The organism is Pseudomonas idahonensis, from assembly GCF_037903935.1.
GTDB lineage: Bacteria > Pseudomonadota > Gammaproteobacteria > Pseudomonadales > Pseudomonadaceae > Aquipseudomonas > Aquipseudomonas danubii.
This window is the reverse complement of the sequence record NZ_CP149586.1, coordinates 3,093,470-3,151,140: the sequence shown is the minus strand read 5'-3', so window position 1 is coordinate 3,151,140 and position 57,671 is coordinate 3,093,470. Positions and strand designations below refer to the sequence as shown.

General features: G+C 63.7%; 48 protein-coding genes (2 of these 48 running past the window's edge). 27 read left to right on the top strand and 21 right to left on the bottom strand.

Going from position 1 to position 57,671, the window contains the following annotated elements; translation table 11 throughout:
* Window positions 1-411 carry the 5' portion of a DNA polymerase III subunit epsilon gene (dnaQ, locus tag WIN67_RS14395; protein WP_102865226.1) on the bottom strand. Its footprint begins 339 nt before the window's first position, so the window shows 411 of its 750 coding nt (coding positions 1-411); its start codon is at window positions 409-411; its stop codon lies off the left edge, out of view.
* 180 nt (window positions 412-591) lie between these two features.
* Here dnaQ and WIN67_RS14390 point away from each other — a divergent pair, with 180 nt between their 5' ends.
* Window positions 592-915: a DUF2388 domain-containing protein gene (locus WIN67_RS14390; RefSeq protein WP_253084873.1), complete on the top strand. Its 324-nt coding sequence runs from the start codon at window positions 592-594 to the stop codon at window positions 913-915.
* Between the two features lie 5 nt (window positions 916-920).
* Here the strand turns inward: WIN67_RS14390 and rnhA are convergent, their stop codons facing one another.
* Window positions 921-1,370, bottom strand: a complete 450-nt coding sequence (gene rnhA / locus WIN67_RS14385; protein ID WP_102865228.1) for a ribonuclease HI — start codon at window positions 1,368-1,370, stop codon at window positions 921-923.
* A 108-nt stretch (window positions 1,371-1,478) separates the two neighbouring features.
* Window positions 1,479-2,237: a methyltransferase domain-containing protein gene (locus WIN67_RS14380; RefSeq protein WP_102865229.1), complete on the bottom strand. Its 759-nt coding sequence runs from the start codon at window positions 2,235-2,237 to the stop codon at window positions 1,479-1,481.
* A gap of 65 nt (window positions 2,238-2,302) precedes the next feature.
* Between WIN67_RS14380 and gloB the strand changes: the two genes are divergently transcribed.
* The 9 genes from gloB to WIN67_RS14335 all read left to right on the top strand — a co-directional run bounded on the left by gloB (window position 2,303) and on the right by WIN67_RS14335 (window position 13,993).
* Window positions 2,303-3,070: a hydroxyacylglutathione hydrolase gene (gene gloB, locus WIN67_RS14375; RefSeq protein ID WP_213666277.1), complete on the top strand. Its 768-nt coding sequence runs from the start codon at window positions 2,303-2,305 to the stop codon at window positions 3,068-3,070.
* Between the two features lie 99 nt (window positions 3,071-3,169).
* Entirely contained in the window at window positions 3,170-4,600 is a 1,431-nt protein-coding gene (locus WIN67_RS14370) for a LysM peptidoglycan-binding domain-containing protein (RefSeq protein WP_339071540.1), read from the top strand.
* A gap of 245 nt (window positions 4,601-4,845) precedes the next feature.
* Window positions 4,846-6,675 carry an extracellular solute-binding protein gene (locus WIN67_RS14365; RefSeq protein ID WP_296410705.1) on the top strand — a complete coding sequence of 610 codons (1,830 nt, stop codon included), beginning with the start codon at window positions 4,846-4,848 and terminating at the stop codon, window positions 6,673-6,675.
* Window positions 6,672-8,522, top strand: coding sequence for an extracellular solute-binding protein (locus WIN67_RS14360; protein WP_110651555.1), 1,851 nt, complete (start codon window positions 6,672-6,674; stop codon window positions 8,520-8,522). Before WIN67_RS14365 ends, WIN67_RS14360 begins: the two co-directional genes overlap by 4 nt.
* A 1-nt stretch (window position 8,523) precedes the next feature.
* Window positions 8,524-9,597, top strand: coding sequence for a microcin C ABC transporter permease YejB (locus tag WIN67_RS14355; protein ID WP_016964272.1), 1,074 nt, complete (start codon window positions 8,524-8,526; stop codon window positions 9,595-9,597).
* A gap of 1 nt (window position 9,598) precedes the next feature.
* A complete protein-coding gene (locus tag WIN67_RS14350; protein ID WP_110651554.1) occupies window positions 9,599-10,618 on the top strand; it encodes an ABC transporter permease in 1,020 nt (339 codons plus the stop codon).
* A 1-nt stretch (window position 10,619) separates the two neighbouring features.
* Window positions 10,620-12,230: an ABC transporter ATP-binding protein gene (locus WIN67_RS14345; protein ID WP_265074776.1), complete on the top strand. Its 1,611-nt coding sequence runs from the start codon at window positions 10,620-10,622 to the stop codon at window positions 12,228-12,230.
* Window positions 12,231-12,252: 22 nt separating this feature from the next.
* A complete protein-coding gene (fabI, locus tag WIN67_RS14340; protein ID WP_102879631.1) occupies window positions 12,253-13,047 on the top strand; it encodes an enoyl-ACP reductase FabI in 795 nt (264 codons plus the stop codon).
* 70 nt (window positions 13,048-13,117) lie between these two features.
* Window positions 13,118-13,993 carry a hypothetical protein gene (locus WIN67_RS14335; protein ID WP_339071537.1) on the top strand — a complete coding sequence of 292 codons (876 nt, stop codon included), beginning with the start codon at window positions 13,118-13,120 and terminating at the stop codon, window positions 13,991-13,993.
* A 63-nt stretch (window positions 13,994-14,056) separates the two neighbouring features.
* Here the strand turns inward: WIN67_RS14335 and WIN67_RS14330 are convergent, their stop codons facing one another.
* The 3 genes from WIN67_RS14330 to WIN67_RS14320 form a co-directional block, all read right to left on the bottom strand.
* A complete protein-coding gene (locus WIN67_RS14330) occupies window positions 14,057-15,025 on the bottom strand; it encodes a sensor domain-containing diguanylate cyclase (RefSeq protein ID WP_339071536.1) in 969 nt (322 codons plus the stop codon).
* 94 nt (window positions 15,026-15,119) lie between these two features.
* Complete coding sequence (locus tag WIN67_RS14325) at window positions 15,120-16,292, bottom strand: NnrS family protein (RefSeq protein WP_339071535.1); 1,173 nt, start codon at window positions 16,290-16,292, stop codon at window positions 15,120-15,122.
* 355 nt (window positions 16,293-16,647) lie between these two features.
* Window positions 16,648-18,735 carry an EAL domain-containing protein gene (locus tag WIN67_RS14320; RefSeq protein ID WP_110595559.1) on the bottom strand — a complete coding sequence of 696 codons (2,088 nt, stop codon included), beginning with the start codon at window positions 18,733-18,735 and terminating at the stop codon, window positions 16,648-16,650.
* Between the two features lie 322 nt (window positions 18,736-19,057).
* Between WIN67_RS14320 and WIN67_RS14315 the strand changes: the two genes are divergently transcribed.
* The 5 genes from WIN67_RS14315 (at window position 19,058) to WIN67_RS14295 (ending at window position 24,286) form a co-directional block, all read left to right on the top strand.
* Window positions 19,058-19,591 (top strand): sigma-70 family RNA polymerase sigma factor, encoded by a 534-nt coding sequence (locus WIN67_RS14315; RefSeq protein ID WP_102879636.1) that lies wholly within the window; start codon window positions 19,058-19,060, stop codon window positions 19,589-19,591.
* Window positions 19,592-19,597: 6 nt separating this feature from the next.
* Window positions 19,598-20,575: a FecR domain-containing protein gene (locus tag WIN67_RS14310; protein ID WP_123391065.1), complete on the top strand. Its 978-nt coding sequence runs from the start codon at window positions 19,598-19,600 to the stop codon at window positions 20,573-20,575.
* Window positions 20,576-20,676: 101 nt separating this feature from the next.
* Complete coding sequence (locus tag WIN67_RS14305; RefSeq protein ID WP_339071533.1) at window positions 20,677-23,157, top strand: TonB-dependent siderophore receptor; 2,481 nt, start codon at window positions 20,677-20,679, stop codon at window positions 23,155-23,157.
* Window positions 23,158-23,250: 93 nt separating this feature from the next.
* Window positions 23,251-23,415, top strand: coding sequence for a hypothetical protein (locus WIN67_RS14300; RefSeq protein WP_249735878.1), 165 nt, complete (start codon window positions 23,251-23,253; stop codon window positions 23,413-23,415).
* A 37-nt stretch (window positions 23,416-23,452) separates the two neighbouring features.
* The gene (locus tag WIN67_RS14295) at window positions 23,453-24,286 is read left to right on the top strand and encodes an AraC family transcriptional regulator (RefSeq protein WP_123391068.1); all 834 of its coding nucleotides are present in this window, start codon (window positions 23,453-23,455) and stop codon (window positions 24,284-24,286) included.
* Here WIN67_RS14295 and WIN67_RS14290 read toward each other — a convergent pair.
* The 6 genes from WIN67_RS14290 to WIN67_RS14265 all read right to left on the bottom strand — a co-directional run bounded on the left by WIN67_RS14290 (window position 24,283) and on the right by WIN67_RS14265 (window position 34,389).
* A complete protein-coding gene (locus tag WIN67_RS14290; RefSeq protein WP_339071532.1) occupies window positions 24,283-24,867 on the bottom strand; it encodes a LysE family translocator in 585 nt (194 codons plus the stop codon). The genes WIN67_RS14295 and WIN67_RS14290 overlap by 4 nt on opposite strands.
* A 92-nt stretch (window positions 24,868-24,959) precedes the next feature.
* Complete coding sequence (locus WIN67_RS14285) at window positions 24,960-25,289, bottom strand: DUF6388 family protein (protein ID WP_339071531.1); 330 nt, start codon at window positions 25,287-25,289, stop codon at window positions 24,960-24,962.
* A gap of 60 nt (window positions 25,290-25,349) precedes the next feature.
* Entirely contained in the window at window positions 25,350-26,282 is a 933-nt protein-coding gene (locus WIN67_RS14280; RefSeq protein WP_123391070.1) for a chemotaxis protein CheV, read from the bottom strand.
* A gap of 68 nt (window positions 26,283-26,350) precedes the next feature.
* Window positions 26,351-27,916 (bottom strand): PAS domain-containing methyl-accepting chemotaxis protein, encoded by a 1,566-nt coding sequence (locus WIN67_RS14275; RefSeq protein WP_339071530.1) that lies wholly within the window; start codon window positions 27,914-27,916, stop codon window positions 26,351-26,353.
* Window positions 27,917-28,196: 280 nt separating this feature from the next.
* A complete protein-coding gene (locus WIN67_RS14270; protein ID WP_422394727.1) occupies window positions 28,197-32,606 on the bottom strand; it encodes a PAS domain S-box protein in 4,410 nt (1,469 codons plus the stop codon).
* A 91-nt stretch (window positions 32,607-32,697) separates the two neighbouring features.
* Complete coding sequence (locus tag WIN67_RS14265) at window positions 32,698-34,389, bottom strand: putative bifunctional diguanylate cyclase/phosphodiesterase (protein WP_339071528.1); 1,692 nt, start codon at window positions 34,387-34,389, stop codon at window positions 32,698-32,700.
* Between the two features lie 210 nt (window positions 34,390-34,599).
* Between WIN67_RS14265 and WIN67_RS14260 the strand changes: the two genes are divergently transcribed.
* The 6 genes from WIN67_RS14260 (at window position 34,600) to dapA (ending at window position 39,054) form a co-directional block, all read left to right on the top strand.
* On the top strand, window positions 34,600-35,073 hold the full coding sequence (locus WIN67_RS14260; protein WP_339071526.1) for a GNAT family N-acetyltransferase: 474 nt from the start codon (window positions 34,600-34,602) through the stop codon (window positions 35,071-35,073).
* A gap of 184 nt (window positions 35,074-35,257) precedes the next feature.
* Window positions 35,258-35,803 (top strand): GNAT family N-acetyltransferase, encoded by a 546-nt coding sequence (locus tag WIN67_RS14255; protein ID WP_110595552.1) that lies wholly within the window; start codon window positions 35,258-35,260, stop codon window positions 35,801-35,803.
* A gap of 113 nt (window positions 35,804-35,916) precedes the next feature.
* Window positions 35,917-36,456 carry a DUF3455 domain-containing protein gene (locus WIN67_RS14250; protein WP_102864566.1) on the top strand — a complete coding sequence of 180 codons (540 nt, stop codon included), beginning with the start codon at window positions 35,917-35,919 and terminating at the stop codon, window positions 36,454-36,456.
* 107 nt (window positions 36,457-36,563) lie between these two features.
* Window positions 36,564-37,121 carry a sigma-70 family RNA polymerase sigma factor gene (locus WIN67_RS14245; protein ID WP_375538373.1) on the top strand — a complete coding sequence of 186 codons (558 nt, stop codon included), beginning with the start codon at window positions 36,564-36,566 and terminating at the stop codon, window positions 37,119-37,121.
* Window positions 37,118-37,837, top strand: a complete 720-nt coding sequence (locus WIN67_RS14240; RefSeq protein WP_300239105.1) for an anti-sigma factor — start codon at window positions 37,118-37,120, stop codon at window positions 37,835-37,837. The genes WIN67_RS14245 and WIN67_RS14240 overlap by 4 nt, the downstream gene beginning before the upstream one ends.
* Window positions 37,838-38,190: 353 nt before the next feature.
* Window positions 38,191-39,054: a 4-hydroxy-tetrahydrodipicolinate synthase gene (gene dapA / locus WIN67_RS14235; protein WP_110595549.1), complete on the top strand. Its 864-nt coding sequence runs from the start codon at window positions 38,191-38,193 to the stop codon at window positions 39,052-39,054.
* A 191-nt stretch (window positions 39,055-39,245) separates the two neighbouring features.
* Here dapA and WIN67_RS14230 read toward each other — a convergent pair whose 3' ends face one another.
* Window positions 39,246-39,902, bottom strand: coding sequence for a ribonuclease T2 (locus WIN67_RS14230; RefSeq protein WP_339071524.1), 657 nt, complete (start codon window positions 39,900-39,902; stop codon window positions 39,246-39,248).
* A gap of 257 nt (window positions 39,903-40,159) precedes the next feature.
* The gene (locus tag WIN67_RS14225) at window positions 40,160-41,518 is read right to left on the bottom strand and encodes an HD domain-containing phosphohydrolase (protein WP_102879650.1); all 1,359 of its coding nucleotides are present in this window, start codon (window positions 41,516-41,518) and stop codon (window positions 40,160-40,162) included.
* 198 nt (window positions 41,519-41,716) lie between these two features.
* Between WIN67_RS14225 and WIN67_RS14220 the strand changes: the two genes are divergently transcribed.
* The 4 genes from WIN67_RS14220 to WIN67_RS14205 are packed head-to-tail and all read left to right on the top strand — an operon-like array spanning window position 41,717 to window position 47,841.
* The gene (locus tag WIN67_RS14220) at window positions 41,717-43,639 is read left to right on the top strand and encodes a putative bifunctional diguanylate cyclase/phosphodiesterase (RefSeq protein WP_339071523.1); all 1,923 of its coding nucleotides are present in this window, start codon (window positions 41,717-41,719) and stop codon (window positions 43,637-43,639) included.
* Entirely contained in the window at window positions 43,629-44,624 is a 996-nt protein-coding gene (locus WIN67_RS14215; RefSeq protein ID WP_422394688.1) for a cytochrome-c peroxidase, read from the top strand. Before WIN67_RS14220 ends, WIN67_RS14215 begins: the two co-directional genes overlap by 11 nt.
* Entirely contained in the window at window positions 44,621-46,426 is a 1,806-nt protein-coding gene (locus WIN67_RS14210) for a DAHL domain-containing protein (RefSeq protein ID WP_339071522.1), read from the top strand. Before WIN67_RS14215 ends, WIN67_RS14210 begins: the two co-directional genes overlap by 4 nt.
* Window positions 46,426-47,841, top strand: a complete 1,416-nt coding sequence (locus tag WIN67_RS14205) for an ATP-binding protein (protein ID WP_339071712.1) — start codon at window positions 46,426-46,428, stop codon at window positions 47,839-47,841. The genes WIN67_RS14210 and WIN67_RS14205 overlap by 1 nt, the downstream gene beginning before the upstream one ends.
* Window positions 47,842-47,917: 76 nt before the next feature.
* Here the strand turns inward: WIN67_RS14205 and WIN67_RS14200 are convergent, their stop codons facing one another.
* From WIN67_RS14200 to WIN67_RS14170, 7 genes are all read right to left on the bottom strand, one after another.
* Window positions 47,918-50,488, bottom strand: a complete 2,571-nt coding sequence (locus tag WIN67_RS14200) for a bifunctional diguanylate cyclase/phosphodiesterase (RefSeq protein ID WP_110651537.1) — start codon at window positions 50,486-50,488, stop codon at window positions 47,918-47,920.
* A gap of 250 nt (window positions 50,489-50,738) precedes the next feature.
* Window positions 50,739-51,710, bottom strand: coding sequence for a GDP-mannose pyrophosphatase NudK (gene nudK, locus WIN67_RS14195; RefSeq protein ID WP_273905764.1), 972 nt, complete (start codon window positions 51,708-51,710; stop codon window positions 50,739-50,741).
* The gene (locus tag WIN67_RS14190; protein ID WP_339071520.1) at window positions 51,707-52,696 is read right to left on the bottom strand and encodes an SMI1/KNR4 family protein; all 990 of its coding nucleotides are present in this window, start codon (window positions 52,694-52,696) and stop codon (window positions 51,707-51,709) included. Before WIN67_RS14190 ends, nudK begins: the two co-directional genes overlap by 4 nt.
* Window positions 52,697-52,764: 68 nt before the next feature.
* Window positions 52,765-53,076 carry an AzlD domain-containing protein gene (locus tag WIN67_RS14185; protein ID WP_162884178.1) on the bottom strand — a complete coding sequence of 104 codons (312 nt, stop codon included), beginning with the start codon at window positions 53,074-53,076 and terminating at the stop codon, window positions 52,765-52,767.
* Window positions 53,076-53,774 (bottom strand): AzlC family ABC transporter permease, encoded by a 699-nt coding sequence (locus WIN67_RS14180; RefSeq protein ID WP_102879658.1) that lies wholly within the window; start codon window positions 53,772-53,774, stop codon window positions 53,076-53,078. Before WIN67_RS14180 ends, WIN67_RS14185 begins: the two co-directional genes overlap by 1 nt.
* A gap of 276 nt (window positions 53,775-54,050) precedes the next feature.
* Entirely contained in the window at window positions 54,051-55,247 is a 1,197-nt protein-coding gene (fabV, locus tag WIN67_RS14175; protein ID WP_102879659.1) for an enoyl-ACP reductase FabV, read from the bottom strand.
* Window positions 55,248-55,524: 277 nt separating this feature from the next.
* A complete protein-coding gene (locus WIN67_RS14170; protein ID WP_339071519.1) occupies window positions 55,525-56,556 on the bottom strand; it encodes a lysozyme inhibitor LprI family protein in 1,032 nt (343 codons plus the stop codon).
* A gap of 174 nt (window positions 56,557-56,730) precedes the next feature.
* On the opposite strand from WIN67_RS14170, the gene WIN67_RS14165 reads away from it, so the two are divergent.
* Both WIN67_RS14165 and WIN67_RS14160 read left to right on the top strand, forming a co-directional pair.
* Window positions 56,731-57,471 carry a substrate-binding periplasmic protein gene (locus WIN67_RS14165; RefSeq protein WP_339071517.1) on the top strand — a complete coding sequence of 247 codons (741 nt, stop codon included), beginning with the start codon at window positions 56,731-56,733 and terminating at the stop codon, window positions 57,469-57,471.
* A 122-nt stretch (window positions 57,472-57,593) separates the two neighbouring features.
* A protein-coding gene (locus tag WIN67_RS14160; RefSeq protein ID WP_102879661.1) for a DeoR/GlpR family DNA-binding transcription regulator crosses the window boundary here: on the top strand, window positions 57,594-57,671 show its start. The gene runs 735 nt beyond the window's last position; the window shows 78 of its 813 coding nt (coding positions 1-78); its start codon is at window positions 57,594-57,596; its stop codon lies beyond the right edge, outside the window.

The following is a 57,671-nucleotide window of genomic DNA, read 5'->3' as shown; positions in this document are numbered from 1 at the left end:
GTTGCGCTGCCCCGGGTGCCGCTCACGGGCCATCATCAGGGTGTCGAGGATGGTGCAGTGCTGGGTGATGTCCGCCCGCTCGTGCTGCCCCATCAAGGCGAATTCGTTGTTGATGAAACCAACGTCGAACGCCGCGTTGTGGATGATCAGCTGCGCGCCCTTGATAAAGTCGAAAAACTCATCGGCGACTTCGGCGAAACGCGGCTTGCCCACCAGGAACTCGTTGGTGATGCCGTGAACGCCAATGGCGCCCTCATCACTCTCGCGATCCGGTTGCAGGTAAACGTGGAAATGCCGCCCGGTCAGGCGCCGACCGATCAACTCGACGCAACCGATTTCAATGATCCGGTGACCGTCGGTCACCGGCATACCGGTGGTTTCGGTATCGAGTACAACAGATCTGTTGGCCATCAGTGGTCCGTTCTCAATCTGGCAAAGGGCGGGATTTTAGCATGCCCAACCCATGGACTGTGCGCGCACCGGTCACGCCGCTGCCGCGCACTTTTTAACAGTTATTAGCAAAGCTGCTGAGGTGGGCCGAAGGCTCGCCTGCTAGGGTGCCGCCGATCTTTCCCACGGACTTTTCCAGCCATGACGACACTCCGGCGCTACCTGCCAATCCTGCTGCTGGCCGGTCTGTTCAACAACTCCGGCCAGGCCACCAGCCTGGTGATCAGCACCGACCTGAGCATGAGCGGGCTGCTGACCAGCAGCGAAGGCACCGCCGGGATCAGCAGCTCGTTCAAGGACGACAAGATCGTCCTGAAAGCCCGCAGCGATGCCGCGGCCTTTATCGCCAGCAACGGGGCGATTCGCGGCGTACAGCTGGAGTCGGCGCTGCAGAGGATTCGCCAAGTGCTGCACAACCCGCCCTACAGCGACACCCAACTGGCTGCCGCGATCCTCACCCTGTAACGCCATCAGCCCTTGTAGCCGCGAACCTCGTCTACACCCCGGTTGGCCAACTGGTCGGCACGCTCGTTACCGTGATGGCCGGTGTGGCCACGCACCCATTTCCAGGTGACGTTGTGGCGGTTGACCTGCTCATCCAGTTGCTGCCACAGGTCGGCGTTCTTCACCGGCTCCTTGGCTGCGGTCTTCCAGCCGCGCTTCTTCCAGTTGGCCATCCACTCGTTGATGCCCTTCATCACGTACTGCGAGTCGGTGACCAGCAACACGTCGCACTGGCGCTTGAGCTCTTCCAGGCCGCGAATCGCCGCCATCAATTCCATGCGATTGTTGGTGGTGTTGGCTTCGCCGCCCCAGAGTTCCTTCTCGACCCCCTTGCACACCAACAAAGCGCCCCAGCCACCGGGGCCGGGATTGCCCTTGCAGGCACCGTCGGTAAAGATTTCTACGCTATCGCTCATCCACGCCTTCCATCAGAAAATTGCCAGTGGCCTGCCGATTGCGGTCGACAGCGCCCAGGGCCGAGGTCACTCGGCCGGTCTATATAAAAAGAAGGTTGCTGCAGGTCGTCAGGGTTCGCTGTTACGGCGATTGACCTTGGCCATGGGCAGTGGCAACAGCTTGCCCATGGGTTCGCGTCGCACCTGGCGCACCGGGCGCAGGCCGACGGCGATCTTGCGCGCCACCAGCAGGTAAAAGCCGCCACCGGCCAGCTGCCACTGCCCGGCCTTGCGCTCCCAGCCCGCCAATCGTGCCTGCCATGCCTGCGAGGCAAGCGGCGGACGATAGCACCCGAAGCGGCGTTTCTCCAGCGCGAACCCCAGCAGGTTGAGCCAGTCGCCCACCCGCGACGACGAGATGCAACGGGCCTGGCGCAAGGCGTCATGGGCGAAGACATGGCGCAGGCCCCAGGTGCTCCAGGGGTTGATACCGATAATCAGCAAGTGGCCGCCGGGCCTTACGCTGCTGGCCGCCTCGCGCAGCAGGCCGTGGGGCGACAGGCAGAAATCCAGACCATGTTGCAGCACCACCACATCGGCGGCATGTTCGCTCAAGGGCCAGGCCTGTTCCTCACAGACGATCTCAACCCCGGGCAACGGCGCGCCCAGGCGTACGTTGCGCTGCACCTGAGGCGCCGCCGGCGGGGTCTGCGCCGAGGGCCCGTAATGCACCAGGTAACCGCCGAAGAAACGCCCCAGCTCTTCTTCAAGCATGCGTCGCTCTTCATCCAGCAGAAACTGCCCCAGAGGGCCGGACAACCAGTCCCGGGCCGCACTGATCAGGGCCAGCCAGTCGGGATCTGCCTGAGCGAAGGCTTTATCGGTCATTGCATTCTCCAACACGCCAAGAAGTTCTAAGATGCGCCATTGTTTTCCGCTTGGCGAATCCAAAGATGATACAGATCAGTGCCCTGCCCGCCTTCACCGACAACTACATCTGGTTGTTACAAGATCATCGCAGCCAGCGCTGCGCCGTCGTCGATCCCGGCGATGCGGCGCCGGTACTGGCCTGGCTGGAACAGCACCCGGGCTGGAGCCTGAGCGACATCCTGGTGACCCACCATCACCACGATCATGTCGGCGGTGTCGAGCGCCTGAAACAGCACAGTGGCGCCACGGTCTACGGCCCGGCACAGGAAAAGATCCCCGGACGCGACGTGGCCCTGAACGACAACGACCACGCCAACATCCTCGGCTGGGACTTCGAGGTGTTCGCCGTACCGGGCCATACCCTGGGGCATATCGCCTACTACCATCACGGCCTGCTGTTCTGTGGCGACACCCTGTTCGCCGCCGGTTGCGGCCGCCTGTTCGAAGGTACCCCAGAGCAGATGCACCATTCCCTCAGCCGCCTCGCCGCGCTGCCGGACGACACCCTGATCTACTGCACCCACGAATACACCCTGAGCAACCTGCGCTTCGCCCAGGCAGTGGAACCCGCCAACCCGGACATTGCCCAGCGTCTGGAAAAGGTCGAGCAAATGCGCGAGCAAGGGCGCATGACCCTGCCATCAACCCTGGCCCTGGAGAAACTGACCAACCCGTTTTTGCGTACCGGTGAAACATCCGTTAAACAAAAAGCGGACGAACGGAATGGCCAGGATAACCCGTCCCAGAGTGCGGTCTTTGCGGCCCTGAGGGCCTGGAAAGATAAGTTCTAAGCCGGCCAACTGTTGGCACAAAAATTCTGAATGGTTGACCGCACCCCGGGTGCTTTCTAGAATCGCCCGACATTTTTGCCCGGAACTTACTTCCAGCCAATGTCGTCATCTATTCGTTATTCCATCAGTTCAGACGCATTGACGCGCTTGGCCCAGGCCATCGCGGTAGCTGTGTCAGCGACTCTTGCGGGCTGCCAAAGCACCGGTCATGCCCCGCAGAGCGACGCGACACACACTCAGAATTTCAACGCCCGCATCAAGCAGAAACCCATCTGGCTGAGCAACCAGCCAAGCCCGCAAGTCCCCCAGGATGTCTGGGAACGCATGCGCCAGGGGTTCCAACTGCAAGAAGGCCAGGGCGTCAACCCACGTATTGAACAACAGCGCCTGTGGTTCGCCAGTAACCCTTCCTTCCTGGAAAACGCCGGCGAGCGCGGCAGCCTCTATATCCACTACATCGTCGAACGTCTCGAAGAGCGCAACATGCCGCTGGAACTGGCGCTGCTGCCAGTCATCGAAAGCGCCTACAACCCGCTGGCCTATTCCCGGGCCGATGCGGTGGGACTTTGGCAGTTCGTTCCGGCCACCGGTCGCTACTTCAACCTGCGCCAGACCCGCTTCTACGATGGCCGACGCGACATCACCGCGTCGACCACCGCGGCGCTGGACTACCTGACCCGCCTGCACGACATGTTCAACGGCGACTGGCTGCTGGCACTGGCCGCCTACAACGCCGGCGAAGGCACGGTCAGCCGGGCCATTGAGCGTAACGAGAAGCTCGGCCTGCCCACCGACTACTGGAACCTGCCGCTGCCGACGGAAACCCAGGCCTATGTACCCAAGCTGCTGGCCCTGTCCCAGGTGGTGCTGGCCCCGCAAGCCTACGGCGTCAATCTCAACCCGATCGCCAACGAACCCTACTTCCAGGTCGTGGAAATCAACCAGCGCATGGACCTGTCCAAGGTCGCGGCGGTGGCCAACATCGACGAGGACGAGCTGTTCCAGCTCAATCCGGCGTTCAAGCAGCGCACCACCGTCGATGGCCCGCAACACCTGCTGGTGCCAACGTCCAAGGCACAGCTGCTGACCACCAGCCTGTCCACCATGAAACCCGAAGAGCTGATCAGCAAACGCTCCCTCAAGCCGGTCTTCGACCGCGACGAAGGCCGCGACTCGCTGCGGCCCAAGCGCATCTATCGGGTCAAGAACGGCGACAACCTGACCCTGATCGCCAAGGCCAACAAGGTGGATGTGCAGGATCTGCAACGCTGGAACAAGCTCAGCGGCAAGAACCTCAAGGTCGGCCAGACCCTGGTGATGCAGGACACCCGCAAGGCCGCCGGCAAGAAAACCACCGTCGCCAGCAGCGGCAAGCAGAAATCGACCCGCTACAAGGTCAAGCAAGGCGACTCGCTGTACATGGTGGCCAAGCGTTTCAATGTTGAAATGCAGCACCTCAAGCGCTGGAACCCGCGCGCGGCACAGGCTCTCAAGCCGGGCCAGATGCTCACGGTCTACCTGCCGCACTGACAGGGCAACCCGGCTCGTTGTGGCGAGGGAGCGGGCTCGCGCTCCAGTGCACAGCACCGGCAAGCCCTGAAAGCTGGGGGTATCTGAAGTCACGCGGCGCCTGGGTCAATGGGCGCTGCGCGCCCCAACGGGAGCCAGCCCCCTCGCTACACAAGCCGCAGAAAAAGCGCGCTTTTTCCTGCTGATACAAGCTGTTACTGTACGGAGCACAAAGCCCAAGCCGCCTGGATCGGATCTCTGACTCGATGCGTCCCCTCCTTCTGTTCTTCATCAGTCTGGCCTTGAGCTTTCCCGCAAGCGCGACGATCACCGAAAGTCATGGTTACGCGCAGTTTGGCACGCTCAAGTACCCGGCCAAATTCACCCACTTCGACTGGGTCAATCCCGTGGCGCCCAAAGGCGGCACCTTGCGGGTCATGGCCTTTGGCACCTTCGACACCCTCAATCCCTATACCTTCAAGGGCATCAGCCCGGTCGCCACGCCGAACTTCCTGCAATACGGCGTCAACGAGCTCAATGAGCCGTTGATGGTGGGCACCGGCCTCTATGCGCCCTCCGGCGATGAACCCACTTCCAGCTACGGCCTGATCGCCCGCTCCGTGGAATACAGCGAGGATCGCAGTTGGGTGGTGTTCAACCTGCGCCCCGAGGCACGCTTTCACGACGGCAAGCCGATCACCGCCTATGACGTGGCGTTTTCCTACCGCCTGCTGCTCAAGGAAGGCCACCCGCAGTACCGCACCAACCTGCAGGAGGTGCAGCGGGTGGATATCCTCGGCCCGCAGCGCATCCGCTTCGTCTTCAAGCGCGCCGGCAACCCGCTGCTGATCCTGCGTCTGGGGGAGTTGCCAGTCCTGCCCCAGCACTACTGGAAAGACCGCGACTTCAAGGCCACCACCTTCACCCCGCCCCTGGGCAGCGGCCCCTATCGCATCACCCAGGTCCAGCCCGGACGCCAACTGGTGTTCGAACGGGTCAAGGACTACTGGGGCAAGGACTTGCCGGTCAAGCGCGGCTTCAACAACTTCGACCGGGTCGAGGTGGAGTTCTACCGCGACAGCGACGTCGCCTTCGAAGCCTTCAAGGCCGGCGAGTTTGACATCTACATCGAGCACCAGGCCAAGAACTGGGCCAACGGCTACAACTTCCCGGCGCTCAATCGCGGCGAGGTGATCAAGGCCCAGGTGGCGCACCAGATCCCCACCCAGACCCAGGGCCTGTTCATGAACACCCGGCGCAGTCTCTTCGCCGACGTGCGGGTGCGTGAGGCCCTGGGCCTGATGTTCGACTTCCAATGGACCAACCGCACCCTGTTCAGCGGCGCCTACCAGCGCGCCCTGAGCTACTACCCCAACAGTGAATTCTCCGCCACGGGCCTGCCGGTGGGGCACGAATGGCTGCTGCTCTCGCCCTACCGCGAGCAACTGCCCCCCAATCTCTTCACCCAGGCCTTCAGCCTGCCCCGCACCGAGGGCCGCGGTATCCCCCGCGATACCCTGCGCCGCGCCCTGGGGCTGTTGGCCGAAGCCGGCTGGAAGCTCAATGGCCAGCGCCTGCAGAACAGCGCCGGGCAGCCGCTGCGCTTCGAGCTGATGCTGGTCAATCCCAACCTGGAGCGCATTCTCCAGCCTTATGTGGAGAACCTGGCCAGCATCGGCATCGACGCGCGCCTGCGTACCGTGGACCGGGCGCAATACAAGCAGCGCCTGGACCAGTTCGACTACGACATGATCCTCATGACCCTCAACCAGACCCTGAGCCCGGGCCTGGAGCAATGGCAGTACTTCCACTCCAGCCAGGTCTCGGTCAAGGGCAGCAAGAACTATGCAGGCATCAACAACCCCATAGTCGATCACCTGCTGGAGCAACTGCTGGCCGCCCAGAGCCGCGACGAGCAACTGGCCGCCGGCCGCGCCCTGGACCGGGTGCTGCTGTGGCAGCACTACATGATTCCCAACTGGTACCTCAACTATCACCGACTGGCCTACCGTAACCGGTTCGCCTTGGTCACCACGCCGCCCTACAACCTGGGCTTGAACGCCTGGTGGCTGAAGTCCCTGGAGAGTCCCCAATGATGCCTCTGCGTGCCCTGCTCCTGCGCACCAGCGGCCTGTTGTTCGGCGTCATCGCCTGCTGTGCCCAGGCTGCGCCGCAACATGCCCTGACCCTGTACAACGAAGCGCCGAAATACCCGGCGAACTTCCAGCACTTCGACTTCGTCAACCCTGATGCGCCCAAGGGTGGCACCTTCCGCATGGCCGGTTTCGGCAGCTTCGACAGCCTCAATCCATTCATCAGCAAAGGCGTGCCCGAGCAGAACATCGGCCTGATCTACGACACCCTGATGGCCCAGAGCCTGGACGAGCCCTTCACCGAGTACGGGCTGGTGGCGGGCAAGATCGAGAAAGCCCCGGACAACAGCTGGGTGCGTTTCTACCTGCGCCCGGAAGCGCGTTTCAATGACGGCCAGCCGATTCGTGCCGAGGACGTGGTGTTCAGCTTCCAGACCCTGATGAGCGCCGGCTCGCCGCTGTACCGCGGCTACTACGCCGACGTCGACCAGGTGATCGCCGAAGACCCGCTGCGGGTGCTGTTCAAGTTCAAGCACAGCAACAACCGCGAACTGCCGCTGATCCTCGGCCAACTGACGGTCCTGCCCAAGCACTGGTGGGAAAGCCGCGACTTTGCCAAGAGCAACCTGGAAGTGCCCCTGGGCAGCGGCCCCTACCGGGTGACCGCGGTCAAGGCCGGACGCTCGATCCGCTACGAGCGGGTCAAGGACTACTGGGGCCGCGACCTGCCGGTCAACCGCGGCTTCTACAACTTCGACGTGATCACCAGCGATTACTACCGCGACAACACCGTGGCCCTGGAAGCCCTCAAGGCCGGGCAGTTCGACTACTGGCTGGAGATGAGCGCGAAGAACTGGGCCAACGCCTACAACACCCCGGCCGTGGCCCAGGGCCGCTTGATCAAGGAACAGATAGCCAACGGCAACCCCACCGGCATGCAGGGTTTTGTCTTCAACACCCGCCGGCCGCTGTTCCAGGACGTGCGGGTACGCCACGCCCTGAGCCTGCTGCTGGATTTTGAATGGAGCAACAAGCAGCTGTTCAACGGCGCCTACACCCGCACCCGCAGTTACTTCGAGAACTCGGAGATGGCCGCCACCGGCCTGCCGGGCCCGGAGGAGCTGGCGATTCTCGAACCGCTGCGGGGCAAGATCCCGCCCCAGGTGTTCGACCAGGCCTTCTCGCCTTCGGTGTGCGACGGCAGCGGCATGATCCGCGCCCAGCAGCGCCAGGCCTACCAACTGCTGCAGGAAGCCGGCTGGCGCATCGTCGACGACAAGATGGTGGACGCCCAAGGCAAACCGGTGGTGATCGAGTTCCTCCTGGCCCAGACCGAGTTCGAGCGGGTGCTGCTGCCGTTCAAGCGCAACCTGGCCGACCTGGGCATCGACCTGGTGATCCGCCGGGTCGACGTGTCCCAGTACATCACCCGGGTGCGCTCGCGGGACTTCGACATGATCGTCGGCAGCTTTCCCCAGTCCAACTCCCCAGGCAACGAGCAACGCGAGTTCTGGATGTCCTCCAGCGCCGACAAGCCCGGCAGCCGCAACTACATCGGCCTCAAGGACCCGGCCATCGACACCCTGGTGGAAAGCCTGATCAACGCCGATTCGCGCGCCAGCCTGGTGGCCCACGCCCGGGCCCTGGACCGGGTCCTGCAATGGGGCTACTACGTGATCCCCAACTGGCACATCAAGACCTGGCGCGTGGCCTACTGGGATCACATCGGCCACCCGCAAGTCGCGCCCAAGTACGACATCGGCATCAACACCTGGTGGATCAAACCCGATGCCAAGCCCGCCGTAGAACCGGCCCCGGACCAGGCGGCCACAGCCGACAGGGAGCAATGACATGCTGGCCTATATCGTTCGCCGACTGCTGCTGATCATCCCCACCCTGCTGGGCATCCTGCTGATCAACTTCGTGATCATCCAGGCCGCCCCCGGCGGGCCGGTGGAGCAGATGATCGCCAAGCTCGAAGGTTTCGACGGCGCCACCAGCCGCATCGCCGGCGGCGGCGCCGAAGTCTCGGTGGCCGGCTCCAGCTACCGTGGCGCCCAGGGCCTGGACCCGGCGCTGATCAAGGAAATCGAGCACATGTACGGCTTCGACAAGTCGGCGCCGGAACGCCTGTGGATCATGATCAAGAACTACGCCACCCTGGACTTCGGCAACAGCTTCTTCCGTGACGCCAAGGTGGTGGACCTGATCAAGGAAAAGATGCCGGTGTCCATCTCCCTCGGGTTGTGGAGCACCCTGATCATGTACCTGGTGTCGATCCCCCTGGGGATCGCCAAGGCCACCCGCCACGGTAGCCACTTCGATGTCTGGACCAGCTCGGCGATCATCGTCGGCTACGCGATCCCGGCCTTCCTGTTCGCCATCCTGCTGATCGTGGTGTTCGCCGGCGGCAGCTATTTCAACTGGTTCCCGTTACGCGGCCTGACCTCCAACGACTTCGACCAGCTGAGCTGGGGCCGCAAGATCCTCGATTACTTCTGGCACCTGGCGCTGCCGGTCACCGCCCTGGTGATCGGCCACTTCGCCACCATGACCCTGCTGACCAAGAACAGCTTCCTCGACGAGATCAACAAACAGTACGTGGTCACCGCCAAAGCCAAGGGCCTGACCCAACGCCGGGTGCTCTACGGCCACGTGTTCCGCAACGCCATGCTGCTGGTGATCGCCGGCTTCCCCTCGGCCTTCATCGGCATCTTCTTCACCGGCTCCCTGCTGGTGGAGGTGATTTTCTCCCTCGACGGCCTGGGCCTGATGAGCTTCGAGGCGGCGATCAACCGCGACTACCCGGTGGTGTTCGGCACCCTGTTCATCTTCACCCTGCTGGGGCTGGTGGTGAAGCTGATCGGCGACCTGACCTACACCCTGGTGGACCCACGCATCGACTTCGACAGCCGGGAGCATTGAGATGAACCTGTCCCCCCTCAATCGCCGGCGCTTCGAGCGCTTCAAGGCCAACAAACGCGGCTGGTGGTCGCTGTGGCTGTTTTTGGTGCTGTTCATCCTCAGCCTGGGCGCCGAGCTGATCGCCAACGACAAACCGCTGGTGGTGCACTACGAAGGCGGTTGGTACTTCCCGGCCCTCAAGCGCTACCCGGAAACCACCTTCGGCGGCGAATTCCCCCTGGAAGCCAACTACAAGAGCCCCTACATCCGCGAACTGCTGGCACAGAAGGACGCCTGGGTGCTGTGGGCGCCGATCCCCTACAGCTACCAGAGCATCAACTACGACCTGCGGGTGCCGGCCCCGGCGCCACCCTCGACGGACAACCTACTGGGCACCGACGACCAGGGCCGCGATGTGCTGGCCCGGGTGATCTACGGGTTTCGCATCTCGGTGCTGTTCGCCCTGACCCTGACCATCCTCAGCTCGATCATCGGGGTCATCGCCGGCGCCCTGCAGGGCTTCTACGGCGGCTGGGTGGACCTGGCCGGGCAACGCTTCCTGGAAATCTGGTCCGGGCTGCCGGTGCTCTACCTGCTGATCATCCTGGCCAGCTTCGTGCAGCCCAACTTCTGGTGGCTGCTGGGGATCATGCTGCTGTTTTCCTGGATGAGCCTGGTGGACGTGGTGCGCGCCGAGTTCCTGCGCGGGCGCAACCTGGAATACGTGCGCGCGGCCCGGGCCCTGGGCATGCAGAACGGCGCCATCATGTTCCGCCACATCCTGCCCAACGCCATGGTCTCCACCATGACCTTCATGCCCTTCATCCTCACCGGCGCCATCGGCACCCTCACCGCCCTGGACTTCCTCGGCTTCGGCCTGCCCCCCGGCGCGCCATCCCTGGGCGAGCTGGTGGCCCAGGGCAAGTCCAACCTGCAGGCGCCCTGGCTGGGCATCAGCGCCTTTGCCGTGCTGGCGCTCATGCTCAGCCTGCTGGTGTTTATCGGCGAATCCGCCCGCGATGCCTTCGACCCGAGGAAATGACATGACCCAGGACACTCTGATCGAAGTCCGCGACCTGGCGGTGGAATTCGTCGCCGGCGCCCAGTGCCAGCGCGTGGTGGAAGGCATCAGCTTCGACATCAAGCGCGGCGAAACCCTGGCCCTGGTGGGGGAAAGCGGCTCCGGCAAATCGGTGACCGCGCACTCGATCCTGCGCCTTCTGCCCTACCCCCTGGCCCAGCACCCATCCGGCAGCATCCAGTACGCCGGGCACGACCTGCTGACCCTGAACGAGAAGACCCTGCGCCACATTCGCGGCAACCGCATCGCCATGATCTTCCAGGAACCCATGACCTCGCTGAATCCGCTGCACAGCATCGAGAAGCAGATCAACGAAGTGCTGGGCATCCACAAGGGCCTGACCGGCAAGATCGCCAGCAAGCGCACCCTGGAACTGCTGGAACTGGTGGGCATTCCCGAGCCGCACAAGCGCCTCAAGGCCCTGCCCCACGAACTGTCCGGCGGCCAGCGGCAACGGGTGATGATCGCCATGGCCCTGGCCAACGAGCCGGAGCTGCTGATCGCCGACGAACCGACCACCGCCCTGGACGTCACCGTGCAGTTGAAGATCCTCGAGCTGCTCAAGGAACTGCAGGCGCGCCTGGGCATGGCCTTGCTGCTGATCAGCCACGACCTGAACCTGGTACGGCGCATTGCCCACCGGGTCTGCGTCATGCAAAAGGGCTGCATCGTCGAGCAGGCGTCCTGTGAGGAGCTGTTCCGCGCGCCGCAGCACCCCTACACCCGGGAATTGCTGGCCGCGGAGCCCAGCGGCACCCCGGCGAACAACCCGATCGGCCCGCCGTTGCTGGAAGTGGACAATCTCAAGGTCTGGTTCCCGATCAAGAAAGGCCTGCTACGCAGCACCGTGGATCACGTCAAGGCGGTGGACGGCATCCACTTCAGCCTGCCCCAGGGCCAGACCCTGGGCATCGTCGGCGAAAGCGGCTCGGGCAAGTCGACCCTGGGCCTGGCGATCCTGCGCCTGATCGCCAGCCAGGGCGGCATTCGATTCGAGGGCCAGCAGTTGGACGCCCTGTCCCAGCACCAGGTGCGGCCGCTGCGGCGGGAGATGCAGGTGGTGTTCCAGGACCCCTTTGGCAGCCTCAGCCCGCGCATGAGCGTGAGCCAGATCGTTGGCGAAGGCTTGCGCATTCACAAGATCGGCAGCGAACAGGAGCAGGAACAAGCGATCATCGAAGCGCTCAAGGAAGTTGGCCTGGACCCGGACACCCGGCACCGCTACCCCCATGAGTTTTCCGGTGGCCAGCGTCAGCGCATCGCCATCGCCCGGGCCCTGGTGCTCAAGCCGCGGCTGATCCTGCTGGACGAGCCGACCTCGGCCCTGGACCGCACCGTGCAGCGCCAGGTGGTGGAACTGCTGCGCAACCTGCAACGCAAGTACAACCTGACCTACTTGTTCATCAGCCACGACCTGGCGGTGGTCAAGGCCCTGAGCCACCAGTTGATGGTGATCAAGCACGGCCAGGTGGTGGAACAGGGTGACGCGCGCAGTATCTTTGCCGTCCCACAACATCCGTACACACGGCAATTGCTGGAAGCCGCCTTCCTGGCTCCGGCAAGCGCCGAATAACCTGCAACAGGAGTAGCTACTTATGGGTTTTCTCGCTGGGAAGCGTGTCCTGATCGTCGGTGTCGCCAGCAAACTGTCGATCGCCTCCGGCATTGCCGCCGCCATGCACCGTGAAGGCGCCGAGCTGGCCTTCACGTATCAGAACGAAAAACTCAAGGGCCGGGTCGAGGAGTTCGCCGCCGGCTGGGGCTCCAGCGCCGAGCTGTGCTTTCCCTGCGATGTGGCCAGCGACGAACAGATCGCCCAGGTCTTCACCGAACTGGGCAAGAAATGGGACGGCCTGGACTGCATCGTCCACTCCGTGGGCTTCGCCCCGGGCGATCAGCTCGAAGGCGACTTCACCGACGCCACCACCCGTGAAGGCTTTCGCATTGCTCACGACATCAGCGCCTACAGCTTCGTGGCCCTGGCCAAGGCCGGTCGCGAGCTGATGAAGGGCCGCAACGGCAGCCTGCTGACCCTGTCCTACCTGGGTGCCGAGCGCACCATGCCCAACTACAACGTGATGGGCATGGCCAAGGCCTCGCTGGAAGCCGGCGTGCGCTACCTGGCCGGCTCCCTGGGCCCGGAAGGCACCCGGGTCAACGCCGTCTCCGCCGGCCCGATCCGCACCCTGGCTGCCTCGGGGATCAAGAACTTCCGCAAGATGCTGGCGGCCAACGAAGCCCAGACCCCGCTGCGGCGCAACGTCACCATCGAGGAAGTCGGCAACGCTGGCGCTTTCCTCTGCTCGGACCTGGCCTCGGGCATCAGCGGCGAGATCATGTACGTGGACGGCGGTTTCAACACCACCGCCATGGGCAACCTCGACGAGTGATTGCTGGCTGCGGCGAGGGGGCTTGCGCACTCGCCACCCTGCCCCCTCCCGCTCATTGCAAAGGCCGAACATGAAGCTGTGCTATCTGTTGCTCGTACTTTTTCTAGCCGGCTGTGACCACACTCAAGATAAAGCCCCGAATAAAACCCGGAGCAGCGTCGCACGCCTGCACATCCCCTTGGGCACACCGGTTGCCGAGTTCCTGGAAAAGAGCCCGGTGAGCTTTACCGCCGACTGCCTGGATGCGGTCAACCTATGTTGGTATGAGGCGGATCGTCAGGGAGCACTCCTTGACCTGAGCCTGGCCCAGCCCGAGGGCACGCTTGAACTGGATCAGGTGGCCGGGCTGCTGATTGCCGTTGATGGCAATACCTCAAACACCATCCAGGCATTGAACATCGACCTTCGCGGGCTGCCGGACAACAGCACTCACGAGGCCAACAAGGCGCTTGTCTATCACCTTCTCAGGACGTTGAAGAACGCTGGATGGCAAAAATACTACTTCCCTTCCGACCCCCGAATAGCCGCTGGCGAGTTGCACAAGCTGGACTGGAAGGAAAGCCTCCTGGGTACCCAGCCACTCAGCCACCCGCTGTTCGATGCCAACCATGAGATGAGCCTTGAGCAGTGGCTGGGCAACAACAGGTTCTATGACTGGTATCTCTATCACGGCAACTACATTGCGCATGTCCGAGCCCTGCGCTACGACTCGAAAAGCGCCCCCCTGCAAAGCGCTGTCTACTTGATAAGCCTGAACCTGATGTCCCTGGACACGTTCTGGACCCGCGACTTTGCAGAGGCACAAAGAGCCCAATGGAGAGCCCTGTTCCCTGCGCATTTGAAAGAACGGCTGCAACGTCGCTCAGAAGTAGAAAGCCGAGCCAGGGCGGCCGGGGTCGACATCGAGGAAAGCTATAGCCCACCGCTGATGGAGCGCGGCCAATAGCGCCCTGCCACTGACGCCCTTCCCTGCCCCGCGTCACCGGGCAGGGCTTGGCGGCAGCAACCCTCAGCGAGCCCGCTTGCCAGCCTGCTTGTGCAGGTACATGGCCTTGTCGGCATCCGCCAGCAACGCCTCGATACCGGGGTGACGCTCGGGGTGGTAGTCGACCTGACCGACACTGAAGTGGATATCATAGCCACGCTTCAAGGTGGCATTGCGCTCGTCGAGGATCTCCCGCAGGCGCGCCATGATCGCCGAGGTCTCGACATGGTCGGCGGCGGTCAGCAGGGCGACGAACTCATCGCCGCCCAGGCGGCCGATCACGTCGCTGTCGCGAAAGGCGATGTGCAACACATCGGCGAAGGTCTTCAAGGCGCCGTCGCCTTCGGCATGGCCATAGGTGTCGTTGATCTGCTTGAAGTCGTTGAGGTCGAAGAACAGCAGGGTCGCGGTTCTGTTCAGCCGCTGGCAGGCCCCCAGGGCATGCCGCGCCAGGGCCTCGAAGCCGCGGCGATTGGACAGCAGGGTCAGCTCATCCATGCTGGCCATCTGCACCGCCACCAGCTCCTGCTCGGCCATATGCGCCAGGTCCCGCAGCAGGGCACGGTCTTCGTCGTTCATCTCGCGGGGCTTGATGTCGATCAGGCACAAGGTGCCGAGCCGGCTGCCATTGGCCATGGTCAGCGGGCAACCGGCATAGAAGCGGATGCACGGGGGCCCCACCACCAGCGGGTTGTCGTGAAAGCGCAGGTCCAGCACGGCGTCGCTGACGGTGAGAATCTGGTCGCTGAGGATGGTGTGGCCACAGAAGGAAATGTCCCGCGGGGTCTGGCGGGCATCCAGGCCCATGCTGGACTTGAACCATTGCCGGTCGCCATCCACCAGGCTGACCAGGGCAATCGGCACGTTGAACAGGCGCTTGGCCAGCCGGGTCACCCGGTCGAAGCGCTCCTGCGGCGAGGTGTCGAGGATGTTCAGCTCGCGCAGGGTCTGGAGTCTCAAGACCTCATTGCCGGGCTTGCGGGGATGCAACATCGCTGACTCCATTCGCGGTTAAGACACAGAGCGTAGTCCAAATCGCGACGGCGTCTCTCAGCGGCGCGTCCCCGAGCCCGTGGATCAAGCGCCATCAGAGCCGGGGGCTCAGCAGAATCCGCGCATATCCGCCAACGAACAGGGCAAACGCCAGCGCCCCCAGCACCGCCGAGCCCCCTAACCCCAAACTGCTGAACGGCACCAGCAGCACCCGACACACCGCCGCCAGGAACAGCAAGGCGAAAGCACCAGCCATGGCCCCGGTCACCTGCAGCGGCCGCCCGCTGTGGCCAAGACTGACCCGGGCGATCATTCCCAGCACCAGCCCGCCCAGGCCGCCCACCGCCAGGGCATGGGTCACCAGGCTCTGCGGCACGGCCCAGCCCAGGTGCCAGAGCGCCATGCCCAGGGTCGCCAGGGCCAGCCACAGGTACGCCAAGTACAGCGACCAGAGCAGCGGCACGCGCCACAGCCGCGGCTGGTGCCAGCGCCACAGCCGCCAGCCATGCAGGCCCGCCAGCACGGCAAACACCGGCGCCAGCCAGCCGTGCGGGGCCTCGCCGCCGCCCAGGGCCATGGACAGTGCCACCAGCAGGCTGCCCACCAGCAGCACCCGGGTCGGCCAGGGCGATGCCGGCGCCGCGGGCGGCAGTTGCAGGCCGCGCTGGATGAAGAAACCGATCACCCGTCCGCCGATCACCGTCATCAAGGTCGCCACCAGCCACAAGGCGCCCAGTTCGCCACGCCGCTGCCAGCTGTCCTGGTGCTCCAGCAGGCCCCACAGGGTCAGGCCCTGAAACAGCGCCAGCAACCCCAGCACCACAACCATGGGGTAATTCTCGCGCTTGCCGGCACACCACAGCTCGCGCCCGATGACGGCCACCAGCAGCGGTATGAAGGCCAACTGCACGCCGAGGAACAGCGGGACCGGCAGCGGCAGCCACCAGGCCAGGCGCCCCGCCAGCCAAACCAGCCACAGCAACAGCAGCGGGGTGCGGCTCAGGCCCGGGCGGCCGGTCCAGTTGGCCACCGCCGTGAGCAGGAATCCGGCAATGATCGCCACCGCGAAGCCAAAGAGCATTTCGTGACGGTGCCATGCCAGCATCCCGGCCACCGGTTGCAGGCCACTCAGGGCACCGTGCAGCCACAGCCCCCAGCCCAGCAGGGCCAGGCAGGCAAAGGCGGCTCCCGCCAGGAAAAACGGCCGGAAGCCCAGGCTCCACAATGGCTGTGCGGTCCATTGCCGCCAACGTTCAGGCAAAGACACAGGCCGCCCTCCCCGGAATCAGGACAGACAGTGGCCAATTGCAGTAGCGGATCATCGTGGGGCTCCTCGGCCAATCAGTGGTGATATGCCCCATCCCCATCACGATTCATGCCAGCGCCAGATCTGCCGCAAACCGCGGTCCTGCGCCTTGAACAGTCTTTTTGACAACGAGCAAAAAAGGTCATTAAGACGACAATAAAGTCAATATGACCGCAAACCCCAAGCTGCGTTTTGCCAGCTGCACTTGTTGCTGGGCGTCGAGAAACAGTGCCTGCGGATCGCTCCCCAGTGGCAGGGTCAAGCGTTGCCACGCCCGGATCGCCCGGCCTTCAGGTCGCCCCCTTGACGCCGCCGCTCAGTCTTCGCTGGCCGCCAGGGCACTGCGCGCCCGCTGGCTGACAAAACCGGGAATCTGCTCCCCGGGCAAGGACTTGCTGAAGTACCAGCCCTGGATGATCAACTCCGAACTGGACTGCAAGAAATCCAGCTGCTCACCGGTCTCCACCCCTTCGACCACCACCTGGAGCTTGAGGGTTTCGCAAAAACGCAGCAGACCGTTGAGCACCTGGGCACCCTTGGGCTCGCGCTGGGCCAGGACGAAGCTGCGGTCGATCTTGATCCCGTCCACCGGAAACTGATGCAGGTAGCTCAAGGCCGAGAAGCCGGTGCCGAAGTCGTCGATATAGACCCGCGCGCCCAGGGCATGCAGCTTACCGATCCATTGCTGGGTCAGCAGCGCATCCCCCACCAGGGCGTCCTCGGTGATCTCCACCGACACCTGGCCATGGGCCCGGGCCAGAATCTCCAGCAGGCGCCGGCCATGCTCCGCCGAGGCCAGGGTGGCGCTGGAGATATTGATGGTGATGGGCAACTCGAACCCGATCTTGCTCCAGGCCAGGTGCTGGCGCACCGCCTGGGACGCCACCCAGAAATCCACCTCGGGCATCAGCCCGGCCTGCCCCAGCCATTGCAGCAGCTCCCAGGGCGACTTGACCTGCCCCTGGGCATCCCGGGCACGGATCAGCGCCTCGCACCCCGTACACAGACCACTGCCCTTGGCCACCTGGGGCTGATACTCCAGGTGGAAGTCGTAGCCGCTCAACTGCTGGATCCGCGCCAGTTGCAAGGACTGCTGGGCCGCCTGTTTGTAGGCCGCCACCATCGGGTCCAGCTCCAACAGCCGGCCGCGCTCCTCAAGGCCATGGAAGGTGGCGTCGAAGGCCTTCAGGTACACCTGCTCGCTGCCTTCGCCCTGGCGCTGGATGCTGCGCACATAAGGCGTGTAGATCAACGTACCGACGCCCAGCAGCACCAGTTGCAGGAGCACCGCGCCCCAATCGCCCTGGGTGCTCAGGTAGGCATTGAGCAGCACCGGAGAGGTAAAGGGCACGCTGACCAGCGCCGGGCTCACCCAGCCCTGCTGCACCACCAGCAGTGCCAGGCAGGCATTGACCATGGGCACCAGCATGAACGGCACCAGCAAGCGCGGGTTGAGAATGATCGGCAGGCCGAACAGCAGCAGTTCGTTGACGTTGAACAGCGACAGCGCCAGGCTCGCCAGCGCCAGCAGGCGCATGGAACGGCTCTTGGAAAAACCGAGGATCGCCAGCACCAGGGCCAGGGAGCCGCCGGAGCCGCCAATAAAGGCGAAACAGCCCAGCAAGCCACTGTTGAGGGCATAGCGCAGGGGCTGCCCGGCAGCGTGATCGGCGGCATTGAGGGCCACCGCCTGATCCATCACCTCCATCAACGGCTGCATGGCGTAGGTGCCGTGAATGCCGAAGAACCACAGCAGGGAGTTGGTCGTGGTCAAAAGGATCGCGTTGAAGTAGGGATAGTCCAGGCTGTCGATGTCGATCGGGCCTTGCACGTAGGCAAAGTCGTGGACCTGCAACAGCGACTGCAGCACCGCCACCAGCGCCAGGGACGTCAGCACCCCAGGCAGCACCATATTGATGGTGCCCTTGAGGTTGTGCCCCACCAGCCCCTCGTCCACCAGCCGTGTCCAGCGTCGGCGATGCAGCCAGGCCATGACCGGGACATTGACCAGAGGCGAGGCAATGGCAATGAACAACACGAACGTCGCCGACGCCAGCGGATAGTCCCGCAGCAGGTAGATGGCGATCACCACATGGGACAGACAGAGAAAGGCCACCGGCAGTTGGGGCAAGCGGTACTGGATCGCCAGCATGTAGCCGATGGACGCCGCCACCAGTAAGGGGATGATCGAACTGATGCGCTTGTGCAGCCCGGCCAGCAAGTCCACCAGGGTACTGGGAGCCCCCAGGGCCTGGGCGCATTGGGCCAGTATCAGGAATACCGCCGAAACCAGCAGACAGGGCAACAGCCAGAGCAGCCCCTCACGTATCGAACGCAAGGACTCGGCGCCCGCCAGGAGCGCCAGGCGGTGGGTGAAAAACAGCTTGAACCTCGGTTGCCGCATCAACCTCTCCCCTCTGCCACTGCATGCCCGCCCCCCGCAGACGGCCCCGTCACAGCCTGGCAAGCGGGTTGCACAGCCCAGCCGTGACAATCGGATGCAAGCGACGATACCACTGAAGAAACCCCTGCCAGCAAGCATTGAATACAGGGGGCCTGAGTGTTTTATCGCCTCCCGGGCGCCAGACTTGATGTCTTTTTCCAAGGTTCGGGCCTGATCGGCAGCCGCACAACGGCGAATCGATATCATTTGCAGGGCATTCGGGCTTTTGCTTTAATCGCGATCAATTCCCATTTACAGCCCAGCCTGTCACCGGACCACGCCCTTGCCCTCGACGCCACCCGCCAGCCCCGCTGTGGTCCACCACCTCTATGACGCCCATCACCGCTGGCTCTACGAGTTGCTGCGGCGGCGCCTGAACCATGCCTGGGATGCCGCCGACCTGGCCCACGAGATCTTCGTCCGTGTGCTCAAGCGTCCACCCCAGCTCGATGGCGAGGTCCAGCAACGTTCCTATCTGGCCACCATTGCCCGAGGCCTGTGCATCGATCACTGGCGCCGCCGGCAACTGGAACAGGCGTGGCTCCAGGCCCTGGCGGCGCGGCCCCAGGCGGTGCAACCGTCCCCGGAGCAACGGGCGATCATCGTCGAGACCCTGCACGAAGTGGACGCCATGCTCGGCCGCCTGCCCCAGCGGGTACGCGAGGCCTTTATCCTGGCGCAACTGCACGGGCGCCCCTACAGAGAGATAGCCATCGAGCTGGGCGTCTGCGAGCGCATGGTGAAGAAGTACCTGGCCCAGGCCCTGGTGCATTGCGCACTGCTGGAGGCCGAACTCGATGGCCTGCTGGTGGAGTAGAACGCCATGAGCGAACACACCGGCAACCGGTTGAGCCACGCCAGCCTGCAACAGGCCGCCCATTGGTACGTGCAACTCCAGGACGAAGCCGTCAGCGACGAGCAGCGTCGTCACTGGCAGGCCTGGTTCGAGCAGACCCCGGAACACCGCCAGGCCTGGGGTTATGTGCAGCGGGTCAGCCAGCGCCTGCTGCCGTTGCAGGACGCCGCAGCCCAGCAAGCCGCCGGCCAGGCCTTGCGCGGTGACCGGCGCCCGGCGCTGGCGCGGCGCCAGGTGCTCGGCGGCCTGTTGTTGATCGGCCTGGGCTGGGGCACCTGGCGCGGTACAGCGCTGCCCCAGGCACTGGGCCGTTGGCGGGCGGACTTCGCCACCGGCACCGGGGAAGTGCGCGATGCCCGCCTCAGCGATGGCACTCACCTCTGGCTCAATGCCCTGAGTGCGCTGGATGTGCGCTACAGCGCCCTGGAGCGGCTGTTGCTGCTGCACCAGGGAGAAATCCTCATCGACACCGCCAAGGACCCGCAGCGCCCCTTCCTGGTGGACACCGAACACGGACGGCTGCAGGCCCTGGGCACTCGCTTCAGCGTGCGCCGGGACGGGCAACGCACCCTGCTCAATGTCTACGCCGGGGCCGTGCAAGTACGCAACGCCGAAGGGGGCCAGGTGCAGGTGGTCAACGCCGGCCAGCAACTGGCCTTCGACGCCCGCGCACTGGGCCCGCTGCTGGGCGCCAGCGCGGCCCGCGAGGCCTGGAGCCGCGGCCTGTTGCTGGCCGACAACCTGCCGCTGGAGCACCTGCTCGATGAGTTGGGACGCTATCGCCCGGGGCACCTGGGCTGTGACCCGGCCATTGGCCGCCTGCCGGTGATGGGGGCCTTTCCCCTGCACGACTCCGACCAGGCCCTGGCGCTGCTGGAGGCTGCCCTGCCGGTGCGCGTCAAGCGTCTGGCCTCCTGGTGGGTGACCCTTGAACCCCGGGCCTGAACACGCGGTGAGCTTTTTTTTCAGGTTGCGGTTCCCTTTTGTCTTTCTGGTTCGGTTAACCCGGTAACAGCTCTCACATTACCGATCCACAAGGGAACCTCATGCCAACCCCCAGCCGTCCCCGCCTGCGCCTGCCCCTGCGTCCCCTGACCCTGTGCAGCGCCCTTCTGTGCCTGCCCGCGCCCTGGGCCCAGGCCGCCGAAAACCCCACCAGCCAACAAGCGGACAGCCAGCGCCAGACCTACAACATCGGCCCCGGCCCGCTGGTCACCGTGCTCAATCGCTTCGCCGAACAGAGCACAGTCTTTGTCGCCGGCCACAATGACCTCGCCGCCGGCAAGCAGAGTCCCGGTCTGCGGGGCCGCTACAGCGTCGAGCAAGCCCTGCAACAGTTGCTGCAAGGCAGCGGCCTGCAAGCCCAGGCCGTCAGCGGCGGCTATGTGCTGCAAGCTCTCCCGGCCCACAGCGGCCCGCTGCAACTGGGCACCACCCAGGTCTCGGCCCAGGGCCTGGGCGCCGTCACCGAGGACAGCCACCTCTACACCACCGGCGCCAGCGCCTCGGCCACCGGCCTCAACCTGTCGCTGCGGGAAACCCCGCAATCGGTGACCGTGATCACCCGCCAGCAGATGGACGACCAGGGCACCAGCAGCATTGCCGACACCCTGCGCCGGGCCCCCGGGGTCAGCGTGCAGAACTACGACAGCGAGCGCTGGGAGTTCTCCAGCCGCGGCATGCCCATCACCAACTTCCAGTACGACGGCGTCAACACCACCTACGACGGGGTCTACGACTACGGCACCACCAGCACCGACATGGCGACCTTCGACCGGGTGGAGATCATCAAGGGCGCCACCGGCCTGATGACCGGCTCCGGCGACCCGTCGGCCACCGTCAACCTGATCCGCAAACGCCCGACCCGTGAGTTCAAGGCCTCGGTCACCGGCACCGTCGGCTCCTGGGACAACTACCGCAGTGAAGGCGATATCTCAGGCCCGCTGACCGAAAGCGGCAACCTGCGCGGGCGCTTTGTCGGGGTCTATCAGGACCGCAGCTCGTACCTGGATCACTACCAGAACACCAAGGACATCGCCTACGGCATTCTCGAAGCCGACCTGACCCCGGACACCTTGCTGACGGTGGGCCTGGACCAGCAGAACACCCGCTCCCGGGGCGCCACCTGGACCGGCTTCCCGATGTACTTCAGCGACGGCTCGCGCACCCGCTTCTCGCGCTCGTTCAACCCGGCCACCGACTGGAGCCGCCGCGACTTCAACAACCAGACCCTGTTCACTTCCCTGGAACAGCAACTGGCCCATGACTGGACCCTGAAGGTCAGCTACGACCGCCTGCGCCGCCAGCACGACACCCTGTTGGGCTCCGCCAGCGGCGGCAATCCGAACCCGACCACCGGCGACGGCATGTTCATGTACATGGGCAAGTTCAAGGGCGAGCAGATTCAGGACAACCTGGACATCAACCTGCATGGGCCCTTCAGCCTGTTCGGCCGCGAGCACGAGCTGATCGCCGGTTTCATGCTGATGAACGCCAAACAGGACATCCCGGTCCACGGCTCGGTGTACCCGCCAGTGGGCGGCAGCATTTACCAGTGGCGCGGCGAGTTCGCCAAGCCGGACATCCCGAAGATCGGCGACAACGACATCCTCCAGCGCCAGACCGGCGCCTACCTGGCCACCCGGCTCAAGCCCACCGACGACCTGGCGGTGATCCTCGGCACCCGGGTCAGCGACTTCAAGGGCATCGACAACACCCACTACATCGATCCAACCAGGGCCGACGTACGCCTGCGCTATCAGCAAACAGGTGTGGTCACCCCCTATGCCGGGCTGATCTATGACCTGAATGACACCTACTCGGTCTACACCAGCTACACCAACATCTACCAGCCGCAGATGAGCAAGGACGTCAGCGGCAAACTGCTCGACCCGGTGGAAGGCGACAGCTACGAGGCGGGGATCAAGGCCGAGTACCTGGACGGCCGGGTCAATGCCAGCTTCGCGGTGTTCCGCATCGAGCAGGACAACATCGCGCAACTGGTCAGCGGCTGGAGCACCGAGGGCATCTACAAGCCGATCGAGGGTTCCACCACCAAAGGCTTCGAGGTCGAGGTGGCCGGCGAGCTGCGCGAAGGCTGGAACCTGTCCGCCGGCTACAGCTACAACCACACCCGCGACGCCAACAACGACTATGTCTACGGCTCGGTCCTGCAAACCACCGCGCCACAACAGGTGGCCCGACTGTTCACCACGTATCGCCTGTCCGGGGCCTGGGAACGCCTGACGCTGGGGGGCGGGGTCAACTGGCAGAGCGATTTCTTCGGCAAGGTGTTCCAGCCCGATCCCAACGATCCGGTCAATGGCGGACACGATTCACGCATCACCCAGGACAGCTACTACCTGGTGGATGCCATGGCCCGCTACCAGTTCAACTCGCACCTGAGCTCGACCCTGAATGTGAAGAACCTGTTCGACAAGCAGTACTACACGGGCCTGGGCAACTTCGGCACCGGTTTCTACGGTGAACCCCGCAGCCTGCAACTGACCACCCGCTGGGACTTCTGAGGCCGCGCCCGGCAGCCGATCTGCGGTGCACCGCCCCTGTGCCGGGTTGACTACGCCTGTTCCAGCGTGATCAACCCGCAGAGGATCGACACCATGCAGCGCATTCAAACCATCACCCCCTGCCTGTGGTTCGACTACAAGGCGCAGATGATGTGCGCCACCGACCCAAGCCGCTCGCAACGGGTGATGCAGGCCCTGCTGGGGATGAAAAAAATCGATATCGACCAACTGCAACGGGCCTTTGACGGCAAGAGCTAATACACTCGCGTCAGCTCCCGCTGATGGAACCTTCAGGATGAAACCTGCCCTGCCCCCCGACCAGGCGCCGCAGTTCTGGCGCGATCCGGCCTTGCCGTTCATCGAGGCCCGCGCCATCGCCGATGGCCGCAAGGTCTGCTACAGCCGCCACGCCCATGAACAGTTCTCCATCGGCAGCATCACCGCCGGCCAGAGCACCTACCTCAGCGGGCAATCCCGCTGGCGGGTCAGCGCCGGCACCGTGGTGCTGATGAACCCCGGGGTGGTGCATGCCTGCAACCCCATCGACGACCAGCCCTGGTCCTATCGCATGCTGTACGTCGATACACCCTGGCTCACCGCCCTGCAGCACGAACTGGGCTTCAGCCCGGAGCTGGACTTTCGTCCCTTCAGCACGACCCACAGCCAGGACCCCCAGCTCTTCGCCGAATTTGAGCAGTTGTACCGGACCCTGGTGGACCCCGACGCCGAGCCCCTGCACAAGCACAGCTGCGCGGTGATCTTCTTCAGCGACTTGCAGCAACGCCTGAACCCCGCCGAGCGGCCGCCACGGGTCAGTAATGAAAAGCTGCTGCAAGCGGCGCAGTACATCCGTCAGCACTGCACCGAAACGCTGGGACTGGACGATATCTGCCGAGTCGCCGAGCTTTCCCCGTCCTACCTGATCCGCGCCTTCAAGCAGCAATTCGGCATGCCGCCCCACGCCTTCCTGGTCAACCAGCGGGTGCAGTTTGCCCAGGCTCGCCTGCGCAGCGGCGCGCCCATCGCCGAGGTGGCACTGGAGGCCGGCTTTGCCGATCAGGCGCATTTCCAGCGGGCCTTCAAACAGCATCTGGCGGCCACTCCCGGTCAATACCGCGGCCAACGCTAGACCCACAGATAGGCCGCGCTGACAGCCAGCAACGCGGCCATGCAGCGGTTGAACAGACGCATCTGCGCCGGGTTGCTCAGGTAATGCCGCAAGCAACTGCCGGCATAGGCCCAGCAGGCAATCGACAGGTAGCAGATCAGCAAATACAACCCGGCGAACAACCACACCAGGCCCACGTCCCCGTAGGCGGCAAAAGCGCCCATCCCGGCCACGCAGGCCAGCCAGGCCTTGGGATTGAGCCACTGCATCAGCGCGCCGTACCAGGCCGACGGCGCTCGGGCCGCAGCGTCGGCATCCAGGCGACCATCGTCCCGGGCCAGCTTCCAGGCCATGTACAACAGGAAGGCCACGCCGAACAGGCGAATGCCCTGGGTCAGCAGCGGCCACTGGCGCAGCAGTTCGTGCAACCCCAGGCCAATCAGCACCAGCAACAGGACAAACCCCAGGGTGGCCCCGGCCACGTGGCGCAAACTGGCCCTGAAGCCGAACCGTGCGCCACTGCCCAGGGCCACGATGTTCACCGGCCCCGGGGTGATAGACGCGGCCAGGGCAAAGGCCGCCATGGAAAACACTACGCTCATTGCTTGCCTCTCTTGTCTTGGTCGGAACAACTGCGGGACAAGTTAGGCCAAGGCACCCAGCCGGTATTGAAGAAAATTGCCCTCAGGCTCTGCTAGTGCTGCAAATGATTCAGCGCGCAGTACTGCTCCCACTCCATGTCCACCATCTCGGCGATTTCCCGATGCGCATGAAGGGTCATCTGGCTCAGTTCCTGGGGCGTTCGAGCAACAAACGACAGGGCCAACTCCCAGGTGCCCATGCCACGCAGCTGGGCTTCTTCGTCAAACAGGCGACTGGCGTACTGGATCTGCGATTCGCTCAGGTCCCCGGGCTGCCAGCAGTGGCCCGAGGGTTGCCCAAGCCCCAGCCGGGCAATGAGCTCCGGACGTTCAGAGAGGTACAGCATCAAGGCTTGCTGATAACTGAGTTCAGACACTTGCATGGCTCTCACTCCAATCAAGTAATCAATGTCGGGCATTGACGTTCTGCCCCGGGCGTCGGCTCATGCCGGGGTCAGGCTGGCGATTCGGTCCACCACCCGCCCGGCCAGATCGTCCGGGCGAAACTTGGCCAGGAAATCATCGGCGCCGACCTTCTTCACCATGGCCTGGTTGAAGGCTCCGGACAGCGAGGTATGCAGCACGATGTACAGTTGTTGCATCCGTGGGTCGTTGCGTACTTCGGCGGTGAGGGTGTAGCCGTCCATTTCCGGCATCTCGATATCGGAAATCATCATCAGGAACTCCTGGTCGGGGCGCTTGCCCGCTTCGAGCAGGTTGCACAGATAATTCAGCGCCTCGCGACCGTCCTTCAACGACACCACTTCCACCCCGACGCTCTCCAGACAGCGGGTGACCTGTTTACGCGCCACCGCCGAGTCATCCACCGTCAGCACCCGCCAGTGCGCCGCCGCGGCACGGGTCTGGGGCGGGATCACGCCCTGGGAGATGTCCTCGCAAATCGGCGACACCTCGGCCAGGACCTTCTCCACATCGATGATTTCCACCAACTGCTCACCGACCCGGGTCACCGCTGTCAGGTAATTGTCCAGGCCACTGCCCTTGGGTGGCGGGTGAATTTCCTCCCAGTTCAGATTGACGATGTGTTCCACCGCACTCACCAGAAAGCCCTGGGTCTTGTTGTTGTACTCGGTGATGATCACGTAGGCAGTGTCTATATCCTCGACACCGGGCAAGCCGGTAGCCAATGCCAGATCAAGTATCGGAATCGATACACCACGAACATTGGCCACGCCACACACCACCGAATGTGACATGGGCAATACATTCAACTTCGGGCATTTGAGAACTTCTTTAACTTTAAAAACGTTGATGCCGTACAGCTGGGACTGATTAAAACGAAATAATAATAGTTCCAGACGATTCTGCCCTGCCAACTGGGTACGGCTGTTTACCGTTTCCATCACACTGGACATACGAACCCCCTGCCCTGATCAACTTGATCAATTGGCGATTAACAAAAGTTTCTGATTGCCGTTGGCGATCAATTGTTGAAACGGGTCACCAAGGCATTAAGTTCATGAGCGGTAGTTTCCAGATCACCGCCTACTGAAGAGGAGTGCACGGCGATGTCGGCGTTCTGGTCCGAGACCCGGGCAATATTGGTGATCTGCTCGGATATTTCCTCGGCCACATGGGCTTGCTGCTCAGACGCGGCAGCCATTTGCTGACTCATCTGGTGAATGCGCTCCACCGCCGAGTTGATGCCATTCAGGGCTTCCTGGGTACTGATCACCTGGGCCACCCCGGAACGCGCCTCGACGCTGCCCTGGCGGGCCACCTCCACTGCCTGGCTGGCTACTTCCTGCAAGGTGATGATGATGCGCTGGATGCTCTGGGTAGACTCCTGGGTCTTGGAGGCCAGGGCCCGGACCTCGTCGGCCACCACCGCAAAACCACGGCCCTGCTCGCCGGCACGGGCTGCCTCGATCGCCGCATTGAGGGCCAGCAGATTGGTCTGTTCCGCAATGGAACGGATCATGTTCGCCGCCTGCTGGATGGACTGGGTTTCCTCGGCCAGGCCTTCCACAGAATGGCTGACCGCATCCACGGTGTCCGCCAGCTTCTCGATCACCACCCGGGTTTTCTGGGCTTCCTGGGAACCTACCTGGGTCAGGTTGTTGACCTGATCGGCGGCCGAGGCGGTGTCGTGGATATGCACCGAGACTTCGGAAATCGACGAGGCCATCTGGTTCATGGCCGTGGCGGCCATGTCCGCTTCATCGCGCTGTTTGCCCAGGGCCGTTTCCGCCTGCTTGGACAGGCTCTGGCTGGTAGAGGCCAGGGACGCCGCCTGATTGGCGTAGTCGCCAAGCCGGCTGAGGGCGGTGCGGATTTTCGCCGATTCGCTGATCAGGATCATCTGCAACTGCGCGACCGGGCCGTGTTCGTCGGTGTAGGTGCGCGCGATCAGCTCGCTGTCAAAGCTGCCCAGGGACACCGAACTGATGCGTTGCAACATCTGCCGCGCGCGATAGAAGGCATACCCCTGTACCGCGAAATAACCGGGAACCGCCGCACCCAGCGCAGCCCAGGGGCCACCCAGCCAGTAGGCCCCGGCCGTGGCCGCCAAGGCCAGCAGCGGCGGCAAGGCAAAGCCGCAAACGCTGGCCACCCGGTAGTTCCAGGGCAAGGCCAGGTTGTCGCTGCGCATGCGTTGATACAGGGCGCTGGCGCGCTCCACCTGTTCACGTTCGGGCTTGACCCGCACCGACTCGTAGCCGGCGATCACGCCCTTGCTGAAAATGGGCGTGACATAGGCGTTGACCCAGTAGTGATCGCCGTTGTTGCTGCGATTCTTGACGATGCCCATCCAGCTCTTGCCGTCCTTGAGGTAGGACCACATGTGCGCGAACACCGCTTCGGGCATGTCCGGATGGCGCACGATATTGTGCGGGCTGCCGATCAGTTCTTCCCGACTGAAACCACTGACCGCGACAAACTCGTCATTGCAATATGTAATCTTGCCGCGAACATCCGTGGCGGAAATAAGCCGCTGTTCGGCGGGAAACACCAGTTCACGCTGGGTCACCGGGAGATTGTTTCTCATTCTGAAATGCCTCGCAGGAAAGTATTCAATTGCCATTCACTATCAAACAACAACTTCCGCATCCTGCGATGACCCGAAGACTTCCTCTGCTTACCCGCAGAACTTTCCTGAGCCAAGTCAATTATTGCAAATGGCCACTATTGATCCAGTCGACTTAAGTCTAGGTTCGAGCCTTAATCAGGGTGTGAAAAATTCATCAAGCAATCGCACTTGAACGAACCGAATTAAAGACTTTTATGACTTACATCAATATTCGCCCCAAACATAGGAAGCTAACTTTCTAATTATTGAGAAGCATTATTTCCAAAATACCCAGTGCCGCTGCAAACTCCATCTTCCGCACATGGAAAACAAACTCGTCGAAGCCTTCACGCGCACAGGGCAAGTTCTTTTGTGCCAGGGCCTCAGTGAGGTTCAAGGCTTGCAGGTTGCTCTGACGCAACAGCGGCAAAATCTCCTGCAAGGCGCTCCGGTAAGCGGCCATGTCCAGCGTTTCCGGCAAAGGGCTGGCTACGCCCGGACTGCGATCAGCGAATGCCACCTGCAAACGTGCCACGGTACTGGCCAATAGTTGCTGCAGTTCATCCAGATGACTCGGGGTCAGCGTCTGCTGCAACGTCGCCCCTCCCCTGAGGGCCTGTTCCCACTCACCGCATCGGCGCGCAACAGCCTTGCCGCCGAGGTTGCCGGCCGCGCCCTTGAGGGCATGCAGCAAGTAACAGGCATCCTTGGCATTGTCCTGGACCAGGCTCTGACGCAGGCGTTCGAGCAGATCCCCCAGCGCCGTCTCCGAGCCTTGGAACACCTGGTCGAGCAGATCACGGTTACCGCCAAAGCGTTCGACAATCAGCTTCGGGTCCTCGATCAGGTCAGTATCCGCGGCTGTGCTGACAACCTGCGCCACCCGCGCAACGCCAGCGGTCCAGAACAACAGGCTGTTGATCAGTTCCGGCAGGTTGATCGGTTTGCCGACATGGTCATCCATGCCCGCTTCCAGGCAACTCTGGCGGTCGGCCCGCGAGGCATTGGCCGTCATGGCGATGATCGGCAGATGGGCAAAGCGGGCATCGGCGCGGATACGCCGGGTAGCTTCATAACCATCGATATCGGGCATCTGGATGTCCATCAGCACCGCGGCAAAGGGTTCCTGGGCTTGGAGGGTCATTTGCACCCCTTGCAGCCCGCCCTCGGCCAATTGCACCTGAGCCCCTTCCAACGTCAGCAGTTCCCGGGCGATCTGACGGTTCAGAGCGTTATCCTCCACCACCAGCAAACGCAGGCCGTTAAGCGCCGTGACGCGCGGGGCGCAAACGGTCGGCTGTTCTTGGACAGCGTCTGAACTGTCGGCCAGCAGCACCTGCGCCAGCTGGCGCGGGGTGAAGGGCTTGCTCACATAATGGGAAAAAGGCACCTGGGCACTCTCCAGTCCGGCCAACTGGGCACTGGCATCGTGATGACCCAACATCACCACCGTCGGCGGCGCTTCAAGCCCCATGCCGCCGATCAATTGAGCGGTATGCCGTCCGTCCTGGCCCGGCATCGGCCAATCCAGCAAGATCAGGTCAAATGCCTCGCCACGGGCCACAGCGGCATCGATGGCCCGCAAGGCCTGAGCGCCGCTGGCGGCTTGCTCGACGGTCCAGCCAAAGCTGTGCAAAGTGCGGGCATTGAGGGCCAGCGCCAGGGGGTGGTCATCCACCACCAACACCCGCAAGGCCTTGCCCCCCAAGGGCAACTCCTCGGCAACACAGGGGCCGTCCAGTCCCAGCTCCAGCTCGAAGCTGAAACAACTGCCTTCACCCAGCTGGCTGCGCACCTGCAACTCCCCGCCCATCAACTGCACCAGGTGCTTGCAGATCGCCAATCCCAGGCCGGTGCCCCCAAAACGCCGAGTGGTAGAGGCTTCCGCTTGATGAAAACCGTCGAAAATCACCTGCAGATGAGCGGCGCTGATGCCGATGCCGCTGTCACTCACTGCCACCTGCAAACGCACGCTGCGCTCCAACTGCTGTATGCGCTTCAAGCTGACCACCACCTGGCCCTGAGCGGTGAACTTCAGGGCGTTGCCCGCCAGGTTGATCAGCACCTGTTGCAAGCGCAGGCTGTCGCCCACCAGATGCAGGGGCAATTGCGGATCAAGGTCAAACAGCAGTTCGATGTTGCCCACCCCCTGGTTACCGGCCAGCACCACCGCCAGGTCACGCAGCAGTTGATCCAGATCGAAACCATGCTCTTCCAGCTGCAATTTGCCGGCCTCGATCTTCGAGTAGTCAAGAATGTCATTGAGCAACCCCAGCAGGGACTTGGCGGCGGTCTGCGCCTTGCTCGCGTAATCGAGCTGGCGCGGTTCCAGGCCGGCCCGTTGCAGCAGTTGCAACATCCCCAGCACGGCATTCATCGGCGTGCGGATTTCGTGGCTCATGTTGGCCAGGAACGAAGATTTGGCTTCGCTCGCGGCATCCGCCTGTTCCTTGGCATAAAGCAGCCTGGATTGCAGTTCTCGCTGGGCGGTGATGTCCAGGTTGATCCCGGTCACCCGCAACGCCTCACCGTCGGCGTTGCGCTCCACATAGGCCCCGGACTGGATGAAGCGCACCTGCCCGCTGGGGGTGACCACGCGGAAGATCGGATCGTAGATCCCCAAGCCCGCCACCGCCTCTTCCAGCTTGCGCTGGGTCAGTTCCTGGTCATCCGGGTGCACCCGGGTCAGCCAGTGCTCGTAGTTGAGCCCCTTGCCCCGCAGCTCCAGCGGTTGCTCATAGAGCTCGAACATGCGCTCGTTCCAATCCAGCGAGTGGTCATCGAGGTTCCATGACCAGATCCCCAGCTTCGCTACTTCGGCGGCCATCAACAGTTGGTCCCGGGCGGCGGCCAAGGTCTTTTCCGCGGCCTTGCGCTCGGTGATGTCCACGGCAATGCCCAGGTAGCCGGTGAGTTGCCCACTCTCATCACGCAGGGCGCTGACCACCAGGGTCGCTGCGAAATGCGAGCCGTCCTTGCGTACCATGGTCCACTCGCGGGTTTCTGCACCTTCGGTTTCCGATTGCTGGACAAACACCCGAAAACCTTCGATCGGCCGCTGATACTGGGCACTGAGCTCGATGCCCCGTTGCCGGACCTCTTCGGGCAGGTGGATCACTGCAGGCGTCATGAGCCCCACCAGTTCCTCGGCCTGATAGCCCAGCAAGCGTTCGGCGCCACGATTGAATACGCGGATGAGGCCCTCGCGGTCAGTGGCGATGATCGCCACCTCCGAGGCCGAGCGCAGCACACTGGAGAGCAGCAGGTTGATCTGACCCAGCTCGGCGGTGCGGGCCGCCACCTGATCCTCCAGGCTGGCGTTGAGTTCCAGGATCCGTGCCTCGGCGGCCTTCTGTGCGGTGATATCACGGACCGTCTTGGACGCCCCGACCACCTGGCCGCGCTCGTTGAGAATCGGCGAGACGTTGACCGAGACCTCCACCCGGCTACCGTCCTGGCGCCGGCGCTGGGTATCGAAGCTGTGGACCCGTTCGCCATCGCGTATCTTGCGCAGGATCTGCTGCTCTTCCTGCGCCAGTTCCGGCGGCACGATCAGATCCAGAAGCAAGCGGCCCCGTGCCTGCTCGGCGCTGTAGCCGAAAATTTCTTCGGCGCCCCGGTTCCAGCTGGTGATACGTCCCTCCAGGGTTTTGCCGATGATGCCGTCGGTGGAGCTTTCAACGATCGCCGCCAGCCGGGTCTGATCGCGACGCAAGCGATGCTGCCGGTTGATGCCCCGGCCAATGATTCCCCCCATCAGCACCAGAAACAGGGTGATCAGACTGCCGCCCCACAGCACCGATGAGGGCGCAATCTGATGCAGCGGTTCGACGAAACCCGAGCCCACGCTGAACTCGAAGGCCCAGCGACGCCCGAACACCTCCTCCTGACGGGTACGCGAGACCATGAAGTCGCGCAGCGGACTGGCCGAACTGGCAAAAAAGCTCGAGGCATCAGCAGCATCGGTAATGTCTCGCAGCACCAGACGCTGGGTGCCATGGTCGATCGGCAAGTCCTTGAGCACCTCATCCATCACCAGGGGCGCATAGGTCCAGCCGAGGATCTGCGCCTCCCGCTGCTGCAAGGTCGGGGGCACTTCGGCGCTGCGGTACACCGGCAACATGAACAGCAGCGAGCCCATCACCGCAGCGGGCTCCTGGGCCAGGGACAAGGGACCGGTAAGCCGCGGCTCGCCACTGCGCATCGCCGCCACAGCCGCCGCCCGACGCACCGGCTCCGAGGCCAGGTCAAGGCCCAGGGCCGCCCGGTTCTGCGCCAGTGGCTCGATGTACTGCACCACATAGCGATCACCGCGATGGGCCTGCCATTGCTGCAGATGGAAGTCCGGCGCGCCGTCGATCCGAGCCATGGCCAGGAACTGGCTCTCACGGTCCTCAGGCACTCGTCGGACAAAACCAAAGCCGTGAGCGCCGAAAAACTCCTTGTGCAGATCTCGCCCCTGGCTGTAGCGATAGAAGATGTCCCGGGTCATGCGGTCTTCACCCGTGGTGACAATCACCCCGCGGGCGCCACGCAAGCCGTATTGGTACAACGTCATGCGCTTCAGTACATGGGTCGCCGCATCCCCGGCCGCCCGCGAAAGCGCATGTTCGAGTTGAAGGGCATTGAGATGGGCCACCAGCCAGTAGGCCGTCGCGGTAGCGCTCATGCCCAGCGCACTGATCAGCGCCAGGTAGATAAACCCCGTTTGCACAGAACGTCCAGGCTTCACAGGCGATCCTCGTCAGGGTCGGCAAGGCTCAAGGCAGTGCCTTCAGGCTGCCCATGGCCAGGTACTCACTCATGTTCTGGTACGACAGCGGCCGGCAATAGAGAAAGCCCTGCATCACGTGGCACCCCTGGGCGGACAGGGCTTGGGCCTGTTCCTCGGTCTCCACGCCCTCGGCAACCAGTTGCAAGCCCAGGGACAGCCCCAGCTGGATGATGGCGCCGGTGATCGCCGCGTCACTGGGATCGCAGACCATGTCACGCACGAAACTCTGGTCGATTTTCAGCACATCGATGGGCAGTCGCTTGAGATAGGCCAGGCTGGAGTACCCCGTGCCGAAATCATCGATGGCAATGCTCACCCCCAGGGCTTTCAAGTCGGCGAGCAAATCACAGCTGTGCTCACCTTCCACCAGCGCCAACACCCCTTCGGTGATCTCCAGTTCCAGCGCCCGCGGTTCGATGGCGCTTTTCCAGAGGGTCTGCTTGACCATGTCGAGAAACTGCGGATCGGAAAACTGTACCGGCGAGATATTGACGCTGACGCTGATGGCATGTCCCTGATCGTTCCATTGCCGGATGGCCTGACACGCCTGGCACAACACCCAGCGCCCCAGCGGCACGATCAGCCCGCAATCTTCAGCCAGAGGAATGAACTCGGCGGGGGAAATCATCCCGCCGTGCTCGTCGCGCAAACGCACCAGGGCTTCAACGCCCACCACGCGCTGCAGACGCAGATCGACCTTGGCCTGGTAGAACACTTCGAAGCGTTCCTGTTCCAGCGCGGTATGCATTTCCCGTTCCAGCTGGTGCCGTGCGCGGACCCGCTGATGGGTAGGAGGGTCGAAGAACCGATACTGCCCGCGGCCTGCCTGCTTGGCCTGATGCGCCGCGGCGTCGGCGTGCTGCAGCAGGGACTCGGCGTCCAGGCTGTCATCGGGATAGACACTGATGCCGATGCTGGCCGTCAAGTCATAGCGCGACTGCTGGATCAGAAGCGGCTGGGCGATGACCTGCAAGACCCGCTCGGCACATTCGCTCAAGTCGTCCACGGCATTCAATTCGGGCACCAGCAGCATGAACTCATCGCCGCCCTGACGGCTCAAGGTGTCGGTCAGACGGCAGCAATTGCGCAAGCGCCGGGCGATCTCCTGGAGCACCACATCACCTTCGCGATGGCTGCTGGTGTCGTTGATGACCTTGAAGTGATCAATGTCGATCGACAGCAAACCGACCAGCCCCTGGACCGAGGCGCCTTTGCGAATTGCCTGGTCAGTGCGGTCATGCAGCAACTGACGGTTGGGCAGCTGGGTCAGGGCGTCATAGTTGGCCAGGCGCCGGGACTCTTCACCCAGCTTGATGTGGGCCTCGACCCGCGCCCGGGCGATGGGCACATTGATGGGTTTTTGCAGAAAGTCGGCGCCGCCGAGCCTCAAAGCACGCAACTCGTGCTCAGTCTGGCGGTGCGACGTGACAAAGATGACCGAGGCCTGGCACAGCCGCGGGTCGGACTTGATCAGTTCGCACACCGAGTAGCCGTCCATGTCAGGCATTTCGATGTCCAACAGTACGATGTCCGGACGGCACTGGCCGGCCACCTCCAGCGCCTGAGCGCCTTGAGTGGCGATGTACACTTCACCCAGGTCCTGAATGGCCTGGCCGAGTATCTTCAGGTCATTGACCTGATCGTCGACAATCAGAATGACTGGCTTGCGGTTGAGCATCTTGCACATCCCTCATCCGGATCCCTGGGATGGATATCCCACTCCTGCCAGAGAATCCTAGACGAAGATTCATAAGCACAATGCCACTACCTTGGTATATAGCTGGAGGCCACGGTGCTCAACGGTTTGAGCCAATAAGACGCAGTTGCAGATAGTGCATCCACTACCACCTGTTGCGCCCCGCAGTGACCGGGGCTGGAGTCGCCCTTGATGGACCATCTTGAACTGCGCCCGGCCGCTCGCGACGACTGGCCCTGCCTGGAAAACCTCATGCAGTTCTATCTCTATGAGCTCAGTCAGTGGCTGCCACTCAAATTCGTCGCCCAGGGGCTGTACGCCATCCAGGCCCTGGACGACTACTGGCGCCACCCGGCCACCCATCCCTGGCTGATCCTGGTGGCGGGGGAACTGACCGGCTTTGCCGTCGTCGACCAGCAACGCTGCGACAGCGATGCGCGGTACAACCTCGGCTACCTGTTCGTCGCTCGACGGCTGCGCCGCCTGGGCGTCGGCCGGCAGGTAACGCAACAACTGTTCGAGCACTACAAGGGGCCCTGGCAGGTGATGCACTTCAGCGCCAACCTGCCCGCCCGGGATTTCTGGCAGGCCATGCTGCCGGGGCAAACCCCGACACCGATCATCGCCCAGGGCTATCCCGCCAGCCTGTACCGTTGGCCAGGCTGACGCCGCAGCGGCGGCAAGCGGTTCGTTGCGCAGGCTGGGCCCTGCTCGCGGCTTCAACCAGCGCGCCCTGACGACAATGGAAAAGTCCGGGGTGATCACCTAACTTCTCCGGGGCCACCCGCACAGGCCTGACCACCACCTGCCACCTGGCGCTCCATCTCATCTGAAGCAAAGAGCCTCGTCCATGTTGTCGTCCATCACCCGCACCACACGCCTGCTGTTACGTCCACCGACCCTGGACGACCTGCCGCAGGCCTGCGCCATCCACGGCGACCCGCAGACCCACCGCTTCAACCCCTGCGGCCCCGACAGCGCCGAAGCCACCAGCGACCGGCTGCACAGCTGGATTGCCCATTGGCAGCAGTACGGCTTTGGCTACTGGGCAATCGCCCGGCTGGACGCACCGCAACAGATCATCGGCTTTGGCGGACTCATGCGGGCGCACTTCGGGCAGGAGGCCGGGCTGAACCTGTACTTTCGCTTCACCCCCGAAGCCTGGGGCCAGGGTTTCGCCAACGAGATGGCCCAGGCGGCCCTGCAATTGGCCTTCGGCGAACTGCTGGCGCCCCGGGTCACCGGTCTGGTGCGGCCCGACAACCTGCCGTCCAGGCGGGCCCTGGAACGCCTGGGGATGACGCTGGACGGCGAGCTGGAGGACTTTCCCGGGCAGCCACCGAGCCTGCTCTACCGGCTCAACGCCCAGGATCACCGGATGACCCGCAGCGGGTGATATGCCGCTGCGCTGAATATTTTTTCTCGGCGCTGCATCCAGATACGTCGCTCAGGGGTAGTACCCATAGCAGTCCTGAAAACTGCCGAACCGATCCCCAATGGAGAGCCACCATGCACGCCAAACAACGTCTTCTCTGCCTCAGCGCAACCTTGACCATCGCCTGCCTGGGCGCCCTGCCTGTGGCCCAGGCGCAGAGCGCATTGCCCGACAGCATCAAGGTGCCGGAGGGCCACAAAGTTGCCCTGGAAACCGTGGGCACCGGTGAAATCACCTACGAGTGCCGGGACAAGGCCAATGCACCGGGCGAGACCGAATGGGTCTTCGTCGGCCCCAAGGCGGTGCTCAGCGATCGCAGCGGCAAGGTGCTGGGTGACTACTTCGGCCCACCAGCCACCTGGCAGGCCAAGGACGGTTCGAAGATCACCGGGACCCAGGTCGCCGTGGCGCCGTCCAGCGCCGGCAACCTGCCCTATCAACTGGTCAAGGCCAATCCGGCCGAAGGCAAGGGGCTGATGAGCGGCGTCAGTTACATTCAGCGAGTGGCCCTCAAGGGTGGCGTGGCCCCCAGCAGCGCGTGCACCGCTGCTAACAAGGGCACCCGTGAAACAGTGAAGTACCAGGCGGACTACATCTTCTGGGCGGCCCGCTGATTCGCCACCCAAGATGCAAGGCCAGGCACTGGCAACTGGTCTACGCTGCTGACAGCCACTGCACCGCTTGGGTGGCGGTGGCTGTCATCTGTCGCAGGTAAATGCCCTTGTCTCTACCCGAACCCCTGTTTGACCACGCAGGCTGCATCGCCGCTTGTGCCCGAGGTGAGCGCCAGGCTCTGGAAGCCCTTTATCACGAGGAAGGGCCGCGCTTGCTCGGCGTCGCCAAACGCCTGGTACGCGACACGGCCCTGGCCGAAGACATCCTGCATGACGCCTTCATCCGAATCTGGCAAGGCGCAAGCAGTTTCGACCCCGAACGGGGCAGTGCCCGCGGCTGGATGTTCAGCATCACCCGGCATCTGGCGCTGAATTTCCTACGCCGCCATGGCCGTGAGGTGCCTATTGAAGAACCTTATGCAGACCACCTGGACACCCTTGACGGGCTGGCCATGAACACAGAGGCGATCACCGTGCTGGCTGATGCCGGACGTCTTCAGCATTGCCTGGGGCAACTGCCCTCACAGCGCCGCGAGTGTCTCCTGCTGGCCTATCTGGACGGCTATTCACACATGGAGATTGCCGCCAGAACGACCACCCCGCTGGGGACGGTCAAAGCCTGGATCAAGCGCAGTCTCAGTGCTTTACGGGAGTGCCTGGGATGAATATCGGTCCACGGGACGACAGCGATCCCACGCTCCAGGCCCTGGCCAGTGAATATGTCCTGGGCACCCTGGACGCCGAACAACGTCGCCTGCTCGAACAGCGCCTGCCCCATGACCCCGCCCTGCGTAGCGCCGTGCAAAGCTGGGAACAGCGCCTGCATCCCCTCACCGCTTTGGCCGCTCCCGTCACGCCGTCGCCCTGGCTTTGGCGGCGTATAGAACGCAGCCTGGAGCAACTGGCTGAACCTGACCCGGTCTCGGCCGCAAGTAGCGCCAGGCGCTTCAACCCTCTGGCGCTGTGGCGTGGATTGGCCGCTGCCGGCCTGGCCGCCAGTGTTCTGTTGGCCAGCCTGCTGATGCTGCGCCCCGATGCCCCTCCCAGTTACCTGGTGGTGCTGGTAGCCCCTCAGGACAAATCACCCGGCTGGGTGGTGCAAGCCAATGACACCCGGGAGCTGCAGTTGATTCCACTGGGCAGCATCGAGGTTCCGGCGGACAAGGCCCTGGAGTTCTGGACCAAGGCCGACGACTGGAAGGGCCCGGTGTCTCTTGGGCTGGTCAAGCCCGGCCAGCCGTTGCGTGTGCCGCTTGATCACCTGCCACCCCTGCAAACCAATCAATTGTTCGAACTGACCCTGGAAGATCGCCAAGGCTCGGCGGTTGGCAGGCCTACCGGCCCCGTGCAGTTCATCGGCCGCGCCGTCAAGACCCTGTGACCCGCGCAGAACCCGCCTTGACCCGGCGTGGCAGCAGCCAATCAACCGAGCCCTGTTCGAGGATTGACAAACCCCGCGCCGGCTTTTAAAACTGTGCGCCTGATTTCAGAGTCTGCCCCAGCCATGTCCCAAGCCCTTACCCTCGATTCTCGCGCCATTGGCCTGCTGGCCAAGGCCGGAGCCTGGGTGGCTTGCAACTCTAAATCGAAGAAACAGTCGCTCATGTGACCGGGGCGCTGTGTCCCGTCAGATGAGCTGACAGGACATCAAGCGCTACGGACACCCGCCCCCCTGCTTAACGCCCTTCTACTCTTCTGACGACGACCCGACGGTCAACCATCAGGAGAACACGCATGTCATCGTTTCAAGGAATCTGGGTCCCCATCGTCACGCCCTTTCACAATGGCGCCATCGACTTTGCCGCCCTGCGGCGCCTGAGCGCCCATCTGCTGGAAAGCGGCGTGGCCGGGCTGGTGGTCTGCGGCACCACCGGCGAAGCCGCGGCCCTGGACAAGGACGAACAACTGGCGGTACTCGACGCCGTGCTCGAACAGGCCCCCGCCGGGCGCGTCATCATGGGCCTGGCAGGCAACAACCTGAAATCGCTGCTGAGCCTGCAAACGGAAATCCTCAAGCGCCCGGTGGCGGCCCTGCTGGTGCCTGCGCCCTATTACATCCGCCCCTCCCAGGCGGCCCTGGAAAGCTTCTTCCACAGCGTCGCCGATGCTTCCAGCGTGCCGCTGATCGTCTACGACATTCCCTATCGCACCGGGGTCAACCTGGACAAGGACACCCTGCTCAACATCGTGCGTCATCCGCGGATTGCCGCCGTCAAGGACTGTGGCGGCAACCTGGACAAGACCCTGGCGCTGCTGGCCAGTGGCGCGGTAGAGGTGTTGTGCGGTGAAGACCTGCAACTGTTCAGCGCCCTGTGCCTGGGGGCTAGCGGCGCCATTGCGGCCGCGGCGCACATTCGTCCGGAGTTGTTCGTGCAGTTGCAGCGCCAGGTGCGGGACCAGCAGCTGGATGCGGCGCGGACCACCTTCCGGCAACTGGTGCCGCTGATTCAGGCGCTGTTCGCCGAGCCCAACCCGGCGCCGGTGAAGGCCCTGCTGGCCCATCAGGGCCTGATCGAGCCACACCTGCGGGCCCCGATGCAGGATTGCAGCGCCGCCACCGCCGTACACCTGCAAAACCTGTTGGCCGACCTGCCCTGAAGGGGCTTGTCCTACGGAACATCGGAATTGACGTGCCTGTGGCCCGTAGGAGCTGGCGTGCCAGCGAAAGCGTCCTCAAGCCCGGTGCAAGGTTCGAGGACCTCTTCACCGGCAAGCCGGCTCCTACGGAAGCGGGGGCACGACAATCTCGATGCCCCGTCGGCGCCGATCGGGGCGGCGCGCGGACGCTTTCAGCGGATCGGCGGGATACGGATCTGGCCGGCGCGGCACTGGTTTTTCACGCCTTTGCCGCACGCGCCAAAGTCCAGGTCCTTGGTCAGGCAGACCCGGACTTCGGAAAGCTCGGGGCCGCTGCAGAGAATGGCGATGCCGTTTTCGGCGATCCCCGGGTTGCTCTGGCGAAACTGCTGGGCAATCTGCGTGGCTTCAAAGTAACGCACCGCGGTCGAAGGTTGCAGCGCTTGCGGTATCTGCACCGTCGCCAGGGCCTTGTCCGTCGCATCCAGGTAACCCATGCCCCCCAGGCCACTGCAGGTGCCGTGCTTGGTCCATTCGTGGTTCATCAGTTTGGCGGTGGGAAACAGGGTCAGGCCCTTGGCCCGCTCATCCTGCGTCAGCGGGGTCAAGGGTGGGCAGGACTGGGGCCAGCCGCCCTTGGCGTATTGCGGCCACAGACCGTGGAGGACAAACCCATAGCCCTTGCCCGAGCACTGTTCGTTCTCCGGATGCATCAGGCAAAAGGTCGGTGACCAGGACAAAGCCAGCAGGTAGTAGTCAAAAGCCCCCGCCACCGACTCGCGCTGCTGTTTGGGCTGACGCGCGTCGCTGAGGCCCACCATCCCCAGGGTCAGCACCAGGGCTGCCATCAGGGCAAAAAACTTTCTCATCGTTACCTCTCCTAGGGATATCGGATTGTCCTGGCCACGCCATCGGGGTGCAGCTGCAGGCACACAGCTTCACTTTCTTGGCATGCCGGGGTTGCAGGAACATGACATTCGCCGCGCCGTGCCCCGGCAAAGCCGGTCAGGCGCGACGACCGCCGAGCGAGCGTCGGCCGAGGCGCCAGCGGGACACTGCGCCAGGGCCTGGGCGGCGCGCGGTGCGAAAGATGACGGAACAACCGGGCACAGATCAAGAGCGGCGATCAGTGCCCGATGTCCAGAGACGGTCCTGGGGCTTCAGGCACGCTGACAAAAATGCTGTAGTGCCCCCCTTCCATGGCTTCAAAGGCAATCAGCTTCTGGACCAGCGGCTCGCTGATCACCTTGCCGGCATTGAGCAGCAGCATGCCGTTGTCGGCATTGAGGTTGCGCCGCAGGACCATCCCTGCCTGCAGATCACGGGTGCCCAGCACCCGGACCGTCGGATCATCGACGGTCACGTCATTGAGGTAGGCAGCACAGACCCGAACAAAGCCTTCCACCATGTTCGGGTCATACAGACGGCCGGCGTACTTGCGAATGAACAGCAAAGCCTCGTCGCTGTTCATTCGCCGCTCCAGAATCAACCCGCACTGCAACTCGATGAAGTCCACCACCAGCTTCAGCAGCCGGGCGCCCCAGGGAATCGCCTCGCCCCGCAGATGCTGGGGAAAGCCGCTGCCATCCCAGCGTTCCTGATGATGGAGGATCAGCCGCGCCGCATCCTGCATCGGCTCCAGCGTCATCAGCAGCGACTCGCTCTGGGAGGGATAGGCCCGATAACGCTCCTGATCGGCGTGCCGCAACAGCTCCGCCGGAGCGGCCAGCATGGCATCGCTCCAGCTCAGCTTGCCGATGTTGTACAAGGCGGCGGCCATGGTCAGGTCACGGCTGGCGGTTTCGTCCAGGCCATAGCTTGCGCAACAGGCGCGCACCAGTTCGATGATCTTGCGGTTGGTCTGCTTGTCCGCCGGCAGGCGCAGGTTGGCCAGCAGCGAGAACACCTCAGTGCCGGTCACATAGCTGTGCTTGAGCTCCTCATAGGCCAGGTCCAGCATGTCGGCGGTCTGTTGCAGCTCGGCGGTCCGGGAAGCCACGCGCTTTTCCAGTTCGGCGTTGCTCACCTTGAGCTGGCGGTTCTGCTCCAGCACCAGTTGCTGCAGGCGCTTGAGCTCGCGCTCGGCGTGCTGGTATTCCAGGGTCTGGCGCAGGATCAGCAGCAGCTCTTCGTCGTTCCAGGGTTTGCTCAGGTACTGGTGGATCTGCCCTTCGTTGACGGCCTTGACGATGGTGCTCAGGTCGGCGTAGCCGGTGAGCAGAATCCTGCGGGTGGCCGGGTAGCCCTCGCGCACCCGGGCCAGCAGGGTGGCGCCGTCCATGTCGGGCATGCGCGCATCGCTCATCACCAGGTCAACCGGACGCTGGGCCAGGATTTCCAGGGCCCTGGCACCGCTGTCGGCCAGCAGCACTTCATAGGGCTGGCTGCGTAGCAGGCGCCGCAGGCTGTTGAGGATCGATTCTTCGTCATCCACCAGCAACAGGCTTGGACGCTGTCCTGGTTCGGTGGGCTGCAACTCTTCCATGGTGGGTCCCCCTGTCCTGCATCTCGTTCCCCGGACAGCTCCGCCCGGCCAGCGCCCAGCGGCGCTACAGCCCAGACAATCCTAGCTATTTTTTTGATTTTCACCCGGGGATGTAAATCGAAAAAACCTCGTACGGCGCATGTTCCAGTGACTATGCTCACAGCGTTGGACGCGCGCTCAGAACACTAGGGAAAGTCAATGGACACTGGCTGCGACGCACAGACAAGTTCGCAAGACCCCTCGGACTCACCATCTGCGAGCGTCAACCGACGGGTGCTGATTGTGGATGACAGCCTCTCCATTCATGAAGACTTCCACAAGATCCTCATGCCCTCGCAGAACCTGGCCCTGAGCCAGGTCGAAGACCAGTTGTTCGGCAGCGTCCCCTCCCGCCCGCTCCAGGTGTTCAGCCTGGATTCGGCGTTCCAGGGTCGCGAGGCCCTGGCCATGGTCGAGTCGGCCCTGGCCCGAGACACCCCCTATGCCATGGCCTTCATCGACATGCGCATGCCGCCGGGCTGGGACGGCCTGGAAACCATCGAGCAATTGTGGAAGGTCGACCCGGATCTGCAGATCGCGCTGTGTACCGCCTATTCGGACTATTCCTGGGAAACCATGGCCGAGCGCCTGGCCTTTGGCGACCAGTTGCTGATCCTGAAAAAGCCCTTCGACAGCCTGGAAATCCGCCAGATGGCCAGTGCCCTGACCTGGAAGTGGCAGATGACCCAGGATGCGCGGCACAAGCTCGACGATCTGCAGCGCACCATCGAGGAACGGGTCGCGGAACTGCTCAAGGTCTCCCACCTGCTGCACTACGATACCCTCACCGGGTTGCCCTCCAGCGCCTTGCTCGGCGATCGCCTGGGCCAGGCCATGGCCCGGGCCCGGCGTTATGGGCAACAGCTGGCGGTGATGTTCCTCGGACTGGACCGTTTCAAGCGGATCAACAATGCCCTGGGCTACCCGGCCGGCGACGAGTTGCTCAAGAGGATCGCCCACAGCCTGCAGCACGGCATGCGCGAGTCGGACTCGGTGTTCCGCTACGGCTCCGACGAATTCGTGGTGCTGCTCCATGATCAGGAGCCGCCGCCCCAGGTCCGTAGCGTCGCCGAAAAGCTCCTGGCGACGGTGAGCCAGCCCCACGATGTGGCCGGGCACGACCTGCGGGTCACCGCCAGCCTGGGCATCAGCCTCTACCCCGAGGATGGCCAGGATGCCCTGAGCCTGATCAAGAAGGCCGAAATGGCCATGCGCAACAGCAAGGAGCAGGCACCGGGGGGCTACGGTTTCTTTACCGAGGACATGACCCACCGCGCCCGGGAACGCCAACACCTGGAATCGGGCATCCGCCAGGCCCTGGAGCGCCAGGAGTTGAGTTTGCACTACCAGCCCAAGATCCACCTGGCCTCGGGCCAGGTGGTGGGCGCCGAAGCGCTGATTCGCTGGTTCAGCCCACAACAGGGCTGGATCAGCCCCGCCCAGTTCATTCCAGTGGCCGAGGACAGTGGCCTGATCAACCGGATCAGTCAGTGGGTAGTGGGCGAAGCTACCCGCCAGTCCCGTGCCTGGCAGCAGGCGGGACTGGCGCCGATCCGCCTGTCGGTCAACCTCTCGGCCAGCGACTTCAGGCAACCGCAGTTGCTCCAGCAGTTGCAGCGCGCACTGCTGGACAGTGCCCTGGACCCGACCCTGCTGGAACTGGAAATCACCGAAGGGGTACTGATGCAGAACGTCGAAGCCACCCTCGCCACCCTGCAAGCCATCAAGGCCCTGGGGGTGCGCCTGGCGGTAGACGATTTCGGCACCGGCTATTCCAGCCTCAGCTACCTGCGCAAGTTCCCGGTGGACGTGCTGAAGATCGACCAGTCCTTCATCCATGGCCTGAGTCACGAGCCCAAGGACGCCGCCCTGGTCAGCGCGATTATCCAACTGGGGCGCAGCCTGAACCTGAGCATCATCGCCGAAGGGGTGGAAACCCAGGAACAACTGGCGTTCCTCAAGCAACAGGGCTGCGAGGAAGGCCAGGGCTATTACTTCAGCAAGGCCCTGCCGGCCGACAGTTTTGCCCGCCTGCTGCGGGCCCAGGCGTCTCAGAAGCAGGTAGCCGACCATGACCGCTGAACAGCAGCCCAGACAACGCCAACGCCGCTCGCGCAGCCTCATCGGCCTGCTGTTCTGGGCGATGGCCGCTGTCGCCCCGCCGGCCTTCCCGGCACCGCTGGACGAACCGCTCAAGCCCCTGCCCGCAGTACCCACCCTCGATCCCCAGCGAGTGGAGCTGGGCAGGCGGCTGTTCAACGAGCCGCGCCTGTCCCTGGACAACAGCCTCTCTTGCGCCAGCTGTCATCGGCTGGACCAGGGTGGGGCCGACGCACAGGTCAAGTCCCTGGGCATCAAGGGCCAGCTCTCCCAGGTCAACACCCCCAGTGTGTTCAACGCTGCGCTGAACTTTCGCCAGTTCTGGGACGGTCGCGTCGAGACCCTCCAGGCGCAGATCGACAACGTGGTGCAAAGCCCCACCGAGATGGGCAACAACTGGCCCAACCTGCTTCGCACCCTGAATGACGACGCCAGCTACCGCCAGGCCTTCGGTGCGCTGTACCCGGACGCCATCACCGCGGCCAACGTGCAGGACGCCCTGGCCAGTTATGAACGGACGCTGCTCAGTGCCGGCTCGCGCTTCGACCAGTACCTGCAAGGCAACACCGAGATCCTCAGCCAGGAGGAGAAGTACGGCTACCAGCGGTTCAAGGACTACGGCTGCATCGCCTGCCATCAAGGGGTCAATATCGGCGGCAACATGTTCCAGAAGTTCGGCGTGATGAATGACTACTTTGCCGACCGGGGCAACCCCACCGACGCCGACCTGGGGCGTTTCCTGATCACCGGCGACGAGCAGGACCGCAACGTGTTCAAGGTACCCAGCCTGCGCAATGTGGCGGTCACTGCCCCCTACTTCCACGACGGCTCGGCAAAAACCCTGGAACAGGCCGTGGAAGTGATGTTCAAGTACCAGTTGGGCCGAACCCCCAACCCCCAGGACACCCGCCTGATCGTCAAGTTTCTCCAGACCCTCACCGGGCAATGGCAGGGCAAGCCGCTATGAAGTTGCGCCGCCGCTGGCCCTCCACGCTCCTGACCCTGGTGGCCCTGGGCCTGGTCCTGGCGCTGGCGTTGCTCTACTTCAAGACCATGATCGGCCAATCCCCGAACTTCGCCCTGTCCCGGGACCTGATCGGCCAGATCAAGCAATTGAACGCCCAATGGGAAACCGAAGTGCTCAAGGCGCGCATCGCCATTACCCACGACTACGATCCGCTGGTGCAGCCGGTGCAGCAGATCAACCAGGTGTGGCAGCACTTCGATCAGCTCTCGCAACAGGGTCACAGCGACCCGGCGGCCTGGCAGGCCAGTCACCAGGCGTTCCTCAATGCCTTCCAGGAAAAAGCCGGCCTGGTGGAACGGTTCAAATCCCACAACGCGGTGCTGCGCAACTCCCTGGCATTCCTGCCCTACGCCGAGGACGACATCCAGCGCCGGCTGGCCGACCTCGATGATCAGCAGCGACTGGCGCTGCAGAATTTTGCCATCGACACCTACGACCTGCTGCTCAGCAGCCTGGAGTTCGCCCAGATTTCCAGCAGCGACAAAGCCGCGGACATCCTGGTAGGGCTGAACAAACTGACGGTCAACAAGGAACGCCTGCCCACCGCCATGCACGAACCGGTGGACATCCTCAACAAGCACGTCGCCGTGATCCTGCGCGAGCAGCCGGTGGTCAATGAACTGCTGGAGCGGCTCACCTCGGTCCCGGTGGCCGAACGCCTGGACGACATCACCCGCCTGCTCAACCACGACCAGCTCCAGGCCGACCTGCAGGACCAGAAGTCCCACCAGTATCTGCTGGCATTCTCGGTGCTGCTAGTGCTGTTGATCCTCTATCTGGCGATCCGCCTGATCAGCAGCTTTGCCGTCATCCGTCGGGTCAACACCGCCCTGCAGAGCGCCAATGAACACCTGGAGCAGCGGGTCGAGGAACGCACCCGGGAACTCAAGGAGGCCCAGAGCGAGTTGCTGGACGCCGCGCGCCAGGCCGGCATGGCGGAAATCGCCACCAATGTCCTGCACAACGTCGGCAACGTGCTCAACAGCGTGAACATTTCCAGCGAGATGCTCAGCCGCACCCTGCGCTCGAGCAAGGCTCAGGGCCTGGGCAAGGCGATGGAACTGATCAATCAGCATCAACATGATCTGGGGCATTTTTTCAGTGAGGACGAAAAAGGCAAGCTGCTCCCCGGCTACCTCAACCAACTGGTACAAGCCATTGCCAGCGAGCAACAGGGCATGAGCAGCGAACTGGCCCAGCTTGGGCGCAGCGTCGACCACATCAAGGAAATCGTCGCCACCCAGCAGTCCTACGCCGGGGCCTCGCGGCTGATCGAGCCGTTGCAGGTCGGCGAACTGATCGATGACGCCTTGCGCATGAACTCCGGCGCCCTGGCCCGGCATCAGGTTACGGTGGTCAAGGACTACACCCAGGTGCCACCGGTCCTGGGTGACAAGCACCGCCTGCTGCTGATCCTGATCAACCTGATCAGCAACGCCAAGTACGCCATGTCCGATCTCGACGAACACTCCCGGACCCTGACCCTGAGTGCCCATGTGATCGACAACCGGACCTTGCGCATTCAAGTCCGCGACCGCGGCGAAGGCATTGCCGCCGAGAACCTGACGCGAATCTTTGCCCACGGTTTCACCACCCGCAAGGAAGGACACGGCTTCGGCCTGCACAGTTGCGCCCTGGCCGCCATGGAAATGGACGGACAGCTCAGCGTGCACAGTGACGGGCCGGGGCTGGGAGCGACCTTTACCCTGGACATACCGCTGATCAGCGCTGAGGGCCAATGATGGACGATCTGAGCAACCGGCGAATTCTGCTGATCGACGACACCCCGTCGATCCACGACGACTTTCGCAAGATCCTCACCCCGCCTGCGGCGGACGCCAACAGCCTGGACGACCTGGAAGCGCAGTTGTTCGGCGCCCAGGCCAAGCCCCGGCAACAGCCCTTTGAACTGGACTCGGCCTACGGCGGCCAGGAAGGCTTGAACAAGGTCTGCCAGGCCCTGGAGCAGCAGCGCCCCTATGCCCTGGCCTTCGTCGACATGCGCATGCCCCAGGGCTGGGACGGAGCCCAGACCATCGAGCGCCTCTGGCAAGAGGACCCGCGCCTGCAGGTGGTGGTGTGCACCGCCTATTCCGACTACTCCTGGGAGGACCTGCTGGAGCGCCTGCAGGGCCACAACCGCCTGCTGATCCTGAAGAAGCCCTTCGACAACATCGAAGTCCAGCAGATGGCCAGCACCCTCACCAGCAAATGGGAGATGACCGCCCGTGCCCTGCTGCAGATGCACCATCTCGAAGACCTGGTAGAGCAGCGCACCGAGGACCTGAGACAGGCCGGTGCGGCCCTGCAACTGGAAATCGACGAGCGCAAGCAACTGGAAAACCAGCTGGTGCAATCGGAGAAACTGGCCTCCCTCGGGCAACTGGCGGCCGGGGTCGCCCACGAGATCAACAACCCCATCGGCTTCGTCGCCTCCAATCTCGGCAGCCTGGCGGGCTACCTGGAACAGATCAGCCAGCTGCTCACGGCCTATCGCCAGAGTGAAGAGGCCATCGCCGCGCCGGAGTTGCGCAAGCGCCTGCAAAGCCTGCGCGAAAGCATCGACCTGGACTTTCTCCAGGAGGACATCCCGCTGCTGATCAAGGAATCCAAGGACGGCATCGGCCGGGTCGAGCAGATCGTCAAGGACCTGAAGAATTTCTCCCGGGTCGACAGCGACCAGCATTGGCAAATGGCGGACCTGCAGCAGGGCATCGACTCGACCCTGAACATCGTCGCCAGCGAACTCAAGTACAAGGCCGACCTGATCAAGCACTACCAGCCGCTGCCAGAGATCGAGTGCCTGCCCTCCCAGCTCAATCAGGTGGTGATGAACCTGGTGATCAATGCCGCCCAGGCCATAGGCCCCGAGCGCGGCACCATCACCCTGAGCAACGGCGTGGCAGGCGAGCGGGTCTGGCTGGAAGTCAGCGACAGTGGCTGCGGCATCGACGAGCAGCACCTGCAGAAGATCTTCGACCCCTTTTTCACCACCAAGCCGGTGGGCCAGGGCACCGGGCTCGGCCTGTCGCTGTCCTACGGGATCGTCAAGAAACACGGCGGGCAAATCAGCGTCCGCAGCCAGTTGGGGGTGGGCAGCACCTTTCGGGTGGAACTGCCGATCCGTCAGGGCCCCCATCGTCCGGACCCGGCCTGAACCGGGCACGCCCTCCCCGTCCCTGGCGCTGATTGCGAGCGCGGCACAACGGCCAGCGAGCGCTGCAAGGTCCGCCTTAAGTGGTAAAGCGGCTGGCCTGGGACAGCTCGGTGCACAGCCTCACCCAGGCGTCGCTGTCCAGAGGCGGACTCAGGTGCGGCCCCTGGGCCTGATCGCACTGAATGTCCTGCAGCGCCTGGTACTGCTCCGGGCTTTCCACACCTTCGGCAATCACCTTCAGACTCAAGGCATGCCCCAGATCGACGATGGCCTGGACAATCGAATGCCCGGCCTGATTGCCGCCCAGTCCCGCCACCAGGCTGCTGTCGATCTTCAGGCCGTCCAGGGGAAAGGTCCGCAGGTACTGCAGCGCCGAGTAGCCACTGCCGAAATCGTCCATCAGCAGTTGCACCCCAAGGGCCTTGAGCCCCTGCATGATCTCCAGCACCTGGCGACCGTCGTCCAGCAGCGCCTTGTCGGTCATTTCCAGCACCAGCCGCGAGGGCGCCAGCCCGCTCTGGCCCAGGACGGTCCTGATCCTGGCCACCAGTTGCCCGCGCTGGAACTCGGCGGCCGACAGGTTGACCGCCAGCAGCAGGCGTTCGGGCCAGGCCCGGGCCGCGCGGCAGGCGGCGTGCAGCACCCAGTTGCTCAAGGGCAGGATCAGCCCGGTGTCCTCGGCGATCGGTAAGAACACCTCGGGCCCCAGCAGCCCACGCTGGGGATGCCGCCAGTGCACCACCGCCTCGGCGCCCACCAGCTGTCCGTCCGCCAGCCGATAGCGTGGCTGGAACTGCAGCAGCAACTGATCCTGCTCGATGGCGTGGCGCAGGTCGCGCTCCAGGCCGCGGCGTTCGATGATCCGCACATTCATGTCGCTGGCATAGAACCGCCAGGTACTGCGCCCCGCCGCCTTGGCCTCATACAGGGCGATGTCGGCAAAACGCAGCAGCTCCTCCGCCAGGCTGGCATCCACCGGCGCCCGGGCAATGCCGATGCTGGCACTGATGAAGACTTCATGCTCGGCAATGTAGAACGGCTCTTCGATCCGCTCGATCAGACGCCGGCACAGGCCTTCGATCTCGGGTTGGGCAACCTGCCCCGGGACCACCAGGACAAACTCGTCGCCCCCGACCCGGGCCACCAGATCCTCGCCCCGCAGGCATTGGGCCAGACGCTGGGACACCTCATGCAGCACCTGGTCGCCCGCCGCATGCCCCAGCAGATCGTTCACCGGCTTGAAGCGATCGAGGTCGACGCTGAGCATCAACAAGGGCTCCTGCAGGGTCGGCAGGGCCAACAGCTTGCCTTCGAGAAACTCCTGCATGCGCGTACGGTTGGCCAGTCCGGTGAGGGCATCGTGCTGGGACAGGTACTCGATCCGCCGCCTTGCGGCGACCTCCTCGGTGATGTCGCTGGCGGTGCCCCGATAACCACCGGCGGCCATGGCTCGCACCGAAAGGCGGCAGATCCGCGGCTGCCGGTGGCCATCCAGGTAAGCGCATTGCAGGATCGCCTGGGAACGCCGCTCCGGGGCCGCCAGCCAGTTGAGCAGCGACCCCTGCTCGGAGCTCAGCAGCTCGTTCATCGGCCGCCCCAGCGCAGACTCTCGGGAGAGCCCGGTGACCACCTCGAAACGCTCGGACAAGTAGGTGAAACACAAGTGCCGGTCCACTTCCCAGATCCAGTCGGACGCCGCTTCGGCGACGTCGCGAAAGCGTTCTTCACTGGCCAGCAAGGCGCTACGACTGACCCGCAGGGCCTGGACCTGATCGTCCATGACCCGGGCCGCCGCGCCGGCCCGGCGCAACAGAAAGCCGGCCATGATGCCCGCCAGCAGGCCCGCCAACAGCAGCAACGGCATCACCAGTACCAGCAACTGATGCCCGGGGCGTGTCGGTTGCCATTGCAGGACTCCGGCGCCGTCGGGCAGGGTCAGGGACGGCAGTGCGGCGGCCTGCACGGGGCCGGCCACCTGCAACTGTTCGATGCCCAGTCCCTGCCCCAGCGCCAACAATCGCGACGGTTCCAGGCGCGCAACGAAAATCAGCACCGACTGAGGCCCGCTGTCGGCACGCACTTGCGGGTCGTTGCCTGGGTTCAACAGGTCGGCGACCACCAGCGCCGGGGTCCCGGCGATGGCATGGTAACGGCTGATGGCCTTGCCGCCGGCTTGCGAACGTACCTCCTGCACCAGGGGCGCCAGCTGTTCCCCCAGCCAGTCCCGGGCATCCATCGACTCCAATCGCCCAGCCACCAGGGAATACACGGTGCGGCCTGCCGGACTGATCACGAACACGCCGTCAAAACCCAGGTCGTGGTACAGGGTCGGACCGAAGTTCTGCCGGGTGTAGGCCCAGTCGAGGTCGACCTGCAGGTGCAGGTGCTGGTAGGCGTCACCCCACAGGGCATAGTCCTTGAGCGTGGTGCGGGCATTGCTGTCCAGCGATTGCAGGGCCTTTTCGATATCCAGGCGATTGTGCTGTTCGGCGGAAAGGTTCTGGTCGAGGGCGATGTACACCAGCAGCAAGCCGGTGAAGAGGAACAGCGCCAGCAGCAGCCCCGAGCACCCCAGCAAGGTGGCACGAGTCAGCGCCTGATTGGAGGTGCTGCGTCCTTGAGATGGGTCCTGACCGAGGTTTTCCATAATGCTCCAGGCGCCATGGCGACAAACCGACCGGTGAGGCCCTGCCCCACACAGTCCTTGACGAAGCTCGCGCTTGCCTATTGACGATAGACAGTATTTTCCCGCGGGGCCTGGAAATGCCGGGGGCACGAAGGCTGCGGCTGTGGTGAGGGGGGTCTTGAAAGGTGGGGGGCAGGTGCGGTGCTGGCGCTGACGGCCAGCGCAGGCGATCGATCCGACCACCCGCGCTGCACTGAATCAGTCGTCGGGATCAGCGCTCGGAATCAGCCGGGAGCGCGCCCGGCGTCACAGCCGGCAATTGCTCCACCCGGTGATAGACACTCAGGCCCAGGCGCTCGGCGACCCGCACCATGGCGTCGCAGCCCGCCGAGGCCGCGCCGATGCGCAGCACGGCATCACAGCGCTCCAGCAGGCGTTCGGCATAGGCGTGGAACTGCGCGTTGTAGATCTCATCGCCCACCGCCAGGGACCCCGCCAACCGGGTCATGGGCAACGCCACCCACTCCCCCAGCACCGGAAAATGCCCGGCCGCCAGCACCTGGGCGGCGCACTGCTCCATGGCCGCGACATTGCGTGCCAGCACTGCCGGATCGTCGCCGCTGCCAGAACGGTACGGGCCGGCCACCAGCACCATCAGGCTGCGCGGCTTGAGCACATGCAGCTGCAGGTATTGCAGGAGCATGATGGTCTTGCCGTCGACGATTTCGCCGCTGTCGATCATGCCCAGGGCCTGGTCGATGTCCAGCTCCAGGACCTCGATGTCCTCGCCTTCGTGCTCCAGTCCGCCGCCTTCATCGATGCGGTCCTCGGCCTGGTAATGACCGATGAAGAAATGCACCCGCTCGGTCACTGAACCCGGGCTCATGAAGGCCTCGAAAACCTTCTGCACCTCGCCTACCCGGCAACCGGTTTCCTCCTGCGCTTCCTGACGGATGCGCACCTCCGGGCTGGCGTTGTCCAGCAGGCCGGCAGCGGTCTCGATCAGGTAGCCGTGGTGGTCGTTGACGAAAGCCGGCATGCGGAACTGCCGGGTCAGCAGCACCGTGCGCCGCTTGAGGTTGTACAGCAGGATGGTCGCGCCATTGCCCCGGTCATAGACCTCACGGTCCTGGGCCTGCCAGCTGCCGTCGCGGCGACGCAGCTCGAAGCTGTACTTCTTCAGCACGTACCAATTATCAGAAAGGGTCTGTTCGGCGGTGATGCGAATCGATGCCTCGCTCATGGCTGCTCCTGAGGGTCTGGGCTGAGGGGGCGAAACCCCGAGAGTTGTTCCAGCAACTGCGCGCGATAGGCTGGCGTCAAGACCAACCCGTCCGCCGCCTGGCGCATTTGGCCGCCGGCCAGCCGTGCCCGAAACCAGTCGCGGATGAAGTCCGGGGCGTAGCCACCGGTGCCGAAGCCCTTGGCGAAGGCGATCATGTCGCAGTAGACCTGCAGGTACGACTCTTCGTCGTTGACCGGATAGCAGTTGCGGTACAGCCAGAACTGCAGGTCATACAGCAGTTGCGACAGCGGATCGGCATGCAGCGCGAAGTAGCGTTTTTCATGGACGATGCGCAAGGCGATCTGGCGGATCAGCGGCCCCAGGTCGGGCACTTCGTGGAACTGTTCGAGCAACTCCTCCAGCAGCGCTGAGAACGGCGCGCTGGCGACCTTGTCCAGATCGTCCAGGTAATCCTGCTCCGAGGTGTCATAGACCTCGGGGGACACCAGAGCGCGGATAAAGGCCTCGAAGTTCGGCGCCAGCACGGTCACTGCGTAGTCGCGTTCCTGGTCCACGTGCACCACCCGCGGCTCGCCCTCGGGGCCGCATTCGCGGTAGTCCAGAGCCACCATGTCGTGCCCGGCAGACGGGCAATTGCAGATGTACACCCCGAGGTCCGGGTAACCCCATTTCTCGATTTTGAAACGACTGCCCAGGCTGCCGCCCAACGAATAGGCGGTGTCGCGGCCAATGCTCAGGAAGCTGTCGATCGCGCAGTGGTCCTCAGCCCAGGAGGTGCCTTGTTCGGTGGGGCAACAGCACAGGTGCGGGCGCCCGCCGTTGTAGCGATTCATGAACGCCACATAGGACGGCGGCAGGCGATAGCCCAGCTCGGCTTGCAGCTCGGCGATCATGGCGGCGCTGGCCGGTGCCTGGTTGATCTTGCAGTGGGTGGCCCTGTCCCAGAACGCGTCCAGGTCGATATCGTGGGGGAAGTCGCTCATCCGATGCATCCGTTGCGGTTTAAAGGTCGGCCTGCGCCGAAAGCGGCACAGGCTAGCGCAAATGGCCCTCAGAGCCACCAGCGCAGAAAGAAAAAGAACCCCATGCTCAGCAACATGCTGACCAGGGTGTTGCGGGTGTAGATCACCAGCGCAATGGCCACCAGCGAGCTCAGCAGGTAGGGATTGTCCCAGTGCAGGTTCAACTGGTGATCGGGCATGAACACGATCGGCCCGCAGATGGCGGTGAGCATGCCCGGCACCGCAAAGCCGAGGAACTGCCGGGCATTGCTGCTCAGGCGCAGCGGCAGGCGTGGTTCGAGAAACACGTAGCGATTGAGAAAGACCAACAGGCCCATGCCGAAGATGACTGCCCAGACCATCATGCTTGCCCCCGATACAGTTTGTTGCAGACAAAACCCGCGGCCATCCCCGCCAGGCCCGACAACACCAGCGCCGAGCCCCACTGCCAGTAACTGAACAGCACCGAGCAGAACAGCGACACTGCGACACAGACCACGGTGGGCACATTGCGCACCAGCGGCGTGATCAGGGCGATGAAGGTTGCGGCGATGGAAAAGTCCAGGCCCAGGTGCTCCAGGCCCGGAATGCTCTTGCCCAGCACGATGCCCAGCAAGGTGAAGAGGTTCCAGGCCACGTAGAAGGTCAGGCCCACGCCCAGGGCGTACCAGCGGTCGAACTGCTGCTTGTCGTGGGCGCTGGTCAAGGCGAACAGCTCATCGGTGAGCAGAAAGCCCAGGCCCACCCGCCAGCGCCCGGGCAAGGGCGAGATCACCGAGCGCAGGCTCATGCCATAGAGCAAGTGCTGGGAGGTGAGCAGCAAGGTGGTCAGCAGGATCGAGAAGATCCCTGCCCCGCCCTTGAGCATGCCGATGGCCACCAGTTGCGCGGCGCCGGCAAAGACGATGCTCGACAGCCCCTGGCCCTGCAGCGGCGTGAGATTGGCTTCGATGGCCATGGAACCGGCCAGCAGCCCCCAAGGCGCGGTGGCCAGGGACAGCGGCATGATGGCGATGGCGCCGCGGATAAAGGCGGCACGAGGTAAGAGAACGCTGGACATGACACCCTGCACACAGATAACGGACGCTGACTGTGCCATCTGCCGGCGCCCCCTGGCTTGAACAATCTTGCGCAATTGCCCCGCCACCGTAGGAGCCGGCTCCTACACGACAGCAGAACCTACCTGCAGGAGCTGGCTTGCCAGCGAAGGCGTCTTCAAGACCAGCACAAGACGTGCGGGCCTCTTCGCCGGCAAGCCGGCTCCTCGATGAAATACGGGGGCAGAAACGACAACGCCCCTCACGAAGGAGGGGCGCTGGCTGACGCTAGACGCGGATTACAGCTGGATCAGGTTGCTGATCTTCACGTCCGGATCGACGTCGGCTTCGTAGTCGACCCCTTCGATCTCGAAACCGAACAGGCGCAGGAACTCTTGCTTGTAACCGACGAAATCGGTCATCTCGTAGAGGTTCTCGCTGGTCACCTGGTCCCACAGTTGCTTGACCCGGTCCTGGACCTGCGGTTGCAGCTCCTTGTAGTCGGCACGCAGGCGGCCTTCCTGGTCGATCACCGGCTCGCTGTTGTACAGGCTGTCCTTGTACAGGCCGTAGACCTGTTCGATGCAACCTTCGTGGCTGCCCTGCTCTTTCATCACCTTGAACAGCAGCGACAGGTACAGCGGCATGATCGGGATCGCCGAGCTGGCCTGGGTAACCACAGCCTTGAGCACCGACACCCGAGCGTCGCCGCCCAGCTCGGCCAGTTGCTGGCGCATGCCGATGACTTTCTGGTCCAGGTCCTTCTTGGCTTCGCCAATGGAGCCGTTCCAGTAGATGTCGTGGGTCAGCTTCTCGCCCAGGTAGGTGAAGGCGGTGGTTTTCGCGCCTTCGGCCAGCACACCGGCTTCGTGCAACGCGTCGATCCACATCTGCCAGTCTTCGCCGCCCATCACTGCCACGGTGCCGTCGATCTCTTCCTGGGTCGCCGGCTGCAGGGTGGTTTCCTTGACGATTTCCTTGTCGGTGTCGACACCGCGCAGGGTCACGGACTTGCCCAGGGGCTTGAGGGTCGAGCTCAGCACTTCACCGGTCTTGGGGTGGGTGCGGCGCGGCGCCGCCAGGCTGTAGACCACCAGGTCGATCTTGCCCAGGTCGCGCTTGATGGTTTCGATGGTTTCGGCCTTGACCGCGTCGGAGAAGGCGTCGCCGTTGATGCTCTTGGCGTACAGGCCCTTTTCTTCGGCGAACTTGTGGAACGCCGCGGTGTTGTACCAGCCGGCAGTGCCCAGTTTGCCGTCAACGCTGCCGCGCTCGAAGAACACCCCCAGGGTGTTGGCGCCGCAACCGAAGGCCGCGGTGATCCGCGCGGCCAGGCCGTAACCGGTGGATGCGCCGAGGACCAGCACGTTCTTCGGCCCTGCGTCGATGGCGCCCTGCTGGGTGACGTAATCGATCTGCTGCTTGACGTTGGCTTCGCAACCCACTGGATGGGTCGTCACACAGATAAAGCCGCGAACGCGGGGTTTGATGACCATTTACAATCTCCCAATTTCAATGTGCCAGGCGCCGGTAACGGCGGCGGCAGTGTCACTTGCTAAGGTCGTAGACGCTCACAATGGCTTCGCGTCACCAACTGATGGAATTTGTCCGGCAGGCCAAGGCTTGGCGCCCCTGTGCCGGCACCCTCGGGGCGATATCCAGGCGGCCCGGGCCGAGACTCTAGCAGCTGCACCGGCCGGCTTCAGCATCCACCCGGCGAAATTTCTGCCGCCACGTTCATCAACAGATGATGAGATCCGGCCCGCCTGTGCTTCAGGGCATCATGTCCAGCGGCAGTTGCTGGCCCTGGCTGCGCGCCTCGTACCAGCGCTGTACCACGTCCGGCAGGCGCTGCTTCCACTCAGGCTCGGTGGTGTAGTAGCGCACCCGCACTTCATCGGTAGGGCCCACCACTGCCAGCAGCGCGACCCACAACTCGCCCTTGGCACCGCGCACGAAAATCGCCGCATTGGTATTAGCCAACCCTTGCAGCCACATATCGGTGACCTCGGCGCCCTTGAGCTCAGCCGAGGTGTCCTGGGAGAACACCGAGCCGCTGTCGAGCAGGGTCTGGTAATCCTTTTGCAGCAGCTTGCGGGCGCGCAGATCTTCTTCCTCGGTACGCACCAGCGCGGTGGACAGCAAATCGTACTGGTGCTCCAGGATTTGCCGGGAGGCCACATAGAGCCCGTCGTAATACACCCCCGAACCGGCGCCGCAGGCATAAGAGTCGCCCTCCTGGGTCACCTGCAACAGGCCGTTGCGCGGGGTCAAGCGCAGCTGGCAGCCCTCGACGCTGTAGCGGGCTTCACCGTCCTTGAGCTGCAGCTTGCCCGCCAGCGCACCGGAATTGGCGCCGCCCATGGCCGACAGGTCGAAGCTCAGACGATCTTCGCCGCTGCGCCGGATCACCAGCTCACCGCCGTAGAACGGGCTGACCGAGACCCGCTGCCAGGTGCCCTGCCAGTTGAACGCAATATTCACATAGCGCAGCACCATCAGCCGGCTCAGGTATTGGCTGCGCAGACAGCCCAGGTCGGCCTGGCACTGGTCGCGCTGCTTGAGCCATTCACGCTGCCCCAGGCGCAGCGCCTTGGGGTCCTTGGCCTCGGCCAGGGTCGCCGTCCAGGCCTTGCCCAGCTGGCTGTCCAGCCCGGCGGTATAGGGGTCGGCGCAGATGGCCTTCTCACTGGCACTGGCGGCCTTGGCGCAGTCGAAGCTGCTGGCCTGGGCGCCCTGGCCACAAGCCAGGAGCGCCAGCAGCAAGCCAGTGGCTCGCAGGGGATGAACAAGGGGGGTGAACATGGGCAGATTCCATTCAACAAGGGCTGCGCCAGGATACCTGCAGCACAGCGATCTGCCGACGACAAAATCGCCCCGGCATGGCCCGCTAAAGCACGCTACAGACCCGAAGTTCGAGCGCGACAGGCGGCGACCAGTCGTACTAAGCTCTGGGTTTTATCCCTCTAAGGGCACTGCATGAAATGGATACTGCAGGCACTGTTGCCGCTGTTGAGTCTCACCGCTCACGCTGGCGAGTTGCGCATGCTGACCGACAACCACCCGCCGCTGCACTTCCAGCAGGGCGAGCACATGACGGGCTTCGCTGTGGAGGTGGTGCAAGCCCTGGCGCAACGCACCGGTGATCCGGTGCAGGTCCAGCAACGGCCAATGTTGCGCGCCTTGCGCGATGCCAGCGAGGCCGAAGACACCGCGGTGTTTACCATTTTGCGCACGGCCGAGCGCGAGTCGCGCTATCAGTGGGTGGGGCCGCTGATGCAGACCGAAACCGCGCTGTACGCCCGCACTGGCGACCACAGCACGGTCACCGACCTGCACCAGACCCGCGGACAGATTGCCGTACCGCGCAAGTGGCTGGTCTACCGCTACCTCAAGCAACAGGGGCTGGACAATCTGTGGGGGGTGGACAGCCCGCAGGTCATGATTCGCCTGCTGCAACTGGGACGGGTGCAATACCTGGTGGCCGACACCATGAGCGTCAGCACCTTTGCCGCCGAAGAAGGCATGCCCTTCGATCAGTTGAGCTACCAGATGCCGCTGATGCGCCAGGACGCCTACATCGCCTTTTCCCCCAAGGTCGACGCCGCCCGGGTCGCCCGCTGGCAGCGGGCCCTGGAGGCGATGAAACGCGATGGCAGCCTGCAACGGCTCAAACAGCGCTGGCATATCGACCGCACTGCCTGCTCAAGCAACTGCTGACGACGGCCTCAAGATAGAATTTGCTGACTCGTGAACGGCAGTAAATCTCGTCCGCGGCGGCGAGTTTCGCTACTATGACGAGCCCATTTCTGTCTTTGCCGACCCGCCAATCCGGAGCCCCAATGCCCAGTCCCAAGGACCTCGCCACTGACAGCAACGCCCCGATGATTCCGGAACAGCGCCGCGAGCAGATCCTGCGC

Bases quoted from the DNA above. Each gene is read 5' to 3' on its own strand.
- WIN67_RS14390 (WP_253084873.1), top strand. From the start codon at position 592: ATGACGACACTCCGGCGCTACCTGCCAATCCTGCTGCTGGCCGGTCTG.
- rnhA (WP_102865228.1), bottom strand. From the start codon at position 1,370: ATGAGCGATAGCGTAGAAATCTTTACCGACGGTGCCTGCAAGGGCAAT.
- WIN67_RS14380 (WP_102865229.1), bottom strand. From the start codon at position 2,237: ATGACCGATAAAGCCTTCGCTCAGGCAGATCCCGACTGGCTGGCCCTG.
- gloB (WP_213666277.1), top strand. From the start codon at position 2,303: ATGATACAGATCAGTGCCCTGCCCGCCTTCACCGACAACTACATCTGG.
- WIN67_RS14370 (WP_339071540.1), top strand. From the start codon at position 3,170: ATGTCGTCATCTATTCGTTATTCCATCAGTTCAGACGCATTGACGCGC.
- WIN67_RS14365 (WP_296410705.1), top strand. From the start codon at position 4,846: ATGCGTCCCCTCCTTCTGTTCTTCATCAGTCTGGCCTTGAGCTTTCCC.
- WIN67_RS14360 (WP_110651555.1), top strand. From the start codon at position 6,672: ATGATGCCTCTGCGTGCCCTGCTCCTGCGCACCAGCGGCCTGTTGTTC.
- WIN67_RS14355 (WP_016964272.1), top strand. From the start codon at position 8,524: ATGCTGGCCTATATCGTTCGCCGACTGCTGCTGATCATCCCCACCCTG.
- WIN67_RS14350 (WP_110651554.1), top strand. From the start codon at position 9,599: ATGAACCTGTCCCCCCTCAATCGCCGGCGCTTCGAGCGCTTCAAGGCC.
- WIN67_RS14345 (WP_265074776.1), top strand. From the start codon at position 10,620: ATGACCCAGGACACTCTGATCGAAGTCCGCGACCTGGCGGTGGAATTC.
- fabI (WP_102879631.1), top strand. From the start codon at position 12,253: ATGGGTTTTCTCGCTGGGAAGCGTGTCCTGATCGTCGGTGTCGCCAGC.
- WIN67_RS14335 (WP_339071537.1), top strand. From the start codon at position 13,118: ATGAAGCTGTGCTATCTGTTGCTCGTACTTTTTCTAGCCGGCTGTGAC.
- WIN67_RS14330 (WP_339071536.1), bottom strand. From the start codon at position 15,025: ATGTTGCATCCCCGCAAGCCCGGCAATGAGGTCTTGAGACTCCAGACC.
- WIN67_RS14320 (WP_110595559.1), bottom strand. From the start codon at position 18,735: ATGCGGCAACCGAGGTTCAAGCTGTTTTTCACCCACCGCCTGGCGCTC.
- WIN67_RS14310 (WP_123391065.1), top strand. From the start codon at position 19,598: ATGAGCGAACACACCGGCAACCGGTTGAGCCACGCCAGCCTGCAACAG.
- WIN67_RS14305 (WP_339071533.1), top strand. From the start codon at position 20,677: ATGCCAACCCCCAGCCGTCCCCGCCTGCGCCTGCCCCTGCGTCCCCTG.
- WIN67_RS14300 (WP_249735878.1), top strand. From the start codon at position 23,251: ATGCAGCGCATTCAAACCATCACCCCCTGCCTGTGGTTCGACTACAAG.
- WIN67_RS14295 (WP_123391068.1), top strand. From the start codon at position 23,453: ATGAAACCTGCCCTGCCCCCCGACCAGGCGCCGCAGTTCTGGCGCGAT.
- WIN67_RS14290 (WP_339071532.1), bottom strand. From the start codon at position 24,867: ATGAGCGTAGTGTTTTCCATGGCGGCCTTTGCCCTGGCCGCGTCTATC.
- WIN67_RS14285 (WP_339071531.1), bottom strand. From the start codon at position 25,289: ATGCAAGTGTCTGAACTCAGTTATCAGCAAGCCTTGATGCTGTACCTC.
- WIN67_RS14280 (WP_123391070.1), bottom strand. From the start codon at position 26,282: ATGTCCAGTGTGATGGAAACGGTAAACAGCCGTACCCAGTTGGCAGGG.
- WIN67_RS14275 (WP_339071530.1), bottom strand. From the start codon at position 27,916: ATGAGAAACAATCTCCCGGTGACCCAGCGTGAACTGGTGTTTCCCGCC.
- WIN67_RS14270 (WP_422394727.1), bottom strand. From the start codon at position 32,606: ATGAGCGCTACCGCGACGGCCTACTGGCTGGTGGCCCATCTCAATGCC.
- WIN67_RS14265 (WP_339071528.1), bottom strand. From the start codon at position 34,389: ATGCTCAACCGCAAGCCAGTCATTCTGATTGTCGACGATCAGGTCAAT.
- WIN67_RS14260 (WP_339071526.1), top strand. From the start codon at position 34,600: ATGGACCATCTTGAACTGCGCCCGGCCGCTCGCGACGACTGGCCCTGC.
- WIN67_RS14255 (WP_110595552.1), top strand. From the start codon at position 35,258: ATGTTGTCGTCCATCACCCGCACCACACGCCTGCTGTTACGTCCACCG.
- WIN67_RS14250 (WP_102864566.1), top strand. From the start codon at position 35,917: ATGCACGCCAAACAACGTCTTCTCTGCCTCAGCGCAACCTTGACCATC.
- WIN67_RS14240 (WP_300239105.1), top strand. From the start codon at position 37,118: ATGAATATCGGTCCACGGGACGACAGCGATCCCACGCTCCAGGCCCTG.
- dapA (WP_110595549.1), top strand. From the start codon at position 38,191: ATGTCATCGTTTCAAGGAATCTGGGTCCCCATCGTCACGCCCTTTCAC.
- WIN67_RS14230 (WP_339071524.1), bottom strand. From the start codon at position 39,902: ATGAGAAAGTTTTTTGCCCTGATGGCAGCCCTGGTGCTGACCCTGGGG.
- WIN67_RS14225 (WP_102879650.1), bottom strand. From the start codon at position 41,518: ATGGAAGAGTTGCAGCCCACCGAACCAGGACAGCGTCCAAGCCTGTTG.
- WIN67_RS14220 (WP_339071523.1), top strand. From the start codon at position 41,717: ATGGACACTGGCTGCGACGCACAGACAAGTTCGCAAGACCCCTCGGAC.
- WIN67_RS14215 (WP_422394688.1), top strand. From the start codon at position 43,629: ATGACCGCTGAACAGCAGCCCAGACAACGCCAACGCCGCTCGCGCAGC.
- WIN67_RS14210 (WP_339071522.1), top strand. From the start codon at position 44,621: ATGAAGTTGCGCCGCCGCTGGCCCTCCACGCTCCTGACCCTGGTGGCC.
- WIN67_RS14205 (WP_339071712.1), top strand. From the start codon at position 46,426: ATGGACGATCTGAGCAACCGGCGAATTCTGCTGATCGACGACACCCCG.
- WIN67_RS14200 (WP_110651537.1), bottom strand. From the start codon at position 50,488: ATGGAAAACCTCGGTCAGGACCCATCTCAAGGACGCAGCACCTCCAAT.
- nudK (WP_273905764.1), bottom strand. From the start codon at position 51,710: ATGAGCGAGGCATCGATTCGCATCACCGCCGAACAGACCCTTTCTGAT.
- WIN67_RS14190 (WP_339071520.1), bottom strand. From the start codon at position 52,696: ATGAGCGACTTCCCCCACGATATCGACCTGGACGCGTTCTGGGACAGG.
- WIN67_RS14185 (WP_162884178.1), bottom strand. From the start codon at position 53,076: ATGGTCTGGGCAGTCATCTTCGGCATGGGCCTGTTGGTCTTTCTCAAT.
- WIN67_RS14180 (WP_102879658.1), bottom strand. From the start codon at position 53,774: ATGTCCAGCGTTCTCTTACCTCGTGCCGCCTTTATCCGCGGCGCCATC.
- fabV (WP_102879659.1), bottom strand. From the start codon at position 55,247: ATGGTCATCAAACCCCGCGTTCGCGGCTTTATCTGTGTGACGACCCAT.
- WIN67_RS14170 (WP_339071519.1), bottom strand. From the start codon at position 56,556: ATGTTCACCCCCCTTGTTCATCCCCTGCGAGCCACTGGCTTGCTGCTG.
- WIN67_RS14165 (WP_339071517.1), top strand. From the start codon at position 56,731: ATGAAATGGATACTGCAGGCACTGTTGCCGCTGTTGAGTCTCACCGCT.